The sequence below is a fragment of the Streptomyces sp. NRRL S-340 genome (genome assembly GCF_000720185.1).
GTDB lineage: Bacteria > Actinomycetota > Actinomycetes > Streptomycetales > Streptomycetaceae > Streptomyces.
In genome coordinates, this window is the sequence record NZ_JOIY01000007.1 from 1 (window position 1) to 57,671 (window position 57,671).

At 72.7% G+C, this 57,671-nt stretch carries 44 protein-coding genes and 1 pseudogene (1 of these 45 running past the window's edge); 26 read left to right on the plus strand and 19 right to left on the minus strand.

The window, feature by feature from the left end:
- Nucleotides 1-353: 353 nt before the first annotated feature.
- The 5 genes from IG64_RS06500 to rbsD are packed head-to-tail and all read left to right on the plus strand — an operon-like array spanning nucleotide 354 to nucleotide 6,346.
- A complete protein-coding gene (locus IG64_RS06500; protein ID WP_107474178.1) occupies nucleotides 354-1,469 on the plus strand; it encodes a LacI family DNA-binding transcriptional regulator in 1,116 nt (371 codons plus the stop codon).
- Nucleotides 1,466-2,995 (plus strand): sugar ABC transporter ATP-binding protein, encoded by a 1,530-nt coding sequence (locus IG64_RS06505; protein ID WP_037853018.1) that lies wholly within the window; start codon nucleotides 1,466-1,468, stop codon nucleotides 2,993-2,995. The genes IG64_RS06500 and IG64_RS06505 overlap by 4 nt, the downstream gene beginning before the upstream one ends.
- The gene (locus tag IG64_RS06510; RefSeq protein ID WP_037853021.1) at nucleotides 2,985-4,937 is read left to right on the plus strand and encodes a substrate-binding domain-containing protein; all 1,953 of its coding nucleotides are present in this window, start codon (nucleotides 2,985-2,987) and stop codon (nucleotides 4,935-4,937) included. The genes IG64_RS06505 and IG64_RS06510 overlap by 11 nt, the downstream gene beginning before the upstream one ends.
- A gap of 33 nt (nucleotides 4,938-4,970) precedes the next feature.
- Nucleotides 4,971-5,960, plus strand: a complete 990-nt coding sequence (locus IG64_RS06515) for a ribokinase (RefSeq protein ID WP_051812429.1) — start codon at nucleotides 4,971-4,973, stop codon at nucleotides 5,958-5,960.
- Nucleotides 5,957-6,346 (plus strand): D-ribose pyranase, encoded by a 390-nt coding sequence (gene rbsD / locus IG64_RS06520; RefSeq protein WP_037853024.1) that lies wholly within the window; start codon nucleotides 5,957-5,959, stop codon nucleotides 6,344-6,346. The genes IG64_RS06515 and rbsD overlap by 4 nt, the downstream gene beginning before the upstream one ends.
- A gap of 485 nt (nucleotides 6,347-6,831) precedes the next feature.
- Here rbsD and IG64_RS06525 read toward each other — a convergent pair whose 3' ends face one another.
- From IG64_RS06525 to IG64_RS06535, 3 genes are read right to left on the minus strand one after another with little or no spacing between them, the layout of a single operon-like run.
- Nucleotides 6,832-7,671 (minus strand): sugar phosphate isomerase/epimerase family protein, encoded by an 840-nt coding sequence (locus tag IG64_RS06525; protein WP_037853027.1) that lies wholly within the window; start codon nucleotides 7,669-7,671, stop codon nucleotides 6,832-6,834.
- Nucleotides 7,668-8,819, minus strand: a complete 1,152-nt coding sequence (locus IG64_RS06530) for a dihydrodipicolinate synthase family protein (RefSeq protein WP_037853029.1) — start codon at nucleotides 8,817-8,819, stop codon at nucleotides 7,668-7,670. The genes IG64_RS06525 and IG64_RS06530 overlap by 4 nt, the downstream gene beginning before the upstream one ends.
- Nucleotides 8,816-9,967: a Gfo/Idh/MocA family protein gene (locus IG64_RS06535; protein WP_037853031.1), complete on the minus strand. Its 1,152-nt coding sequence runs from the start codon at nucleotides 9,965-9,967 to the stop codon at nucleotides 8,816-8,818. The genes IG64_RS06530 and IG64_RS06535 overlap by 4 nt, the downstream gene beginning before the upstream one ends.
- A 459-nt stretch (nucleotides 9,968-10,426) precedes the next feature.
- On the opposite strand from IG64_RS06535, the gene IG64_RS06540 reads away from it, so the two are divergent.
- Together IG64_RS06540 and IG64_RS06545 are read left to right on the plus strand one after the other, a co-directional pair.
- On the plus strand, nucleotides 10,427-11,473 hold the full coding sequence (locus IG64_RS06540) for a LacI family DNA-binding transcriptional regulator (protein WP_037853033.1): 1,047 nt from the start codon (nucleotides 10,427-10,429) through the stop codon (nucleotides 11,471-11,473).
- A 205-nt stretch (nucleotides 11,474-11,678) separates the two neighbouring features.
- Nucleotides 11,679-12,275, plus strand: a complete 597-nt coding sequence (locus IG64_RS06545; RefSeq protein WP_037853035.1) for a dihydrofolate reductase family protein — start codon at nucleotides 11,679-11,681, stop codon at nucleotides 12,273-12,275.
- A 174-nt stretch (nucleotides 12,276-12,449) separates the two neighbouring features.
- On the opposite strand, the gene IG64_RS06550 is transcribed toward IG64_RS06545, so the two are convergent.
- Nucleotides 12,450-13,331 carry a LysR family transcriptional regulator gene (locus IG64_RS06550; protein ID WP_037853036.1) on the minus strand — a complete coding sequence of 294 codons (882 nt, stop codon included), beginning with the start codon at nucleotides 13,329-13,331 and terminating at the stop codon, nucleotides 12,450-12,452.
- A 99-nt stretch (nucleotides 13,332-13,430) separates the two neighbouring features.
- Here IG64_RS06550 and IG64_RS06555 point away from each other — a divergent pair.
- A pseudogene (locus IG64_RS06555) lies at nucleotides 13,431-14,173 on the plus strand (SDR family oxidoreductase).
- Between the two features lie 499 nt (nucleotides 14,174-14,672).
- Nucleotides 14,673-15,473, plus strand: coding sequence for a sugar phosphate isomerase/epimerase family protein (locus tag IG64_RS06565; RefSeq protein WP_037853038.1), 801 nt, complete (start codon nucleotides 14,673-14,675; stop codon nucleotides 15,471-15,473).
- Between the two features lie 130 nt (nucleotides 15,474-15,603).
- On the opposite strand, the gene IG64_RS06570 is transcribed toward IG64_RS06565, so the two are convergent.
- Nucleotides 15,604-16,239, minus strand: a complete 636-nt coding sequence (locus IG64_RS06570) for a GNAT family N-acetyltransferase (RefSeq protein ID WP_037853343.1) — start codon at nucleotides 16,237-16,239, stop codon at nucleotides 15,604-15,606.
- Between the two features lie 78 nt (nucleotides 16,240-16,317).
- Nucleotides 16,318-17,268: an EamA family transporter gene (locus IG64_RS06575; protein ID WP_037853039.1), complete on the minus strand. Its 951-nt coding sequence runs from the start codon at nucleotides 17,266-17,268 to the stop codon at nucleotides 16,318-16,320.
- 101 nt (nucleotides 17,269-17,369) lie between these two features.
- Between IG64_RS06575 and IG64_RS06580 the strand changes: the two genes are divergently transcribed.
- Both IG64_RS06580 and IG64_RS06585 read left to right on the plus strand, forming a co-directional pair.
- A complete protein-coding gene (locus tag IG64_RS06580; protein ID WP_037853040.1) occupies nucleotides 17,370-18,296 on the plus strand; it encodes a LysR family transcriptional regulator in 927 nt (308 codons plus the stop codon).
- Nucleotides 18,297-18,945: 649 nt separating this feature from the next.
- Nucleotides 18,946-20,790 carry a glycoside hydrolase family 3 protein gene (locus tag IG64_RS06585; RefSeq protein WP_037853042.1) on the plus strand — a complete coding sequence of 615 codons (1,845 nt, stop codon included), beginning with the start codon at nucleotides 18,946-18,948 and terminating at the stop codon, nucleotides 20,788-20,790.
- A gap of 20 nt (nucleotides 20,791-20,810) precedes the next feature.
- Here IG64_RS06585 and IG64_RS06590 read toward each other — a convergent pair whose 3' ends face one another.
- The 5 genes from IG64_RS06590 to IG64_RS06610 form a co-directional block, all read right to left on the minus strand.
- Nucleotides 20,811-22,241 (minus strand): S28 family serine protease, encoded by a 1,431-nt coding sequence (locus tag IG64_RS06590; RefSeq protein WP_037853044.1) that lies wholly within the window; start codon nucleotides 22,239-22,241, stop codon nucleotides 20,811-20,813.
- A 283-nt stretch (nucleotides 22,242-22,524) separates the two neighbouring features.
- Nucleotides 22,525-22,920 carry a hypothetical protein gene (locus IG64_RS06595; protein WP_037853346.1) on the minus strand — a complete coding sequence of 132 codons (396 nt, stop codon included), beginning with the start codon at nucleotides 22,918-22,920 and terminating at the stop codon, nucleotides 22,525-22,527.
- A gap of 83 nt (nucleotides 22,921-23,003) precedes the next feature.
- A complete protein-coding gene (locus tag IG64_RS06600; protein ID WP_037853046.1) occupies nucleotides 23,004-26,735 on the minus strand; it encodes an ABC transporter ATP-binding protein in 3,732 nt (1,243 codons plus the stop codon).
- 272 nt (nucleotides 26,736-27,007) lie between these two features.
- Nucleotides 27,008-28,045: an esterase-like activity of phytase family protein gene (locus tag IG64_RS06605; protein ID WP_037853348.1), complete on the minus strand. Its 1,038-nt coding sequence runs from the start codon at nucleotides 28,043-28,045 to the stop codon at nucleotides 27,008-27,010.
- Between the two features lie 53 nt (nucleotides 28,046-28,098).
- Nucleotides 28,099-29,025 (minus strand): serine hydrolase, encoded by a 927-nt coding sequence (locus IG64_RS06610; RefSeq protein WP_037853047.1) that lies wholly within the window; start codon nucleotides 29,023-29,025, stop codon nucleotides 28,099-28,101.
- Between the two features lie 122 nt (nucleotides 29,026-29,147).
- Here IG64_RS06610 and IG64_RS06615 point away from each other — a divergent pair, with 122 nt between their 5' ends.
- The 3 genes from IG64_RS06615 (at nucleotide 29,148) to IG64_RS06625 (ending at nucleotide 32,805) form a co-directional block, all read left to right on the plus strand.
- A complete protein-coding gene (locus IG64_RS06615) occupies nucleotides 29,148-29,519 on the plus strand; it encodes a hypothetical protein (RefSeq protein WP_037853049.1) in 372 nt (123 codons plus the stop codon).
- Nucleotides 29,520-29,617: 98 nt separating this feature from the next.
- A complete protein-coding gene (locus tag IG64_RS06620) occupies nucleotides 29,618-30,046 on the plus strand; it encodes a hypothetical protein (protein ID WP_037853052.1) in 429 nt (142 codons plus the stop codon).
- A gap of 14 nt (nucleotides 30,047-30,060) precedes the next feature.
- Nucleotides 30,061-32,805, plus strand: a complete 2,745-nt coding sequence (locus tag IG64_RS06625) for a KGGVGR-motif variant AAA ATPase (protein WP_234438411.1) — start codon at nucleotides 30,061-30,063, stop codon at nucleotides 32,803-32,805.
- 359 nt (nucleotides 32,806-33,164) lie between these two features.
- Here IG64_RS06625 and IG64_RS06630 read toward each other — a convergent pair whose 3' ends face one another.
- From IG64_RS06630 to IG64_RS06640, 3 genes are read right to left on the minus strand one after another with little or no spacing between them, the layout of a single operon-like run.
- Nucleotides 33,165-34,850: a thiamine pyrophosphate-binding protein gene (locus tag IG64_RS06630; RefSeq protein WP_037853055.1), complete on the minus strand. Its 1,686-nt coding sequence runs from the start codon at nucleotides 34,848-34,850 to the stop codon at nucleotides 33,165-33,167.
- Nucleotides 34,851-34,873: 23 nt separating this feature from the next.
- Nucleotides 34,874-35,842, minus strand: coding sequence for an agmatinase (speB, locus tag IG64_RS06635; RefSeq protein WP_037853056.1), 969 nt, complete (start codon nucleotides 35,840-35,842; stop codon nucleotides 34,874-34,876).
- A 56-nt stretch (nucleotides 35,843-35,898) separates the two neighbouring features.
- The gene (locus IG64_RS06640) at nucleotides 35,899-37,371 is read right to left on the minus strand and encodes a sodium:solute symporter (protein WP_037853058.1); all 1,473 of its coding nucleotides are present in this window, start codon (nucleotides 37,369-37,371) and stop codon (nucleotides 35,899-35,901) included.
- Between the two features lie 216 nt (nucleotides 37,372-37,587).
- On the opposite strand from IG64_RS06640, the gene IG64_RS06645 reads away from it, so the two are divergent.
- Nucleotides 37,588-39,156, plus strand: coding sequence for a PucR family transcriptional regulator (locus tag IG64_RS06645; protein ID WP_234438412.1), 1,569 nt, complete (start codon nucleotides 37,588-37,590; stop codon nucleotides 39,154-39,156).
- A gap of 217 nt (nucleotides 39,157-39,373) precedes the next feature.
- Nucleotides 39,374-40,165: a phosphatase gene (locus tag IG64_RS06650; RefSeq protein WP_037853061.1), complete on the plus strand. Its 792-nt coding sequence runs from the start codon at nucleotides 39,374-39,376 to the stop codon at nucleotides 40,163-40,165.
- Nucleotides 40,166-40,190: 25 nt separating this feature from the next.
- Here IG64_RS06650 and IG64_RS06655 read toward each other — a convergent pair whose 3' ends face one another.
- The 4 genes from IG64_RS06655 to IG64_RS06670 form a co-directional block, all read right to left on the minus strand.
- Nucleotides 40,191-41,177: a cation diffusion facilitator family transporter gene (locus IG64_RS06655; RefSeq protein WP_037853062.1), complete on the minus strand. Its 987-nt coding sequence runs from the start codon at nucleotides 41,175-41,177 to the stop codon at nucleotides 40,191-40,193.
- Nucleotides 41,178-41,182: 5 nt separating this feature from the next.
- Nucleotides 41,183-42,064: an acyl-CoA thioesterase gene (locus IG64_RS06660; protein WP_037853064.1), complete on the minus strand. Its 882-nt coding sequence runs from the start codon at nucleotides 42,062-42,064 to the stop codon at nucleotides 41,183-41,185.
- 5 nt (nucleotides 42,065-42,069) lie between these two features.
- Entirely contained in the window at nucleotides 42,070-43,227 is a 1,158-nt protein-coding gene (locus IG64_RS06665; RefSeq protein ID WP_037853353.1) for an acyl-CoA dehydrogenase family protein, read from the minus strand.
- A 410-nt stretch (nucleotides 43,228-43,637) separates the two neighbouring features.
- The gene (locus IG64_RS06670; protein WP_037853065.1) at nucleotides 43,638-44,258 is read right to left on the minus strand and encodes a TetR/AcrR family transcriptional regulator; all 621 of its coding nucleotides are present in this window, start codon (nucleotides 44,256-44,258) and stop codon (nucleotides 43,638-43,640) included.
- Between the two features lie 97 nt (nucleotides 44,259-44,355).
- On the opposite strand from IG64_RS06670, the gene IG64_RS06675 reads away from it, so the two are divergent.
- The 10 genes from IG64_RS06675 (at nucleotide 44,356) to IG64_RS06720 (ending at nucleotide 57,531) form a co-directional block, all read left to right on the plus strand.
- Entirely contained in the window at nucleotides 44,356-45,972 is a 1,617-nt protein-coding gene (locus tag IG64_RS06675) for a carboxyl transferase domain-containing protein (RefSeq protein WP_037853066.1), read from the plus strand.
- A gap of 16 nt (nucleotides 45,973-45,988) precedes the next feature.
- Nucleotides 45,989-47,929 carry an acetyl-CoA carboxylase biotin carboxylase subunit gene (locus tag IG64_RS06680; RefSeq protein WP_037853068.1) on the plus strand — a complete coding sequence of 647 codons (1,941 nt, stop codon included), beginning with the start codon at nucleotides 45,989-45,991 and terminating at the stop codon, nucleotides 47,927-47,929.
- Nucleotides 47,926-48,867, plus strand: a complete 942-nt coding sequence (locus IG64_RS06685) for a hydroxymethylglutaryl-CoA lyase (protein WP_037853069.1) — start codon at nucleotides 47,926-47,928, stop codon at nucleotides 48,865-48,867. Before IG64_RS06680 ends, IG64_RS06685 begins: the two co-directional genes overlap by 4 nt.
- 6 nt (nucleotides 48,868-48,873) lie before the next feature.
- Nucleotides 48,874-50,034 (plus strand): acyl-CoA dehydrogenase family protein, encoded by a 1,161-nt coding sequence (locus IG64_RS06690; RefSeq protein ID WP_037853071.1) that lies wholly within the window; start codon nucleotides 48,874-48,876, stop codon nucleotides 50,032-50,034.
- 338 nt (nucleotides 50,035-50,372) lie between these two features.
- Nucleotides 50,373-51,422 carry an ABC transporter substrate-binding protein gene (locus IG64_RS06695; protein ID WP_037853073.1) on the plus strand — a complete coding sequence of 350 codons (1,050 nt, stop codon included), beginning with the start codon at nucleotides 50,373-50,375 and terminating at the stop codon, nucleotides 51,420-51,422.
- 56 nt (nucleotides 51,423-51,478) lie between these two features.
- On the plus strand, nucleotides 51,479-52,345 hold the full coding sequence (locus tag IG64_RS06700) for a siderophore-interacting protein (protein WP_037853075.1): 867 nt from the start codon (nucleotides 51,479-51,481) through the stop codon (nucleotides 52,343-52,345).
- A gap of 177 nt (nucleotides 52,346-52,522) precedes the next feature.
- Nucleotides 52,523-53,965 (plus strand): pyridoxal phosphate-dependent decarboxylase family protein, encoded by a 1,443-nt coding sequence (locus tag IG64_RS06705; protein ID WP_037853077.1) that lies wholly within the window; start codon nucleotides 52,523-52,525, stop codon nucleotides 53,963-53,965.
- Nucleotides 53,949-55,244, plus strand: coding sequence for a lysine N(6)-hydroxylase/L-ornithine N(5)-oxygenase family protein (locus IG64_RS06710; protein ID WP_051812430.1), 1,296 nt, complete (start codon nucleotides 53,949-53,951; stop codon nucleotides 55,242-55,244). Before IG64_RS06705 ends, IG64_RS06710 begins: the two co-directional genes overlap by 17 nt.
- Nucleotides 55,241-55,765, plus strand: a complete 525-nt coding sequence (locus IG64_RS06715) for a GNAT family N-acetyltransferase (RefSeq protein ID WP_037853079.1) — start codon at nucleotides 55,241-55,243, stop codon at nucleotides 55,763-55,765. Before IG64_RS06710 ends, IG64_RS06715 begins: the two co-directional genes overlap by 4 nt.
- Nucleotides 55,762-57,531, plus strand: coding sequence for an IucA/IucC family protein (locus tag IG64_RS06720; protein ID WP_037853080.1), 1,770 nt, complete (start codon nucleotides 55,762-55,764; stop codon nucleotides 57,529-57,531). The genes IG64_RS06715 and IG64_RS06720 overlap by 4 nt, the downstream gene beginning before the upstream one ends.
- Nucleotides 57,532-57,605: 74 nt before the next feature.
- Here IG64_RS06720 and IG64_RS06725 read toward each other — a convergent pair whose 3' ends face one another.
- Nucleotides 57,606-57,671, minus strand: partial view of a beta-N-acetylhexosaminidase gene (locus tag IG64_RS06725; RefSeq protein ID WP_078883831.1) — the final stretch only. 1,653 nt of this gene lie beyond the right edge of the window; the window shows 66 of its 1,719 coding nt (coding positions 1,654-1,719); its start codon lies off the right edge, out of view; its stop codon occupies nucleotides 57,606-57,608.

Here is a 57,671-nt window from a genome sequence, read left to right on the forward strand (position 1 = left end):
AACGACCCCAGATCATCACTCGACCCACGCGAATCACGCATCAACGTCGACAACGTCTGCGCACCCATGTCGAACTTCACGCCGAACTCGCCTCCCCCATCAGAGGGTTGACCCGAGGCTCAAGGCCGCCAACCCTCAGTGAACGTTTCTGCCCCACTATGTTCACCACCGGCGATCACACTCGCAACCGTCTTGCGTCACAGCACTGACACAGCCGCGTCCCGCGGTTGCCACACCCACAGATCGCGGCGTTCCACACGGTACGTAACGATTCGGTAACACCCTCTTGCCACGCCTCGTGTAATCGATTCCAATCCCTCGTGTAATCGATTCCACGAGGAGGTGGAGCGGCGATGGCGAGCATCAAGGATGTCGCTGCCGGGGCGGGCGTGTCCGTCGCCACGGTCTCGCGCGTCCTGAACGACCATCCGTCGGTCAGCGCCGAGGCACGGGCACGCGTAATGGCCGCCGTCGAGGCGCTGGGCTACCGGCCGAACGCCGTCGCCCGTTCGCTGCGCACGGACCAGACCCGCACCCTGGGTCTCGTCATCAGCGACGTGCTCAACCCGTACTTCACCGAGCTGGCCCGTTCCGTCGAGGAGGAGGCCCGCGCGCTGGGGTACAGCGTGATCATCGGGAACGCCGACGAGCGGCCCGATCTCCAGGACCACCACGTGCGGACCCTGCTGGACCGGCGGATCGACGGCCTGCTCGTCTCCCCCACCGACGGTGGTTCCCCGCTGATGCTGGAGGCCGCGCGCTCGGGGACGCCGATGGTGTTCGTCGACCGGTGGATCAAGGGCGTGGACGTGCCCGTGGTGCGGGCCGACGGGCAGCAGGCGGTGCGGGACCTCGTCGCGCACCTGCACGGGCTCGGGCACCGGCGGCTCGCGATCATCGCGGGTCCCGCGGCCACCACGACCGGCAGTGAGCGGGTGCGGGCCTTCCGGGAGGCGCTGGCCGCCTACGGGCTCGACCTCCCCGAGGCCTACACCGGGCAGGGCGACTTCCAGGCCGAGAGCGGGCGGCGGGTCACCGAGGGGTTCCTCGACCTGCCCGAGCCGCCCGAGGTGGTCTTCGCGGCCGACAACCTGATGGCGCTCGGCGCGCTGGACGCGATCCGGGCGCGCGGGCTGCGGGTGCCGGACGACATCGCGCTGGCGGCGTTCGACGACATCCCGTGGTTCGTGCACACCGATCCACCGATCACCGCCGTCGCCCAGCCCACGGGCGAGCTGGGGCGGGCGGCCGTACGGGCGCTGGTGGACCGTATCGAGGGCCGGGGGCCGGAGTCGGTGACCCTGCCCGCCCGGCTCGTCGTCCGCCGCTCGTGCGGCGAGACCGCCGCCGGGCCGGCTCCCGCGCTCGCCGCCCGGGCCGCCGCCGCAGACGGGGCGGAGACCGTCGCCCCGGCCGCCGGCGCCCCCACCGTCCCCGAGTCCGTCGCAACGAACAGGAGCATGCCGTGAGCGACCCGGAGGAGTTGCTGCGCATCGAGGGCATCCGGAAGACCTTCCCGGGCGTGGTGGCGCTGGACAGCGTCGACTTCGACCTGCGCCGGGGCGAGGTGCACGTGCTGCTCGGTGAGAACGGCGCCGGCAAGAGCACGCTCATCAAGATGCTCTCCGGTGCCTACACCCCCGACGCCGGGCGGATCCTGGCCGGTGGCGAGGAGGTGCGCATCCATGGTGCGCAGGACTCCGAGCGGCTCGGGATCGCCACGATCTACCAGGAGTTCAACCTCGTACCCGATCTGACGGTCGCGGAGAACATCTTCCTCGGCCGTCAGCCGCGCCGCTTCGGGATGATCGACCGGAAGCGGATGGAGGCCGAGGCCGCCGCCCTGCTCGAACGGGTGGGCGTCAGCGTGTCGCCCCGCGCCCGGGTGCGCGAACTGGGCATCGCCCGGCTCCAGATGGTCGAGATCGCCAAGGCGCTGAGCCTGGACGCGCGGGTGCTGATCATGGACGAGCCGACCGCCGTGCTCACCTCCGAGGAGGTCGAGAAGCTGTTCTCGATCGTGCGGGCGCTGCGCGCCGACGGTGTCGGGATCGTGTTCATCACGCACCACCTGGAGGAGATCGCCGCCCTGGGTGACCGGGTCACGGTCATCCGGGACGGGCGCAGCGTGGGCCAGGTGCCCGCCTCGACGCCCGAGGACGAGCTGGTCCGGCTCATGGTGGGGCGCTCCATCGAGCAGCAGTACCCCAGGGAGCGGGCCGAGCGGGGCGAGCCGCTGCTCGCCGTCGAGGGGCTCACCCGGGACGGTGTCTTCCACGACGTCAGCTTCCAGGTGCACGCCGGTGAGGTCGTCGGCATCGCGGGGCTGGTGGGCGCGGGACGTACGGAGGTCGTGCGGGCCGTGTTCGGCGCGGACCCCTACGACCGGGGTGACGTCCGCGTCGCCGGTGCCCGGCTGCGGCGGCACGACGTGAACGCGGCCATGGCCGCCGGGATCGGGCTGGTGCCCGAGGACCGCAAGGGGCAGGGGCTCGTCCTGGACGCCTCGGTGGAGGAGAACCTCGGTCTGGTGACCCTGCGGTCGGCCTCGCGCGGCGGGCTCGTGGACCTCAAGGGGCAGCACCGGCAGGCCGAGCGGATCGCCGGGCAGCTCGGCGTGCGCATGGCCGGTCTCGGCCAGCACGTGCGGACCCTGTCGGGCGGCAACCAGCAGAAGGTCGTCATCGGCAAGTGGCTGCTGGCCGACACCAAGGTCCTCATCCTCGACGAGCCGACCCGGGGCATCGACGTCGGCGCCAAGGTCGAGATCTACCAGCTCATCAACGAACTGACGGCCGCCGGCGCCGCCGTCCTGATGATCTCCAGCGACCTGCCCGAGGTGCTCGGCATGAGCGACCGGGTGCTGGTGATGGCGCAGGGCCGGATCGCCGGGGAACTCCCGGCCGACCAGGCGACCCAGGACGCCGTGATGGCGCTCGCCGTCAGCACTCCTACGAACGGAACGACCGAAGTGGAGGCCCCCCGTGGCCACTGACACGCTCAAGAGCAAGGCGGGCGCGGGTGGCGCCTCCGGCGGCCTGCGCCGCCTGCTGCTCGACAACGGCGCGCTGACCGCGCTGATCGTCCTCGTCATCGCGCTGTCCGCGCTCTCCGGGGACTTCCTGACGACGGACAACCTGCTGAACATCGGTGTCCAGGCGGCGGTGACCGCCATCCTGGCCTTCGGTGTCACCTTCGTCATCGTCGCGGCGGGCATCGACCTGTCGGTCGGTTCGGTGGCGGCGCTGTCGGCGACCGTGCTCGCCTGGAGCGCGACCTCGCACGGGGTGCCGGTGGTACTCGCGGTGGTCCTCGCCGTCGCCACGGGCGTCGCGGCGGGCCTGGTCAACGGTTTCCTGATCTCCTACGGGAAGCTGCCGCCGTTCATCGCGACGCTGGCCATGCTGTCGGTGGGCCGCGGTCTGTCGCTGGTCATCTCGCAGGGCTCCCCGATCGCCCTGCCGGACTCGGTCTCGCACCTGGGTGACACGCTCGGCGGCTGGCTGCCGGTGCCCGTGCTCGTCATGGTCGTCATGGGTCTGATCACGGCGTTCGTGCTGGGACGTACGTACATCGGGCGTTCGATGTACGCGATCGGCGGCAACGAGGAGGCGGCCCGGCTCTCGGGGCTGCGGGTGAAGCGGCAGAAGCTCGCGATCTACGCCCTGTCGGGGCTGTTCGCGGCCGCCGCGGGCATCGTGCTCGCCGCCCGGCTCTCCTCCGCGCAGCCGCAGGCCGCCAACGGTTACGAGCTGGACGCGATCGCGGCGGTCGTCATCGGCGGCGCCTCGCTGGCGGGCGGCACGGGCAAGGCGTCGGGGACGCTGATCGGCGCGCTGATCCTCGCGGTGCTCAGGAACGGCCTCAACCTGCTGTCGGTGTCAGCGTTCTGGCAGCAGGTCGTCATCGGTGTCGTGATCGCGCTGGCGGTGCTGCTCGACACCGTGCGCCGCAAGGCCGGGGCGACCCCGCAGGCCGCGGGCACCGGCAGCGGCGGCGGCAAGGGCAAGCAGGCGGCGACGTACGGGCTGGCAGCGGTGGTGACCGTGGCGCTGGTGGCCGCGACCTCGCTGCTGCACACCGGGTCCGCTTCGACGACCCCGAAGTTGGGTCTGTCGCTGTCCACCCTCAACAACCCGTTCTTCGTGCAGATCAAGTCGGGCGCGCAGGCCGAGGCGAAGAAGCTGGGCCTGGACCTGACCGTCACCGACGCGCAGAACGACGCCTCGCAGCAGGCCAACCAGCTCCAGAACTTCACCAGTTCGAGCCTGGGCGCGATCATCGTCAACCCGGTGGACTCCGACGCGGCCAGCAACTCCGTGAAGGCCGCCGGCAAGGCGGACATCCCGGTCATCGCCGTGGACCGCGGCGTCAACAACGCGAAGACGGCCGCGCTGGTCGCCTCCGACAACGTCGCGGGCGGCGAACTGGCCGCCAAGACCATCGCCGGGAAGCTGGGCGGTCACGGGAAGATCGTGATCCTCCAGGGGCAGGCGGGCACCTCCGCCGCCCGTGAGCGCGCCGCCGGTTTCGCCCAGGGCCTCAAGGCCTACCCGGGCATCCAGGTGCTCGCCCAGCAGCCCGCCGACTTCGACCGCACCAAGGGCCTCGACGTGATGTCGAACCTGCTCCAGGCCCACCCCGACGTGCAGGGCGTGATCGCCGCCAACGACGAGATGGCGCTCGGCGCGGTCAAGGCGCTCGGCTCCAAGGCCGGCAAGTCCGTGCAGGTCGTCGGCTTCGACGGCACCCCGGACGGTCTGACCGCCGTCAAGAACGGCACGCTGTACGCCTCGGTCGCGCAGCAGCCGAGCCAGCTCGGCCGGATCGCCGTGGACAACGCGCTCAAGGCGGTCCAGGGCAAGAAGGTCGCGCCGACGGTGAAGGTGCCGGTCAAGGTGGTAACGAAGGAGAACGTGGCCGGGTTCAGCGGCTGACCGGCGACCCGTTCCCGTAAGGAGACACTGCGCATGTACGACTACGACCTGCTGGTCGTGGGGTCGGCCAACGCCGACCTGGTGATCGGCGTCGAGCGCCGGCCCGCGGCCGGGGAGACGGTCCTCGGCTCCGACCTGGCCGTCCACTCCGGTGGCAAGGGCGCCAACCAGGCGGTCGCCGCGGCCCGGCTCGGGGCCCGCACGGCCCTGCTGGCCCGGGTCGGTGACGACGCGCACGGGCGGCTGCTGCTGGACGCGCAGCGGGCGGCCGGGGTCGACCCGGCGGGCGTGCTGGTCGGCGGCGCGCCGACCGGGGTCGCGCTGATCACGGTGGACCCGTCGGGGGACAACTCGATCGTGGTCTCGCCGGGTGCCAACGGCCGGCTGACCCCCGGGGACGTCCGTGCCGCGGCGGCTCTCGTCGGGTCCGCGCGGGTGGTGTCCGCGCAGTTGGAGGTCCCGCTGGAGACGGTCGTGGAGACGGTGCGGCACCTGGCCGCGGGGAGCCGGTTCGTGCTCAACCCGTCGCCGCCGCGCCCGCTGCCGTCCCAGCTCCTGGAGGCCTGCGACCCGCTGATCGTCAACGAGCACGAGGCGAAGGTCATCCTGGGCGGGGCGGACGCCGGCACCGACCCGGAGGACTGGGCGCGGGCGCTGCTCGCGCGGGGCCCGCGCTCGGTGGTCGTCACCCTGGGCGGCGAGGGCGCGCTGGTGGCGTCCGCCGAGGGGGTGGCCCGGGTGCCGTCCGTGAAGGTGGACGCCGTGGACACCACGGGCGCGGGCGACGCGTTCACCGCGGCGCTGGCCTGGCGGCTCGGCGCGGGCGCGTCCCTAAAGGACGCGGCGGCGTACGCGGCCCGGGTGGGCGCGGCGGCCGTGACGAAGCGGGGTGCGCAGGAGTCGTACCCGACGGCGGCGGAGGTCGACGCCCTGTCCTGTGCGGCCCCGGAGGGCGGCCCCGGGGCCCCCGGCCGGGACGGAGAAGGCACGTCCGGGGACCCGGCGCGAGGCGGGTCACGGTGAAGAAGGCGGGCATCCTCAACCGGCAGCTGTCCGGTGCCCTGGCGGAGTTGGGGCACACCGACGAGGTGCTGGTGTGCGACGCGGGCATGCCGATACCGGCCGGCCCGCGCGTGGTCGACCTGGCGTTCCGCGCCGGGGTGCCGTCCTTCGCCGAGGTGCTGGACGGGCTGCTGGCGGAGCTGGTGGTGGAGGGCGCGACGGCGGCGGCCGAGGTGCGCGGGGCCAATCCGGCGGCTGCCGCGCTGCTGGACGGCCGCTTCCCCGGGCTCGTCCTGGTCCCGCACGAGCGGCTCAAGGAGCTGTCGGCGGGTGCGCGTCTGGTCGTACGGACCGGGGAGGCGCGGCCGTACGCCAACGTGCTGCTGCGCTGCGGGGTGTTCTTCTAGGAGACCGCCCGGCCGGCCGCCCTGCCGCCCGGCTGCCCGGCTGCCCGGCCGGAACACGGGACCGGGTCCGGTCCGGGATCGTCCGGTCCGGAACCGGACGGCTTTCGCGCCCGGGGGCGGTTTCGGTCCGGGACGGCTTTCGCCCTGGGGACGGCTTCGGTCCCGGACGGCTTACGCCCCGGGGACAGCCTCGGTCCCGGACGGCTTACGCCCCGGGGACAGCCTCGGTCCGGGATCGTCCGGCCGGGCCCGGACAGCTTCGAGGGGGCCCGGTCGTCGACCCGGCCCCCTCGGCTCTTCCCCTCCTGCGCCGGAACCCGTGGCTCCCCCCGAGCCTCCCCGGGTCGCCCCGGGCCCCCACCGGGGGTTCCGACGACAGATACGACATGCCGCGCGCGGGAAGGGTTGCACTGCGCGGCGATATTCTTCGCGGTGTTTTCCGGCGGGCGGGAACGCCCACGACACCGACGGCCCCCGCCCGGCGGTCAGCGCACGACGTGTTCCACGAACCGCGCCGCCGTCTCCTCCAGCACCTCCCGGCCGTCGCGCGCCCACAGACCGTCGTTGAACAGTTCGACCTCGATGAGGCCGGTGTAGCCGGCGGCCTCCACGTACGCCTTCCACTCGCGCATGTCGATGGCGCCGTCGCCGATCTGGCCGCGGCCGTTGAGGACGCCCGCCGGCAGCGGGGTGGTCCAGTCGGCGAGCTGGAAGGTGTGGATGCGGCCGGACGCGCCCGCCCGGGCGATCTCGGCGGGCGCCCGGTCGTCCCACCAGATGTGGTACGTGTCCACGGCCACGCCGACCTGGTCGGCGGGGAAGCGTTCGGCCAGGTCCAGGGCCTGCGTGAGGGTGGAGACCACGCAGCGGTCGGCGGCGAACATGGGGTGCAGCGGCTCGATGGCCAGGCGTACGCCGCGTTCGGCCGCGTAGGGGCCGAGGACGGCGAGGGCGTCGGCGACGCGTTCGCGGGCGCCGTGCAGGTCCTTGTCCCCGGCGGGGAGGCCGCCGGAGACGAGGACCAGGGTGTCCGTGCCGAGCGCGGCGGCCTCGTCGACGGCCGCGTGGTTGTCGCCCAGCGCCTCCGCGCGTTCGACGGGGTCGGCCGCGGTGAGGAAGCCGCCCCGGCACAGGGTGGTGACGGTCAGGCCCGCGTCCCGGACGAGCCTGGCGGCGGCCTCCGGCCCGTAGGCCCGTACCGGTTCGCGCCACAGGCCGATGCCGCCGACGCCCAGTTCCGCGCAGGCGTCGACGAGTTCGGGCAGGGGCAGCTGCTTGACGGTCATCTGGTTGACGGAGAAGCGGCTCAGATCGTCGTGGGTCATCGGTCCACCCCGTGGAGGAGGAGCAGGCCGCGCATCCGTTCCTCGGCGAGCTGGGGGTCCGGGAACAGGCCCAGGCCGTCGGCGAGTTCGTAGGCGCGGGCCAGGTGCGGCAGGGAACGGGCCGACTGCAGGCCGCCGACCATCGTGAAGTGCGACTGGTGCCCGGCCAGCCAGGCGAGCAGGACGACACCCGTCTTGTAGAAGCGGGTGGGGGCCTGGAAGAGGTGGCGGGAGAGGGCGACGGTGGGGTCGAGGAGGGCGCGGAAGCCGGCCGTGTCGCCGGTGTCCAGGACGCGTACCGCCTCGGCGGCCAGCGGGCCCAGTGGGTCGAAGATGCCGAGCAGGGCGTGGCTGAATCCCTGGTCGTCGCCCGCGATCAGCTCCGGGTAGTGGAAGTCGTCGCCGGTGTAGCAGCGCACGCCCCGGGGCAGGCGGCGGCGCAGGTCGATCTCGCGCTGGGCGTCCAGCAGGGAGATCTTCACCCCGTCGACCTTGTCGGGGTGGGCGGCGATGACGTCCAGGAAGGTGCCGGTGGCCGCGTCGAGGTCCGCGGAGCCCCAGTAACCCTCCAGCGCCGGGTCGAACATCGGGCCGAGCCAGTGCAGGACGACCGGTTCGGCGGCCTGCCGCAGCAGGTGGCCGTAGACCTCCAGGTAGTCCTCCGGGCCCCGGGCGGTGGCGGCGAGGGCGCGAGAGGCCATGAGGACGGCCTGGGCACCGGACTCCTCGACGACGGCGAGCTGTTCCTCGTAGGCGGCGCGGATGCCGGCGAGCGTGCCGCCGGTGATCTGGTCGGTGCCCACGCCGCAGGCGATCTTGCCGCCCGCCGACTTCGCCTCCGCCGCCGAGCGGCGGATCAGCTCGGCCGCGCCCGCCCAGTCCAGGCCCATGCCGCGCTGGGCGGTGTCCATGGCCTCGGCGACGCCCAGCCCGTGGGACCACAGGTGGCGGCGGAAGGCGAGGGTGGCGTCCCAGTCGACGGCGGCGGGCGAGTCGGGTGAGACGTCCGCGAACGGGTCGGCGACGACGTGGGCGGCGGAGAAGACCGTGCGGGAGGTGAAGGGGGTGCCCGGGGTGGCGGCGAAGGGCTCGGTGCGCGGCTCGTAGGCCCGCAGCGTGCCGTCGGCGTCCGGCAGGTGGAGGGTCACAGCGCGATCTCCGGGACGTCGATGCGGCGGCCCTCGGCGGAGGACTTCAGGCCCAGTTCGGCGAGCTGGACGCCGCGGGCACCGGCGAGCAGGTCCCAGTGGTAGGGGGCGTCGGCGTAGACGTGGCGCAGGAACAGCTCCCACTGGGCCTTGAAGCCGTTGTCGAAGCCGGTGTTGTCGGGCACTTCCTGCCACTGGTCGCGGAAGACCTCGGTGGCCGGGATGTCGGGGTTCCAGACCGGCTTGGGCGTGGCGGAGCGGTGCTGGACGCGGCAGCGGCGCAGGCCCGCCACGGCGGAGCCCTCCGTGCCGTCGACCTGGAACTCCACGAGTTCGTCGCGGTTGACGCGCACCGCCCAGGAGGAGTTGATCTGGGCGACCGCGCCGCCCTCCAGTTCGAAGATGCCGTAGGCGGCGTCGTCGGCGGTGGCGTCGTACGGCTTGCCGTTCTCGTCCCAGCGCTGGGGGATGTGGGTGGCGGTGAGGGCCTGGACGGAGGTGACGCGGCCGAACAGCTCGTGCAGCACGTACTCCCAGTGCGGGAACATGTCGACGACGATGCCGCCGCCGTCCTCGGCCCGGTAGTTCCACGACGGGCGCTGGGCCTCCTGCCAGTCGCCCTCGAAGACCCAGTAGCCGAACTCGCCGCGCACGGACAGGACGCGGCCGAAGAAGCCGCCGTCGATCAGCCGCTTCAGCTTCAGCAGGCCCGGCAGGAAGATCTTGTCCTGGACGACGCCGTGCCTGATGCCGGCCGCGTGGGCGAGGCGGGCCAGTTCCAGGGCGCCGTCGAGGCCGGTGGCGGTGGGCTTCTCGGTGTAGACGTGCTTGCCCGCGGCGATCGCCTTCTTGATCGCCTCCTCGCGGGCGGAGGTGACCTGGGCGTCGAAGTAGATGTCCACGGCCGGGTCGGCGAGGACCGCGTCCAGGTCGGTGGAGACGTGCTCCAGGCCGTGCCGGCAGGCAAGCGCCTTCAGCGCGTGCTCGCGCCGGCCGACCAGGACGGGTTCCGGCCACAGCACGGTGCCGTCGCCGAGGTCGAGTCCGCCCTGCTCGCGCAGGGCGAGGATCGAGCGGACCAGGTGCTGGCGGTAGCCCATGCGTCCGGTCACGCCGTTCATGGCGATCCGCACCGTCTTGCGTGTCACGTCGGTCCCAGTCCTTTCGTACGGCCGCTCGCGCCCGCTCTCCCGCGGCCGCTCGTCGCGGTCCTCTGTCCTCGCCGCTCGTCGCTCGTCGCGGTCATGTGTCCGCGCCGCTCGTCACCGCCGCGCGTTCGGTCACGCGTCCCCGCCGCGCGTCGCGGCGCTCGTGCGGCCGCGGGTGCGGCGAACGAGGACAGCAAGCGCTTTCTACGTCAGGAGAAGCTAGCCTCTGGACAGCGGTCCGGACAAGAGCGGGCGCGGATCGTGTTGTCCGGGCGGACGGACACCGCGGTGTCCCGGCGGACGGACACCGTGTTGTCCGTGCGGACGGGCACCGTGGCGTCCGAGCAGGCGAACAAGAGGGCGAATGGCCGTAAGGTCTGCACGACACCACGGCCCGCGGCAGCCGCCCGGACGGTGCCTGCTCACCTACGACGACACGCGCGACCGGAGGACGACGAGATGACGGTGACCCTGGCGGACGTGGCGGCCCGCGCCCAGGTCTCGCCCGCGACGGTGTCGCGCGTGCTGAACGGGAACTACCCGGTGGCCGCCTCCACCCGGGAGCGGGTCCTGAAGGCCGTCGACGAGCTGGACTACGTGCTCAACGGGCCCGCCAGCGCGCTCGCCGCCGCTACCTCCGACCTGGTCGGCATCCTCGTGAACGACATCGCCGACCCGTTCTTCGGGATCATGGCGAGCGCGATCCAGTCGGAGATCGGCGGCCCGGGAGGGCGGGCCGGCGGCGAACGGCTGGCGGTGGTCTGCAACACCGGCGGCTCGCCCGAACGGGAACTGACCTACCTGACGCTGCTCCAGCGGCAGCGGGCCGCCGCGGTCGTGCTCACCGGCGGTGCGGTGGAGAGCGCGCCGCACGCGGCGGCGGTCGCGGCGAAACTGCGCCGGCTGGCGGAGGCCGGGACCCGGGTGGTGCTGTGCGGACGGCCGCCGGTGCCGGACACCGAGGCGGTCGCGCTGGCCTTCGACAACCGCGGGGGCGCGCGGCAGCTGACCGAGCACCTGACGGGCCTGGGACACCGGCGGCTCGGCTACATCGCGGGCCCGCGGGAACGCACCACCACCCGGCACCGCCTCGAAGGGCACCGCGAGGCCCTGGCGGCGGCGGGCATCGAGGACGACCCGGACCGGACCGTGCACGGGCGGTTCGACCGCCGGTCCGGTTACGAGGCCACGCTGGAGCTGCTGCGCCGCGACCCCGCGCTCACGGCGGTCGTCGCCGCCAACGACTCCGTGGCGCTGGGCGCCTGCGCGGCGCTGCGCGAGTCCGGGCTGCGCATCCCGGGGGACGTCTCGGTGGCGGGCTTCGACGACCTGCCCTTCAGTGTCGACGCGGTGCCCTCCCTCACGACGGTCCGCCTGCCCCTCGCGGAGGCCGGCGCACGGGCCGGCCGCGTCGCCATGGGCCGCGAGGAGCCCCCGCCCGGGGGCATCGCCACGGTCCGCGGAGAGCTGATGGTGCGCGGGTCCACGGGAGTGCCGCGCGGGTGAGACCGGGGCCGGGCGGCGCACCGGAGGGTCGGCCGTGCCGTGCGGGACGGTCGGTTGTGCGGCGTCCGGCGGCGGGGTCCGGGGTGCTGCCGTACGGTTCGGGTGCGGACACGGGCCCCTGGGCCGGTGCGGGCGCCGATGAGTTCCGGCGCCGCTCGCGGTCTCCTCTCCCGTACCGATCGGCCAGGAAACGGAAGGCATTCCCATGCGTGTCGTCGTCACCGAGTTCATCAGCCTCGACGGAGTCGTGCAGGCGCCCGGCGGTCCCGAGGAGGACACCGACGGCGGCTTCGCGCACGGCGGCTGGTCGCACCCCTTCTTCGACCCCGAGGTGCTCGGCGGAGCGTTCGCCGCCGGCCTGGAGCAGGCCGAGGCGCTGCTCTACGGCCGCCGCACCTACCTGACGATGGCCGCGGCCTGGCCCGAGCGGGCCGGTGACCCCTTCGCCGACCGGATCAACTCCCTGCGCAAGTACGTCGTCTCGGACACCCTCGACGACTCCGCTCCGGCCTGGGAGAACACCGTGCGCGTGCCCGGCGCCGAGGCGCTCGCGAAGGTACGCGAACTGCGGGCGGCCGGCGGCGGCGACCTCGCGATGATGGGCAGCCCCACGCTGGTGCGGGCGCTGCTGGCCGCGGACCTGGTGGACGAACTGCGGCTCGCCGTCATGCCGGTGCTCCTGGGCGGCGGCAAGTCGGTCTTCCCGGCGGACGGGGTGAAGCGGACCTGGCGGCTGGTGTCGTCGCAGACCGCGAAGACCGGGGCGCAGCTCAACGTGTTCCGGCCCGCGGAGCAGCGCTAGAACCTGTCGTCACCTTCCCGTCGTCCGCCCGCAGGGCGGGCCCCACGGCGTCGGGTGCGTGCTCTCGGCGTGCCGGGCCCTGACCCTCGTACCGGACGTACCCGGGCCCGGGCCCGGTGCGGCGAGATTGCGTGCGTGGCGTCGCGGGGCGGACGGCAGGCGACGACAGGACACCTAGCGCGTGGTCCGGGTGCCGCCGAGGACGGTGCGTGCCACTCCTTCCAGTGATCCGAGCAGCGGGTTGGGGTCGTCGGCGCGGGTGGCGAGCACGACCTCGCAGGGGTCCATGCCGACGACGGGCACCAGGGCGATGTCCTCGCGCGCAACGGCGCGCCGGTCTCCGGCGGGGAAGATCGCGACACAGTGGCCGGTGGCGATGAGTTCCAGCTTGTCCTCGTAGCTGTCGTCGCTCGCGGGCGGGGGCGGTGCCGGACGGCCGCCGGCCGGCCTGGGCGTGCTCCAGACGACCGGAGTGCTGACGCAGGCCACCAGATCCTCGTCCGACAGAGCCCGCGGGCTGACGGCTTCCTCGTTCGCCAGACGATGTCGCGCCGACGTGACGAGTACCCGCGCTTCCTCGTGGAGCGTGGTCACCCGGAGGCCGTCCGCGGGGAAGGGCAGGGGCCGGTACGCGACGAGGGCGTCGACCCGCCCCTCGGCGAGGGCGCGCGTGTCCCGCCAGTCGACGTGCCGGGTGCGGACCTGGCTGTCGGGGTGCCGGCGGCGCAGTTCCTGCACGCAGGCGGTGATGACCAGTCCTTCGGCGTAGCCGACGGTGACGGCACGGGGGCGGGCGGCGGCTCTGGCCGTGCGAGCGGCTTGCTCGGCCTCGTGGAGCAGTGTCCGGGCCCGGGGAAGGAACGCCTGGCCGGCGTCGGTGAGACTGCTGCCCTGCGGCGAGCGGTCGAACAGCCGGACACCGAGCTGAGCCTCCAGCCGCTGGATCTGGCGGCTCAGGGACGGCTGCGCCAGGTGCAGCCGCGTGGCGGCCCGGCCGAAGTTGCCGTACTCCGCCACGACCGTGAAGTAGCGCACGAGCCGCAGGTCGACGTCCATCGGCTCAGCGTACGTCGCGCGTCGTCATACGCCTGGAGCATGGCGGCATACGGAACAGGTCTTGGACAGGGGGTGCGCCCGGACATTTGGCTTGCGGGCATGACCACTTACGACGGCAAGAAGATCGTGATCACCGGCGGAAGCAGCGGTATCGGCCTGGCCGCGGCCCGGTTGTTCGCGGAGGTGGGGCGCACGTGCTGATCACCGGCCGCACCCGGCCCGCCCTGGACGCGGCGCTGGGGCGGTTGGGGGACAAGGCGGTCGCCGTCCGCAGCGACGCCGCGTCCCTGGAGGACATCGGAGCGCTGGCCGGCACGGTCCAGGAGCAGTTCGGCGCGGTGGACGCGCTGTTCGTCAACGCCGGGGCCACCGCCTCCGCACCGTTCGACTCGACGACGGAGGAGATGTACGACGCGCTGTTCGCCACCAACACCAAGGGCGCCTACTTCACGGTGCAGGCGCTGGCGCCCCTGTTGCGCGAGGGGAGCGGCGTGGTCCTCACCACGTCGGTGGTGAACGTCCTGGGCATCGACGCACTCAGCGTCTATTCGGCGAGCAAGGCGGCCCTGCGGTCGATGACGCGCACCCTGGCCCGCGAGCTGCTGCCGCGCAAGGTGCGGGTGAATGCCGTGAGCCCCGGCCCGATCGACACGGGCATCCTGGACCGCACCTTGCCCGCCGATGTCGTCGGGACGATGAAGGACACCTACCGGAGCACCAACCCGATGCAGCGGCTGGGGAGGTCCGAGGAGGTGGCCGCCGCTGTGGCGTACTTGGCGTTCGGTGCCACCTTCTCGACGGGAACCGAGTTCCCTGTCGACGGAGGGGCTTCACAGCTCTAGTGCCGTGGCCGGGAAGGCCTGCCGGGAAGCTCGCGGCGTCCGGTGCGGTGGACCGCAGAGCGGAGCACGACCCGCGTACCGGAAAGTATCCGGGTGACGCGGCGAGGTGCCGTGCCGGGCGTCGCGAGCCGGTGAACCTTCCCCCTCACAGCACTACTGGGCGCCCTGACCGCACGGGGCCGCCGGGCCGGCCGGGCCGCGGTGGCGCGGGGACGTCCGCGGCAGCGGGACGATCTCCTCGCCGCCGACGCGGCTGCGGGTGGTTCCCTGCGTTCGGCGGCGCGGGCCGCCCGGGGGGCGGGTGTCGGCGAAGGTGACCCCGCGGCGGGCGGGCAGGCGCCGTACCGCCCCGCGGCCGGTCCGGACGACCCGGCCGCCCCCCCTTGCGCGGACGGGCGCCCGCACCGGTGCTGTTCCGGCACACGGACCGCCGCGGCTCCCGCCTTCCCGGTCACCGGTTCCGCGTGGACGGTGCGGGTGGCGGGTAGGGTCCCTGCCCATGAAACTCGCGTTCTCCACTCTCGGTGTCCCCGGCCTGCCGATCCCGGAGGTCCTGGCGCTCGCGACCGAGCACGGCTACCACGGCGTCGAACTGCGCGCGCACCCCGAGGAACCGGTGCACCCCGGCCTCTCCCCCGCCGAACGCGGGGAGACCGCCGCCCTGTTCGAGGCGGCGGGGGTCGAGGTGCTGGGCGTGGCCGGGTACGCGCGCGTCGCCGCGCCGGGCGACGACGGTCCCGTCCTGGACGAGATCCGCGGGCTGCTGCGACTGGCGCACGACCTGGGCGCCCCGTTCGTCCGGGTCTTCCCCGGCGCCGACGCCGGCCGCCCCCGCGAGGAGTCCGACGCCACCGCCGCCCGGCGGCTGGGCGTGGCCGCCGAGGACGCCGCCGCGCTCGGGGTCCGTGTCCTGCTGGAGACCCACGACTCGCACCGCACCGGCGCCGACGCCATCCGCGTCCTCGGGCCGGTCGGGCACGGGCAGGTGGGCGCGCTGTGGGACGTGATGCACACCTGGCTGGGCGGTGAGCAGCCGTCGCAGACGTACGCGGCGCTCGCCCCGCACCTCGGGTACGTGCAGGTCAAGGACATCGCCTCGGCCGAGGACACCGTCCCCCTCGCGCTGGGCGCAGGTGTCCTGCCGCTCACCGAGTGCGTCGACGTCCTCGCCCGCGCGGGCTGGGACGGCTGGCTGTGCTGGGAGTACGAGAAGCGGTGGTACGAGGCGGCACAGCCGCTGCCGCGGCTCCTGGGCCCGGGACGGGAGTACCTGACGCGGCTGCTCAACGAGTCGGCGTAGTCCGCGTCTTCCGCCGCCCGGTCCTCCCGCCGGCCCTCCCGGTCCTCCCGCCGGTCCTCCCGGCCGACCGGGCCATCCGGCCCGTCTGGCCGGTCCAGCCGGTCCGGTCCCTCCGCCCCGGTTCCCGCCCCTACCGGTCTCCCCGCCCGGCCGCCCTGCGCACCCGTGCCTCCAGCGCCGGGCGGCGCCCGGGCCACTCCTCGGCCGTGATCGAGTAGATCGCGGAGTCCCGCAGCAGGCCGTCCTCACCCGGCGCCCAGGAGCGGGACCAGTTGCGCAGGACGCCCTCGAAACGGGCGCCGACGCTCTCGATCGCGGCGCGTGAGCGGCTGTTGCGGGCGTCGGTCTTCAGGTCGACGCGGGAGACCCGCCACACCTCGAAGGCGTGCCGGAAGAGCAGGTACTTGGCCTCGGCGTTGATGCCGGTGCCCTGGGCGGAGCGGGCGAGCCAGGTGAAGCCCACCTCGACGGCGTCCAGCCGGTCCTCCGCGCGCCAGGAGCGGGGCTCCCAGTACGAGGTGGCGCCGACCGCCCGTCCGGTGGCGAGGGAGATCTGGGCGTAGGGGGCGAGGCGGCCGGTTGCCGCGCGGGCGAGCTGGGCGTCGACGTAGGCTTCGGTCTCGCCGGCCCGGGGCACCCACGTGTAGGCGTACGAGTCCCGGTCCTCCTCCGCCGCCACCGCGAGGTCGGCGGCGTGCCGGTGTGCCAGCGGTTCCAGACGTACGAGGCCGCCCTCCAGGACGGGCCCCTCCATGGTGATCGTCACGCGGGGAGTCTGACGCACGGCCCCGGCCGCGTCGACCCCGTTCCGGCCGGGCCGCCGCCGGGGACCGCGCGGCCGGATTCAGTCCGGCCGCCGGGTGGGGACGGCGACCCGGTCGCGTACCGGGGTGTGGGCCGGACTCGCCGCCGGGGCCCCGGCGCGGGCCTTCGCCCCGGTCCTGGCCGGGGCCAGTGACGTCAGCGCCACCCCGCCCACCAGCAGCGCCCCCGCGCACCAGCGCAGTCCGGTCACCGACTCGTGCAGGAAGAGCGCCGCCGCCGACATGCCGAAGACCGGGACCAGCAGGGAGAAGGGCGCCACGGTGGAGGCGGGGTGGCGGCGCAGCAGCCAGCCCCAGGCGCCGAAGCCGAAGACCGTGGTGACCCAGGCGACGTAGAGGACCGTGCCCGCGCCCTGCCAGTCGAGGCCGCGCAGCGCGGCCAGGTCCCGGGAGGGGCCTTCGGTCAGCAGGGAGAGGGCGAGGAGCGGCAGGACCGGGACGGTGCTGACCCAGACCATGAAGTTCAGGGCGTCCGGCGGGGCCGCCTTGCGGGTCAGGACGTTGGACACGCCCCAGCAGGCCGCCGCGGCGACGACCAGCGCGAAGGCGCCGAGCGGGCCCGTGGTGCCCTCGTCCGCGGCGGCGACGGCGATCCCGGCGAGCGCCACGCCCATGCCCGCCAGCCGCAGCCGGGTGAGGCGTTCACCGAGGGCCGCGAAGGCGAACAGGGCCGTGAACACCGCCTGGATCTGGAGCACCAGGGAGGACAGCCCGGCCGGCATCCCGTGGTCCATGCCCACGAACAGCAGACCGAACTTGGCGACCCCGAGGACCAGTCCCACCGCCACGATCCACTTCCAGGCCACCTTGGGCCGGCCCACGAGGAGGACGGCGGGCAGCGCGGCGGCCAGGAAGCGCAGGGCGGAGAAGAGCAGCGGCGGGAAGTGACCGAGGCCGACCTCGATGACGGTGAAGTTGACGCCCCAGACAGCGGCGACGAGGACGGCGATCAGGACATGGGTGGGTCGCATGCGTCGAGGATCACTCGCCCGAACCGTGTAGCACCAGCGATGATTGCTGCACTGTTGGATGCAGCAACGCTAACCGTTCCAGTCCGGCCCCTGGAGGAACCGTGCTCGATCTGCAGCGACTGCGCGCCCTGCACGCCGTCTCCGTGCACGGCACCGTCGGCGCGGCGGCCACCGCGCTCGGCTACACCTCGTCGGCGGTGTCCCAGCAGATCGCCAAGCTGGAACGGGAGACCAGGACCGTCCTCCTGGAGCGCGCGGGGCGCGGGGTGCGGCTCACCGACGAGGCGCACCAACTCGTGGCTACGGCACAGGAGTTGCTGGCGATCGTCGAGCGGGCGGAGACCGAGCTGGAGGAGCGGCGCGGGGTGCCCGCCGGGCGGCTGGCCGTCGCCGCGTTCGCCTCGGCGGCGCGCGGGCTGCTGCCGGGCGTGCTGGCCGACCTGGCCCGGCGTCACCCCGCGCTGGACGCCCGGCTCAGCGAGGTCGACCCGCACCTGTCGGTGGACCTGGTCGCCAAGGGGGCCGTCGACCTCGCGGTCGCGCACGACTGGGACATCGCGCCGCTGCCCGCGCCGGCCGGGGTGGAGCAGGCGGCCATCGGGGACGACCTGTGCGACCTGCTGGTGCCGGCCGGGCATCCGTTCGCGGGGCGGGCCGCGGTGCGGCGCTCCGAGCTGGGCGGCGAGCGGTGGATCTGCCAGCCGCCGGGGCGGGTCTGCCACGACTGGCTGCTGCGCACCCTGCGCGCCGCCGGCCATGAGCCGGACGTGGTCCACCAGGCCGACGAGAACCCGACGCTGGTCGCGCTGGTCGCCGCCGGTCTCGGCGTGGCGCTGATCCCGCGCCTGGGCCGCGGGCCGCTGCCCGAGGGGGTGGTCGAGGTCCCGCTGGATCCGGTGCCCGTACGGCACCTGTACGCGCTGTGGCGGACGGGGGCGGCCCGCCGGCCGGCCATCGCCGAGACGGTGCGCACGCTGCGCGCACACTGGCCGGCCGCATCGGCGCACACGCCGCGGACGGCCGGCTGAGACGTACGCGGCGCGCCGTCGAGGAGGGCCGTCCGCGCGGGCCGTCACGGGCTCCGCTGCCGGGGGCGGGCCGGTGAGGCGGACGGGATCCGCCGCGCACGGGCCGCTGAGGGGTACGGGATCCGCCGGGGCTCGGGCCGGTCAGACGTACGGGATGCGTAGTCGCGCGCGGCCGGACGAGGGCACGCGGTGCGCTGTCGAGGCCGGTCGCCCGCGGCCTGGGGTGGGGAGAGCACGCGGCGTGCTGCCGAGAGTCGCGCGCCCCGTACGGAATCCGCCGCGCGCACGGACCGAGCGAGTCGTACGGAATCCGCCGCCACACACACGCCGGGCGGGCCGTACGCGGTCCGCCGCGCGCAGGAACCGAGCGAGACATACGGAATCCGCCGCGCACACGGACCGAGCAAGACGCACGGAATCCGCCGCCACACACACGCCGGGCGGGCCGAACGCGGTCCGCCCCCGCGCACGGCCGGGTGGCGCCCTACGCAGTCCGCCGCCGGGCACGACGGCCCCGGTCGGCGGGGCCGTGGGGTGGCCGCCGCGTCCGCGGTCCGGTGCGTGCGTTCCCTTGACTGGCAGAAACTTCCCGGATATTGGTGACTCCTCGGAAGTTTCCTTCAGCGGAACCCCTCCGGAAGGAGCGCACGTGCACGACACCACACGCCCCTCCACCCCCTCCTCCCCCCGCCCCTCCAGACGCGGCGTCCTCGCCGCCACCGCCACCCTCACGGCCGCCCTCGCCGTCGGCACCGGCGCCGGCACCGCCGAGGCCGCCGCCCGCCCCGACGAGCGGCGGCTGCGCGCGCTTCTCTCGCGGATGACGCTCGAGGAGAAGGTCGGGCAGCTGTTCGTGATGCGGGTCTACGGCCACTCGGCCACCGACCCCGACCAGGCCGACATCGACGCCAACCTCACGGAGATCGGCGTCCGCACCGCCGCCGAGCTGGTCGCGAAGTACCGCGTCGGCGGCATCATCTACTTCACCTGGGCCCACAACACCCGCGACCCGCAGCAGATCGCCGCCCTGTCCAACGGCATCCAGCGGGCCTCGCTCCAGCAGCCGCGCGGCCTGCCCGTGCTGATCGCCACCGACCAGGAGCACGGCATCGTCTGCCGGGTCGGCAAGCCCGCCACGCTCTTCCCGGGCGCGATGGCCGTCGGTGCCTCAGGTTCCGTCCCCGACGCCCGCGCCCTCGGCCGGATCTCGGGCACCGAGCTGCGCGCGATGGGCATCAACCAGGACTACTCCCCCGACGCCGACGTGAACGTCAACCCGGCCAACCCGGTCATCGGCGTCCGCTCCTTCGGCGCCGACCCCGACGCGGTGGCCCGGCTGGTGGCGGCCGAGGTGAAGGGTTATCAAGGGGCCCGGGTCGCGGCGACGGCCAAGCACTTCCCCGGGCACGGCGACACCGCGGTGGACAGCCACTACGGCTTCCCGGTCATCACGCACAGCCGGGAGGTGTGGGAGGAGCTGGACGCCGTGCCGTTCCGGGCGGCGATCAGGGCCGGGATCGACTCGGTCATGACGGCGCACATCCAGTTCCCGGCGCTCGACGACTCCGGCGACCCGGCCACGCTGTCCCACCCGATCCTCACCGGCATCCTGCGCGGCGAGCTGGGCTACGACGGGGTGGTGATCACCGACTCGCTCGGCATGCAGGGGGTGCGCACCAAGTACGGCGACGACCGGGTGCCGGTGCTCGCGCTGAAGGCGGGCGTGGACCAGCTGCTCAACCCGCCCGACCTGGACGTCGCCTGGCACGCGGTCCTGGACGCCGTGCGCGGCGGCGAGCTGACCGAGGCCCGGCTCGATGAATCGATCCTGCGCATTCTGCGGATGAAGGCCCGCCGGGGCCTCTTCGAGGACCCGTACGTCTCCGAGCGCCAGGTGGCGCACCGGGTCGGCACCCCCGAGCACCTGGCGGAGGCCGACCGCATCGCCGAGCGGACGACGACCCTGCTGGTCAACGAGGGCCGGCTGCTGCCGCTGTCGCGCCGCAGCCACCGCACCCTCCTCGTGGTGGGCGCCGACCCGGCCTCGCCGTCGGGGACCACGGGACCGCCCACCGGGGTGCTCGCCGCCGCCCTCACCGAACTGGGCTTCACGGCCACCGCCCTGTCCACCGGCACCGCCCCCTCGGCGGCCGTCATCGACCGGGCGGTCGCGGCGGCGCGCGACGCGGACGCGGTGGTCGTCGCGACGTACAACGTCACGGCGGGCAGCGCGCAGCGCACGCTGGTGGAGCGGCTGACGGCGACCGGGCGCCCGGTGGTGGCCCTCGCCGTCCGCAACCCCTACGACGTCGCCCAGCTCCCGTCCGTACCGGCGTACCTGGCGTCGTACTCCTGGACCGACGTGGAACTGCGCGCCGCCGCCCGCGTCATCGCCGGCCGGGTGCGGCCGCGCGGGAAGCTGCCGGTGCCGGTGCAGCGGGCGGACGACCCCTCGCGGGTGCTGTACCCCATCGGGTACGGCCTGTCGTACTGACCGGTCGGCGGGTGTGGCTCCTACGGCCTGAGCGCGGGCTCGCGTTCCACGTCCCGCACGTCCAGCTTCGCGTCGGGGCGGGCCAGCGGCCGGGCCGCCGACGGGTTCTCCCGCACCCCGGCGGGGGCGACGCCGGCCCAGTCGAGGATCCGGGCGGTGGCGAGCGCCTTCTGCGCGGGCACGAGACCCGCGACGTTCGCGCCGTGGTTCATGCCCGGTGCCGTGAAGACGTACGAGTCCCGGGCGCCGTGGCCGAGGCGGAACCGCTCCGAGCCCCAGGGGTCGTTCTGTCCGTAGACGAACATCATCCGGTCCGCGTGGTGGCGCACCCAGGTGTCGACGTCGCGCATGGCCCACGGTTCGAAGCGCATCGGGATGGAGCGGGGCACGAAGTTGCGCGGCGGCTGGTAGCCGTAGCGGATCAGCTGCTTCTCGATGTGCGGGAAGCTGATCGTGGGCGCGCCCAGCTGCGTGCCCGCCTGGTAGTAGTACGGCGTGTAGGTCTCCAGGCCCTGGTCGGTGTAGGCGGAGAAGCCGGAGATGGTGTCGACCGAGTCCCAGATCTGCTGGTCGGTGGCGGTGCGGGCGTCGGCGGGGATCGTGTCGCAGTCCTTCAGCAGGCTGTACTGCCAAAAGCCCCACACGTAGTCGAGGACGACCGCCTCGTAGGCCCGGTCCAGGCTGCCGATGGTGGTGAAGCTGTAGTGGTTGTCCGCGGCGTACCGGGCGTACTTCTCCTCCAGCGGCTCACGGCGCACCAGTGCCTCGCGCTGTACGGCGCCGAGCCGGTCGCGGCACTCCTTGGTGCCGACGGTCTCGAAGAAGCGGTCGTAGGCGGAGTCCTCGTCGTTGACCACGTCGTTGGGGGCGACGTAGGCGACGACGCCGTCCATGTCGCGCGGGTAGAACCGCTCGTAGTAGGTGGCCGTCATGCCGCCCTTGGAGCCGCCGGTGGCGATCCAGCGGTGCGAGTAGACCTGCTTGAGGGCGGTGAACAGGCGGTGCTGGTCGCTGGCCGCCTGCCAGATGTCGAGCTTGGACCAGTCGGCCGGGGCGGGCCGGGACGGGGTGAAGAAGCGGTACTCCAGGGAGACCTGGTTGCCGTCCACGATCTGGGTCGGCTCGCGGCGGCTCGGGGTGGTGGAGACGTTGTAGCCGCCGGTGTAGAACACCGTGGGGCGGTCGACTCCCTTGTGCAGCACGGTGATCCGCTGCTGGAAGGTGCCCTTGGACGGGTGCCGGTGGTCGACCGGCTGGGTGTAGTTCAGGACGAAGAAGCGGTAGCCGGTGTAGGGCTTCTCCTCGATCAGGCTCATGCCCGGTATGGACAGCAGCCGGTCCTTGATGTCGGTGCCGGTGGCCCGGGTCTGGGCGGCGGTGGCCGCCCCGGCCGTGCTGACGGTGCCGACGAGCACCACCAGCGCCAGCAGCCATCTGAGCGCCTTGCGCATGCACACTCCCCTGTGAGACAGATGTGCGCCGGAAGCTATCGGAGCAACTCGGGTGCGCACCAGGGGAGTCGGCGAATCGGCCCTGCCGGGGCCGCCGCCGGGGCACTCGCCGGCTCGGCGCGGCGGGGATCGGCGGGGCGGCCCGTCGGGCGTCAGCCCGGCCGTGGCCTGTCACCCGTCACCCGTCGCCCGTCAGGCGTCAGGCGTCAGGCGTCAGGCGTCAGGCGTCAGGCGTCAGGCGTCAGGCGTCAGGCGTCAGGCGTCAGGCGTCAGGCGTCAGGCGTCAGCACAGGATCCAGCCGCTGCCGGCCGACCGGGAGCCGACCGAGCCGCCGACGCGCACGCAGCGGTGTCCGGCGTGCACGGTGACCGGGCCGGCCCGGTAGGAGTAGCGGCCCTTGTCGGTGACCGGGCGGTTGCCGCGGGCCTGCACCGTCACCGACATCGTCTGCGCGCGGCCGGGGCGGTCGGCGACCGTGACCGCGCAGACGTAGCCGTCGCGCTTGTAGACGTGCACGGAGCCGGTGGCGAACGACAGCGTCCGCACCTCGCGGCCCCGGCACGAGGACGGGGCCGAGGCCGCCTGGGCGGCCCCGGGCACCGCCAGCGACAGCAGTCCGGATCCGGTCAGCACGGCCAGGCCGAGGGCCAGCCGGCGGCGCAGCGCAGCGCGGTCCACGGTCACCCCTCCCCTTGCGGCAGGCACATCGACGTACACGCGTACGGACGCCGTACGTACCCCGGATGGTTGCCTCCGCCGCCTCACCGGGACGCGCTGACGGGCTGCTCGGGCTCGCCCGCACCGATGAAGGTGCGCCACAGGCCCGCGTACCGGCCGTCGAGGGCCAGGAGTTCGTCGTGCGTGCCGTCCTCGACGACGCGGCCGTGGTCCATGACGACCACGCGGTCCGCGCGGGCGGCCGTGGTCAGCCGGTGGGCGACCATGAGCGTGGTGCGCCGGCCCGCCAGCCGGTCGGTGGCCTGGTTCACCTGGGCCTCGGTGGCCAGGTCCAGGGCGGCGGTGGCCTCGTCGAGCAGCAGGACGTCCGGGTCGACGAGTTCGGCGCGGGCCAGCGCGATGAGCTGGCGCTGTCCGGCCGACAGGTTGCGGCCGCGCTCGGCGACCTCGTGCAGGTAGCCGCCCTCCAGGGTGGCGATCATCTCGTGCGCGCCGACCGCGCGGGCCGCGGCCTCCACCTCGGCGTCGGTCGCCTCCGGGCGGCCGTAGGCGATGGCGTCGCGGACGGTGCCCGGGAAGAGGTACGCCTCCTGCGGGACGACGCCGAGCCGGTGGCGGTACGCCGTGATGTCCAGCTCGCGCAGGTCGGTGCCGTCGACGGTGACCCGGCCGCCGGTCGGGTCGTAGAACCGGGCGACCAGCTTGACCAGGGTCGACTTGCCCGCGCCGGTCTCGCCGACGAACGCGACGGTCTGTCCGGCGGGGATGCGCAGGTCGATCCCGGTCAGGGCCTCCTCCTCGTCGCCGTAGGCGAAGCTGACGTCCTCGAAGGCGATCTCACCGCGCAGCGCGGGCACCTCGCGGGGCTCGGCGGCGGGCTCGGTGGACGCCGGCTCCTGGAGCAGTTCCTGGATCCGGCCGAGGGAGACGGTGGCCTGCTGGTAGCCGTCGAAGACCTGGGAGAGCTGCTGGACGGGCGCGAAGAACAGGTCGATGTAGAGCAGGTACGCCACCAGGGCGCCCGTGGTCAGCGTCGCCGCCTCCACCCGGCCCGCGCCCGCGATCAGCACGGAGGCCGCCGCGACCGAGGACAGGAGCTGGACGAAGGGGAAGTAGACGGAGATCAGCCACTGGCCGCGTATGCGGGCCCGGCGGTAGCTGTCGCTGCGCTCGGTGAACCGCCGTCCGCCGTCCTCCTCGCGGCGGAACGCCTGCACGATGCGCAGCCCGGCCACCGACTCCTGGAGGTCGGCGTTGACCACCGAGACCCGCTCGCGGGCGAGCTGGTAGGCCTTGACGCTGGCCCGGCGGAAGAAGAACGTGGCGACGATCAGCGGGGGCAGGGTCGCGAAGACGACCAGCGCCAGTTCGACGTCGATCACCAGCAGGGCGACCATGATCCCGAAGAAGGTGACCACGGAGACGAAGGCCGTGACCAGGCCGGTCTGCAGGAACGTCGACAGGGCGTCGACGTCCGTCGTCATCCGCGTCATGATCCGGCCGGTCAGCTCGCGCTCGTAGTAGTCGAGGCCGAGCCGCTGGAGCTGGGCGAAGATCTTCAGGCGCAGCGTGTACAGGACGCGCTCGCCGGTGCGGCCGGTCATCCGGGTCTCGCCGGTCTGCGCCGCCCACTGCACGAGCACGGCGAGCAGGCCGAGCAGGGAGGCGGTCCAGACGGCGCCGAGCGCCATCCGGGTGACGCCCTGGTCGATGCCGTGCCGGATCAGGACGGGCAGCAGCAGGCCCATCCCGGCGTCCACGGCGACGAGGCCGAGGCTGGCCAGCAGGGGCAGCCCGAAGCCGTGCAGCAGGCGGCGCAGGCCGTAGGAGGCCTCGGGGCGCACGGCGCGGGCCTCGTCGACGTCCGGGGTGTCGGTGGCCGGCGGCAGGGCCTCCACCTGGGCGAGCAGCTCCGGGGTGGCGGGCATGCCGGCCGTCGCCGCGTCGCGCGGCTCGCGCTCGCCCGCCCACAGGGCCGGGGTGATGCCCCGCTCGGCGTCGAACTCGGCGTCCAGTTCCTCGCGGACCGAGGTGTCCTCCACGGGCGCGGCGGGCAGGGCGCGGCCCGGGGAGACGCCGCCGAGTTCGTCGGGGTCGGTGAGCAGGCGCCGGTAGAGCGCGCAGCGTTCCTGGAGTTCGTCGTGGGTGCCGATGTCGGCGAGCCGGCCGCCGTCGAGGACGGCGATGCGGTCGGCGAGGCCGAGGGTGGAGCGGCGGTGCGCGATGAGCAGGGTGGTGCGGCCCCGCATGACCTGGCCGAGCGCCTCGTGGATCTCGTGCTCGACGCGGGCGTCGACGGCGGAGGTGGCGTCGTCCAGGACGAGCAGGCGCGGGTCGGTGAGGATGGCGCGGGCCAGGGCGACGCGCTGGCGCTGGCCGCCGGAGAGGGTCAGGCCCTGCTCGCCGACCTTGGTGTCGTAGCCGTCGGGCAGCTCGGCGATGAAACGGTCCGCCTGGGCCGCGCGCGCGGCGGCGGTGATCTCCTCGTCGGTGGCGTCGGGGCGGCCGTAGGCGATGTTGGCGCGGACGGTGTCGGAGAAGAGGAAGGAGTCCTCGGGGACCAGGCCGATCGCGGCCCTGAGCGAGTCGAGCGTCAGCTCGCGCACGTCGTGGCCGCCGATCAGGACGGCGCCGTGCGTGACGTCGTAGAAGCGCGGCAGGAGCAGGGAGACGGTGGACTTGCCGGAGCCGGAGGAGCCGACGACGGCCAGGGTCTCGCCGGGGCGGATCTCGAAGGACAGGCCCTTGAGGACGGGCCGGCCGTCGGTGTAGCCGAAGGACACGTCGTCGAACTCGACGGTGGCGGGGGCGTCGGCCGGCAGTTCCCTGGTGCCCTCGGTGAGCGTGGGCTCGGTGTCGATCAGCTCCAGTACGCGTTCGGTGCCGGCGCGGGCCTGCTGGCCGACCGTGAGGACCACCGCGAGCATGCGGACGGGGCCGACGAGCTGGGCGAGGTAGGTGGAGAAGGCGACGAACGTGCCGAGGGTGATGTGCCCCTTCACGGCCAGCCAGCCGCCGAGCGCCAGCATGGCGACCTGGCCGAGCGCGGGGACCGACTGGAGGGCCGGGGTGAACTTCGCGTTCAGCCGGATCGTGCGCAGCCGCCCCGCGAACAGCCGGCGGCCGACCGCGCGCAGCTTGGCGGTCTCCTGCTCCTCCTGCCCGAAGCCCTTCACCACGCGCACGCCGCTGACCGCGCCGTCCACCACACCGGCGACGGCCGCCGCCTGGGCCTGCGCGTACCAGGTGGCGGGGTGCAGTCTGCTGCGGCTGCGCCTGGCGATCCAGCCGAGGGCGGGGGCGACGGCCAGGGCGACCAGGGTCAGCGGCAGCGACAGCCAGGCCATGATCACCAGGGAGATCACGAAGAGCAGGATGTTGCCGATGGTCATCGGCAGCATGAAGAGCAGGCCCTGGATGAGCTGGAGGTCGCTGGTGGCGCGGCCGATGACCTGCCCGGTGGACAGGTCGTCCTGGCGGCGGCCGTCCAGCTTCGTGATCGACCCGTACATCTCGGTGCGCAGGTCGTGCTGGACGTCGAGCGCGAGCCGGCCGCCGTAGTAGCGGCGGACGTAGGTGGCGGCGTACACGAGGAGCGCGGCGCCGATCAGGGCGCCCGCCCAGGGGGCCATGGCGCGGCTGTGGTCACCGATGACGTCGTCGATGATGACCTTGGTGACCAGCGGGACGACGGCCATGACCGCCATCCCGGCGAGGGAGGAGCCGAGTGCGAGGACGACGTCCCTGGGATGGCGCCACGCGTACGAGGCGAGCCTGCGCACCCACCCTCGTGTCTCCCCCGGTTGCGCTGCCACGTCGGTGCCTCCCTGACGGCCTGATCTTCCGGAAGGCACCAACAAGGGCGGCGGCGGATTTCATCCCTCCGCAACATTCGCCGGGCGCGGCGGGGATGCCCGGGAAGGGGACGGAGGGGTCGGGAGGCAGCCGAGGAGGACCCGGAGGGTCTGGAAAGGTCCCGGAAGGGGCTGGAAGGGGCCGGAAGGGGCCTGAAGGGGCCGGAAGGGGCCTGAAGGGGCCGGAAGGGGCCTGAAGGGCGGAAAAGGGGCGTAAGGCGGTCAGGAGGCGGTCAGACCCGGACCCGCAGGGAGTAGAAGCGGGTCGTCTGCGCCGGGTTCGCGTTGTCGTCGCTGACCAGGAGGACGCGCAGGCGGCCCCGGGTGTCGCGGCCGGTGACCGTCATGCCCTCGATGTTGTCCAGGAGCGGGTTGGGCTGCGGCTGCCTGGCGGTGGCGCCGAGCGTGGGGCAGGCGGCGATGTCCGTCAGGAGGGTCTTCCTGATCAGGCGGACGCCGGGCTGCCCGGTCAGCTTCTCGGTGCCGCCGGTGTCCGTGGCGCCGCGCGGATCGGCGAGGTAGAGGCGGACGGTGTTGCCCGCGCCGGCGGTGAAGCCGCGCTCCAGGACGAGCAGCCGGCCGTCGGGGACGGCCTGGACCTCCGGGACGCCGAGGCTCGCGTCGTCGGTGCGGTAGGCGTACTGCGCGGCGAGCCGGAAGGGTCCGTCGCCGGTGCGGCGCCAGGTCTGGAAGCGGACGGTGCGGGCGTCGTCGCCGCTGAGCGCGTACTCCATGGAGGCGAGCAGGGTGCGGCCGCCGGGCAGCAGGGTCAGGCCCTCGAAGGTCTGGTTGGCGGTGGCCCGGCCGGCGGGGGCCACGCGCAGCGCGGCGGGCACCGGCAGCCGGTCCAGGACGCGGCCGTCGCGGGAGTAACGGCGTACGGACGGCTCGGTCTCCGAGGTGACCAGGCGGGTGCCGTCCCGGTCGACGACCAGGCCCTCGGAGTCGAGCGGCGCGCCGCTCTCGTCGGCGAGCCGGACCACACTCGTCGGCTTCAGCGTGCGCCGGTCCAGGGTGAACAGCTCGGAGCGGTCGGAGAGCGCCGCCAGGTCGCCGTGCCGGTCGCGCGCGAGCGCGGAGAAGTTGCCGGCGTAGGAGCCCTGGTACGTCGTCTTGTCGAGCGCGTCGGTGAAACGGTCCAGGGAGACGGACGGGGAGCAGGCGTGGTCCCGGGCGGCGGGGGCGGTCGTGGCGGCGGCCGGACCGGCGGTCAGGCAGGTGGCCGCCGCCAGTGAGGCGGTGGCGGTCGCGAGTACGGTTCTCAGACGCATGACCGTCACCGTAGGTCTCCCGGGTGACCGGCGGGAGACCGCGCCGTGAAGCGTCAGCCGGTCGGCGGCAGCGGGACGGTCGCCTCCGCGGGCCGGGGCGCGGGCTCCACGCGCTTGACCCACCGCGCGGTGGGGGCGAGGTCCTTGTGGACGGCCCGGGCGATGTTCTGGATGGTGGTGACGCCGTAGTCCATGGTGCTGTTGTCCTGGGTCAGCACCGTGATGGTGTAGTCGTGGCCGCCGCCGTTGAAGGTGCCGACGCTGTGCACCCGCCAGCCGTGGGTGGCGCGCTGCAGCCAGCCGTTCTTGACGTGCCAGGCGACGTTGGAGGGCGCGCCGGCGGGGGTGCCCCAGCGCTGGGAGGACACGACCTGGCCCATCAGCTTGAGGATGTAGGCGCGGGAGTTGTCGCTCAGGACGGAGTTCTTCCCCGTGACGAGGGCGAGCAGCTTCTGCTCGTCGCGCACGGTGATCTGGGTCAGGCCCCAGTAGCCGTCGGCGCCCGGCTTGGTCTGGGTCATGCCGGCGGCGCTCAGGAAGCCCTTGACCTTGCTCACGCCGAGCTGCTTCCACAGGGCGGACGTCGAGTCGTTGTCCGACTGGGTGATCATCGCCTTGGCGAGGGAGGCCTCGCGGTCGGTGAGCTTGCGGTTCGTCTTCTTGGCGTCCCACAGCAGGGTGGCGAGGACGGTCACCTTGACCACGCTCGCGGAGTCGTAGGCGCTCGACTCCCGGAAGGTGCAGGTGGTGTCGGTGCCGCGGTCGCGCACGCCGACGGCGATGGAGCCCTTGCGGCCGGCCATGGCGGCGGTGATGTCCTTCTGCAGCTTGGCGGCCAGGCCCGCCCTGCCGGAGGTGCAGCTGACCTTCGGTGCGGCGGCCGCCGCGGGCGTGGCGGCGGCCACGCAGGGAACGAGCATCCCGGCGCCCGCGCCGATCGCCGCGAGCACCCTGACGCGTCGTGATATCCAGTGAGTCATACCCAGTGGACGCGCGGATTCACGGGAATGGTTGTACGAACGCGGCAACTTCCGCACGGGTGACCGGATCACGCCCCTCACCGGCGCCGGGTGAGCGTCACCGCGATGGGTAGGAAGAGCGCGTGGCAGAACAGAAGCCGAACGAGCACCACTTGTCCGGACGCCTGCTCGCGGCGCTGTGGACGATACGCCTGCTGGCCGGCAAGGCGGGGCCGGCCCCGCGGCGGGAGGACCTCGTGGTGAAGCAGAGGCCGCTGCACTTCCTGGACAAGGAGCTGGCCTCGCTGTCGGTTCACGTCCTGGCGGCCAAGTGCCGCGGGGGCGGCCACTGGGACGCGGCCGCGGAGGTCTTCCGGGAGGTACCGGACCTCCTGCCGCCCCAGCGTGTCCTGGCCGACAACATGAGCCCCGCCGAACAGCGCGCCTTCGCGGCCGGCTACGCCGAACAGCGCGCCGCGTACGCGGAGAAGTACGGGCGGCTCGTGGAGGGGTGAGGGGGCACACCGCCGACGCGTCGCCGACTCAGCGCGGCTCAGCAATTGTTGGTGGCATCCCGATGGATCGCCCCGGCAAGTCCTGCGAAGATATTCCCATGGTGCTTCAGGTGGGGGCCAAGGCGCTCAAGAGGAGACGAGACGAACTCAAGGTCTCGGCTGAGTCGGTGGAAGCGCATGGCAAGGGCGAGGACGCGGCCACCGTGGGTCTCCTACTGTTCTACGCCGCCGAGTGCGGCCTGAAGGAGCGACTCCTGATCCGCAGAGGACTTCGGGACACATCGGCGCTGGAGCCCACTCACGACCTCCGCAAGCTCGCCAAGGAACTAAGGCTCCCCCGCGCTCTGGACGACGTCCTCAGCATGCTTCGGAGCTGTCGACTGCACGCGCCTGCGGGCGCGTCCGTCGCCTTGGCGGAGCTGCACCAGGCATGGCGTTATGGTGCAAAGCTTGACGGAACAGATGAAATAGCAGCGAAGGAAGCCCTCCGGGCTTTGATCAAGTGGTGCGAGCGGGACCGAGGCTAGGAGACGACGAGGCCGTGGCCGGATTGACGGATCTGGAAGGGCTGACGCCCCCGGAGCACCTGTTCACCTGGGTGGACGTAGACGATCACCTTGCGTCTCTCGCCGCTGCCGGCTGCTGGCCAGACTGGCTCCGTGCAGCGGACGGCTGGTGGGACGGCCTGGAACTGGTGGTCTCCGGTGGTACGGAAGCCGAGGCGGCGAAACACTGGTTGGACGAGGTTTTCGGAACAGGGTCGACGGAATGGCGTGACGGCGTCCTCATGCTCCGACTCGACGACCCGCGGAGGCCCGACTTCACCGGTATCCCCGTCGTTCTCAGTTCGGAACCGGACCACGCGGACCAGCCGCGCCGTCTGCCTCTGCTCCGTGAGAAGCACATCACGCCGCAGTTGGCGCACGCGCTGGAGCGACCCGCGACAGAGCGTTTCCCCGGTGACGTGCAGATCCTGGCTTTCCACTCATTCAAAGGCGGAGTGGGGCGGACGGTGCATGCGGTCGCCATGGCCGACACGATCGCCCGCAGAGGTGGCAGTGTCCTCTTGGTCGACTCGGACTTGGAGGCACCCGGAATCACCTGGATGCACAGGGCCCAAGGGGGCCAGCTTGACTTCTCGTACGAGGACCTACTTGCCCTCTTGCAAGGGTCCGAGGACGGTGGCTGGTCCCCGGCCGTCGACATCGCGGCCGCCTACCTGCCTAATCAGCAGGTAGGACGGTTCGTGAGCGGGGGGCGGGTGACCGTGGTACCCACCAGCAGAAGGCAGCAGCTTGGACCGCCACGCATCGAGCCGGCGGATCTGCTGACGCCCGGGCGCTCTCCGTACTTCCTGACCGAGGCCCTGGCCGCGCTCGCCGTCCGAACCGGTGCGGACACCGTCGTCGTGGATCTGCGTGCCGGGGCCTCCGAGCTGTCAGCTCCCGTTCTGCTCGACCCACGGGTGCAGCGAGTCTTCGTCACCACGCTCAGCCACCAGTCCCTCGAAGGAACCAAGACTCTGCTGAAGCAACTGGGCCGCCGCGCACCGGCCCTCCGGGGCACGGACCCCGCCAGTTCCGTAATCATCACGCAATACCGGCAGGACGTGCACGAGGCGCAGGCGGAACAGGCACGAGCAGAGTTGAGCAGTGCATTGCTTTCATCCTTGAGGCCCCCGAATGACACCGCAGAGACCGATCCCGACGACACAGGTGAAGTGGATGCCGATGTCCTCTCCCAGCCTCTGCTGAGCCCGTTCCGAGAGGAATTGTTGGCGCTCCCCTCCTCCTGGGACGCGGTGTTGCGAGTACTGGAAAGCTGCAAAGTATCCGAGGTCCTGGACTCGATCGTACCCGCCCCGGCCTCTCCCTCTTTGCCGAATCCGGAGCAGAAGGAACAACACGTCGACTACTCGACGCTTCGCAAGCGCCTCATGGACACCGCACAACCGCTCATTTACGCCGAGCTGAAAGGCATGTCGTCAGCCAGCGGATTCCTCGCTACAGATCCCCTGCGCAGGCTGCTGGGTGACCACCGCACCGAACCGCCGCTGGCTCTTGTGGTCGGCGCCAAAGGTGCAGGCAAGACGTTCATGTACGCGAAAGCTTGTGCTGCGAGAACCTGGAATGTGTTCGCCGAGCAGTCCGGCGTCAAAGACGTACGACTGGCTCTGCCCGTGGTCCCAGTCCTGGAGTCGGACAACCTCGAGAACGAAGACCTGACGACACAGGACCTCAGAGACGCGTTCGCCGCTGCACACAGCGAGGCAGCAGGAGAGGCCGGAACTTCCCAGGCCATCAAGGACCGGCTGAGGAGAGGTCTGTCCGAACTCGACGCGGGAGACGAGATCGGATGGCGGCACCTGTGGCTGGAATGCCTGGCGGTCGCTGCTGGGGCGCCGCTGACGGAGGGCCGTGACGCGGAAACCGCCCTCACGGAACTCAGCAAGCGAACACGAGCGGTGTTCGTCATGGATGGACTCGAAGACTTGCTGCAGTCTCTGGACAATGAGTCCAAGCGCACTGCGCTGCGTGTGCTTCTCATCGACGTCCTCGCCTGGTTGCGCTCCCTGCGAGGACGTCCTCTCGGTCTCGTCGTCTTCGTACGCCGAGACCTTGTGAAGCGAGCGGTTCGGCAGAACAGCGAGCAACTACTTGCACGCTACGAGCCTTACGCACTGCGCTGGAACAAGGAAGAGGCTCTGCGGTTGGCTCTGTGGGTCACCGCACACGCCGATGCATTGCCGACGGCGATGGCCGAGTCCGAGATCGCCGAGCTTTCCTACGACGCGCTGGTCGATGCCCTCATTCCTGTCTGGGGCTGGAAGATGGGTACAGAAAGGTCTAAAGAAGCGCGCTCACACCTCTGGGTGCCAGCAGCCCTCGGGGACTTCAAGGATCAGGTGCAAGCCCGGGATGTCGTGGTCTTCCTTGCTGAGGCAGCACGCCAGTCGATTCCTCAGACGTCCTGGGAGGACCGTGTGCTGGTACCAGGTGCCATGCGGAAGGCTCTACTTGAGTGCAGCATGATCAAAATCAGTGCCATCCAGGACGAAAGCCAGGAGATCGGTGATTTGCTCAGCCGCCTTCAGCAGGTACGAGAACCCGTGACCGTACCCTTTTCACTGGCTGAGGTGGGGCTGGATGTGACCGAGGCCGACTTTCTTGTCGAGTCGGGTGTTTTTGCACGGGGCAACGATGGCCGGTACTGGGTAGCAGAGATCTACCGCCACGGTCTGGGTTTCGGCAGCGAACGGCGGGCGAAGGTACTCTGGCGCAGGTGAGGTGGGCGCGAAGCCGGACCAGCGCGCTGGGGCCTCGGATCCGCGCGGTGCAGTAACCACATCGGCCAGTGCCTCACTCATCCAGGTGAATATGGAGTGAAGCTGCTCGGACGTCATCCGCTGCTCAATGGGAAGACCGGCCGCGTGCACGACGAAACCCTCGGCTCGCTCCACGTACCCGGCCTCGACCGTGGCGGCGATCCTGGAGACGGAACCGGTACCGGCGACGAACAGGCAGCGAGGCCGCCCTCGGGCGGCGTGCGGGACAGTCCACGTCATCGAGCCACCTTCACACCATGGGTCGCACTGAGCCTGCCCCGGCACGGAAGCCAAAGGGTAGGCCCACTCCTGCCTCGCCCTCATCCCAGGTGCGTCGGCGCGAACATGCGCAGCACCGCGGGCAGGACCACCACCGACGGACCGGGCGCCGCCAGCGCGCGTGCCAGGTCGGCCTCCAGCGTGTCAGGCGACGTGCGCACGCCCGGTACGCCGAAGGACTCCGCCAGGGCCACGTAGTCGGGGCGGGTGAGTTCCGTGGCCGTGGCCCGGCCGAAGGCGTCGGTCATGTACTCGCGCAGGATGCCGTAGCCGCCGTCGTCGACGATGAGCCAGGTGACGTCCAGGCCGTACTGGCGGGCCGTGGCCAGTTCGGCGATCGAGTACAGGGCGCCGCCGTCGCCGGACACGGCGAGCACCGGGCGGGTCGGGTCGGCCACCGCCGCGCCGAGTGCCGCCGGGAAGCCGTAGCCGAGGCCGCCGGCGCCCTGGGCGGAGTGCATGGTGTTGGGTGCCTGGGCGTCGAAGGCCGACCAGGCCCAGTACGCCAGGATCGTCATGTCCCAGAAGGACGGCGATCCGGCGGGCAGGGCGCGGCGCACCGACGCCAGGACGTCCTGCTCCAGGGTGAGGTCCTGGGCGGCGATGCGGTCGCGGACCCTGGCCAGCAGGTCCCGTACGCGGCCGGCCGCGGTGTCGTCCGTCCGCTCCTCCACCGTCTCCAGGAGGGCCTGGAGGGCGAGCCGGGCGTCGGCGTGGATGCCGAGGGCGGGGTGGTTGGCCTCCAGCTTGCCGGCGTCGGCCTCGATCTGGATCACCTGGCCGCGCGGGGCGAACGTGTGGTAGTTCGAGGAGAGTTCACCGAGGCCGGAGCCGACGACGAGCAGGACGTCGGCGTCCTCCAGGAAGCCGGTGGTGTGCCGGTCCTCCAGCCAGGACTGGAGGGAGAGCGGGTGGTTCCAGGGGAAGGCGCCCTTGCCGCCGAAGGTGGTGACGACGGGGGCGTCCAGCCTCTCCGCCAGCGCCCGCAGCTTCCCGGAGGCGTCCGCCCGGACCACGCCTCCGCCCGCGATGATCGCCGGGCGGGCCGCCGTGGACAGCAAGTGGGCGGCCACGGCGGTGAGTTCGGGGCGCGGCACCAGGTCCTGCGGGGTCGCGTCCATCGCGGTCACCACCGGCAGGGCGGTCTTCGCGAGCAGGACGTCCTGCGGGATCTCCACCCAGACCGGGCCGTGCGGGGCGGTGAGCGCCGACTGCCAGGCCGCGGCGATCGCGGACGGGATCTGGGAGGGGGTGCGGACCGTGTGGACGGACTTCACCACGCCCCGGAACGAGGCCGCCTGGTCGGGCAGTTCGTGCAGGTAGCCGTGGCGGCCGCCGCCGAGCCCGGCGGTGGGGACCTGACTGCTGATCGCGAGGACGGGCGCGGAGGCCGCAGCCGCCTCCTGGAGGGCGGCCAGGGAGGTGAGGGCTCCCGGGCCGGTCGACAGGAGCAGCGGGGCGGCCTCGCCGGTGACACGGCCGTAGGCGTCGGCGGCGAAGCCCGCGTTGTTCTCCACCCGCAGGCCGACGTAGCGCAGGGCGGAGCGGCGCAGCGCGTCGAACACGCCGAGGGCGTGCTGGCCGGGCAGGCCGAAGACGGTGGTCGCGCCGAGCCCGGCCAGGGTCTCCACGACCAGGTCTCCGCCGGTGCGGCCGGGGGGAGGGTTCAGGGCGGCCTCCGTCTGGGCGGCCGTCGGGCGGAGTACCAGGTCGTGGTCGTGCGTCACTTGGGCTCGGTCTCCTCAGCGCGTCATGCGGTGCGGGCCGCCGCGATCTGGCGGCTCATGATGGTGGTCAGTTCGTACGCCGTGTGGGAGGCGGCGACCGAGGTGATCTCGGCGTGGTCGTAGGCCGGGGCGACCTCGACGACGTCGGCGGAGACCAGGTTGCAGGAGGCCAGGCCGCGCAGGATCTCCAGGAGTTCGCGGGAGGTCATGCCGCCCGCCTCGGGGGTGCCGGTGCCGGGCGCGTGGGCCGGGTCGAGGCAGTCGATGTCGATGGAGATGTACAGCGGGCGGTCGCCGATGCGCCGGCGCAGCTGGTCGGCGACCTCGTCGGCGCCGCGGCGGTAGACGTCCGCGGAGGTGACGATGCCGAAGCCCATCTTCTCGTCGTCGGTGAGGTCCTGCTTGCCGTACAGCGGGCCGCGGGTGCCGACGTGGGAGAGGGCGGAGGTGTCGAGGATGCCCTCCTCGACGGCGCGCCGGAAGGGGGTGCCGTGGGTGTACTCGGCGCCGAAGTAGGTGTCCCAGGTGTCGAGGTGGGCGTCGAAGTGGAGCAGGGCGACCGGGCCGTGCTTCTTGGCGACGGACCTGAGCAGCGGCAGGGCGATGGTGTGGTCGCCGCCGAGGGTCATCAGGCGGGCGCCGGTGGCGAGGAGGTCGTCGGCGGCGGCCTCGATCGTGTCGACGGCCTCGTTGATGTTGAAGGGGTTCACCGCGATGTCGCCGCCGTCGGCGACCTGGGCGAGGGCGAACGGGGAGGCGTCCTGCGCGGGGTTGTAGGGGCGCAGCAGCCGGGACGCCTCGCGGATGGCGTTGCCGCCGAAGCGGGCGCCCGGCCGGTAGGAGACGCCGGAGTCGAACGGCACGCCCACGACGGCGACGTCGGCGCGGCCGACCTCGTCGAGGCGGGGCAGCCGGGCGAAGGTGGCGGGGCCGGCGTAGCGCGGGACGCGGGAGGAGTCGACGGGGCCGCGGGGCGTCTCGGTGCTGCTCATGATGAAATGCCTTCTTTCCTGCGCTTCGTCGCGCATGTACTGCTTCCCTGGCGACTCTACGGGTGCGCCGGGACCGGTTCGGACGCGGGTTCGGGGGTGCGGCCGGCGAGGCGTTCGCGCCAGACGGCGAGGACGGACTCGTCGGTGGGCCGGGTGGCCAGGGACACGGCGACGTAGGCGACCAGGGAGGACAGCAGGCCGTAGTAGACGGGCTCGTTGGCGAGGATGCCGAAGCCCGCCATCAGGCCGATGACCGCGAGGCCGCCGACGATCACGGAGGCGAGGGCGCCGGGCGCGGTGCCGCGCTTCCACAGCAGCCCGCCGAGGATCGGCACGAGCAGTCCGCCGACGAGCAGGTTGTAGGCCACGGTCAGCGCCTCGACGACGTTGTTCAGGGCGATGGCGGTGCCGATGACGCCGACGCCCATGATCAGGATGAAGGCCCGGTTGCCCTTGACCTCGTCGTGCGGCTCCGCGTGCTCGTCCCCGCCGCGGCGCACCGCGCCCCTCAGCCGGGACCAGATGTCGTTGTTGGCGACGGTGGCGCAGGCGATCAGCGCACCGGAGGAGGTCGACATCACGGCGGCCAGTGCGGCGGCCAGGACCAGGCCGCGCACGCCGACGGGCAGTTCGTCCTTGACGATGGTGGCGAACGCGTCGTCGGCGCTGCCCAGGTGCGGGTAGAGGACCTTGGCGGCGGTGCCGATGACGGCGCCGGCCAGGGCGTAGACCAGGCAGTAGGTGCCGGCGACGGTGCCGCCGAGGCGGGCGACCCTGTCGCTGCGGGCGGTGAACACGCGCTGCCAGATGTCCTGCCCGATGAGCATGCCGAAGGTGTAGATCAGCACGTAGGTGAAGATCGTCTCGCCGCCGATGCCCAGCGGGTCGAAGTACGAGGTCGGCAGCTCGGCCCGCATCGCGCCGAAGCCGCCCGCCTTGACCACGGCGATGGGCAGCAGCAGGAGCAGCACGCCGATCGTCTTGACGACGAACTGCACCATGTCGGTGAGCGTGATGGACCACATGCCGCCGAGGGTGGAGTACGCGACGACGATCGCGCCGCCGATGACGATCGCGACCGTGCGGTTCAGGTCGAACAGCACGTCGAAGATCGTGGCGTAGGCGATGGTCGAGGTCACGGCGAGCATGAGGGTGTACGCCCACATGACCACGCCGGAGATGATGCCCGCCTTGCCGCCGTAGCGCAGGTCCAGCATCTCGGAGACGGTGTAGACCTTCAGCCGGGCGATGCGGGCGGAGAAGAAGACGGAGAGGGCGAGGATGCCGAGGCCGATGGTGAAGACCATCCACGCGCCGGACAGGCCGTACTTGTAGCCGAGGCCCACACCGCCGATGGTGGACGCGCCGCCGAGGACGATCGCCGCCATGGTGCCGGAGTACATCGCGGGCCCCAGGCGGCGGCCCGCCACCAGGAACTCGCTCTTGGACTTGGCGCGGCGCATGCCCCACCAGCCCATGGCCAGCATGCCGGCCAGATAGAGAACGATCACCGTGTAGTCGACGGCCATGTGGGGCCCTCCTTCGCGCACTGTCCGGTGGCGGGTCGTGCAGAGACGTGTGGATTTCCTGGGGTCCCCCGGGGAGGGGGCGCCGGCAGTGGCACGCGGGGACATCCGCCCGTACCCGCGGCCGCCGGGTCTGGAACGACATTAGGTGGCCGGAAAGCGACTGCGAAGTGTACTTTTCATCCATTCGAGGGGGCGGGGATGGAGGAAGCGCACACCATGCCGGACACGCCTGCCCCACCTGGCCCGCTGACCCAGGTGGCCCCGCCGACCCCACCGGTCCCGCTGGCCGCGCTCATGGCCCGCGACGACCTCGCCCTGCGCCAGCTCGCCGGGCCCGCCGGGCCGGACGTCGTCATCCAGTGGGCGCACGCCTCGGAGATGGCCGACCCCTACCCGTACCTGCTGGGCGGCGAGCTGCTGCTGACGGCGGGCGTGCACATCCCGCGGGACGCGCCGGCCGGGTACTTCGACGACTACGTCGCGCGGATCGTCGCGGCGGGCGGCGCGGCCCTCGGGTTCGGTGTGGCGCCCCTGCACGACACGGTCCCGCCCGCGCTGACCGCCGCCTGCGACGCCCGGGGGCTGCCGCTGCTGGAGGTGCCGCCCCGGACGACGTTCGCCAAGGTCGCCCGGGCCGTGTGGCAACTGGTCGCCCAGTCCCGGACGGCCGAGCTGCGCCGGGTCACCGAGGCGCAGCAGAGCCTGGCCGCCGCCGCGTCCCGCCCCGACCCCGTCCCCTCGGTGCTGCGCCAGCTCGCCCAGCGGCTGACCGGCCTGGCCGTCCTCTACGGCCCCGACGGCACCCGCATCGCCGCCGCGGGCCGGGAGCCCGCCCAGGAGGTGGGAACGGCCCTGGCCGGCCTGGCGGCGGTGGTGAGGCCGGGGCCGGGGGGACGGACGGGGCCCGGGGGACGGACGGGGGCGGGGGCAGCGCCGGGACCCGGGGCGGGGGCCGGCGGGCCGTACGCGCCCAGTTCGGCCGCCGACACCGTCGCCGGCAGCCACCTCGCCGCCTACGCCCTCGGCGCGGGCCAGGGCTTCGTCCTCGGGGTGGCCTCCCCGCGGCGCGAGCCGGGGGACCACACCATCGCCTCCGTGGCCGCCGTGCTGCTGTCCCTGCTGACCGGCGAGCACCAGAGCGGCACCTCGGCGGCCCGCTCCGCCGCGCTCGTCCGGATGCTGCTGGGGGCGTCCGCCGAGGACGTGGCAGCGCTGCTCGGGCAGGGGCCGTGGACCGTCGTGCACGCGCGCCCCGAGCACCGTCCGGCGGACGCCGTCGCCGCCTCCGCGCTGGGCGCCGCCCTGGGCTCGGCGCTGGTCGACCTGACCGAAGGTTCCGGGACCGTACGGGTGCTGCTGCCGGCCGAGCGGGAAGCGGTACGGCAGCCGGGCTGGACCCTCGGGGTCAGCGCGGCCGTCCAGCCCCGGGAGTGGCCGGCCGCCGACACGCAGGCGGCGCGCGCCCTGGCCCGCGCCCGCGCCACCCGGGCCCCGCTGGTCCGCCACGGCGACCGGCCCGGCCTCGGCGACCTGGTCCCGGCGAAGGAGGCCGCCGCCCACGCCCGCGCCGTCCTCGCCCCCCTCGCCGCGCACCCCGCGCTCACCGAGACCCTGCGCGCCTGGCTCTCCCTGCACGGCAGCTGGGACCGGACCGCGGTGGCGCTGGCCGTGCACCGCAACACCGTGCGGCAGCGCATCGCCCGCTGCGCCGCCCTGCTGGCGGCCGACCTCGACGACCCGGACGTCCGCATGGAGCTGTGGTTCGCGCTGAGACACGGTGGGTGACCCGCGTCCCGTCCCGTGGCCGGTGCCGCGGCCGGAAGGTCCGCCGGGAAGCTCGCGGCGTCCGGTGCGGTGGACCGCAAGGCCAAGCACGACCCGCGTACCGGATGTACCCGGGTGACGCGGCGAGGCGCCGTGCCGGGCGTCGCGAGCCGGCGGACCCTCCCGTCCGCGGCACCAGCGGCGGATTCGCGCGGCGCTCTGCCCCACAATGGGAGCCATGCCGATACCCGGGACACCCAGCCGCGCCGAACTCGTCGACCACCTCGTGAGGACCCGTATCGCGGGGGACGTCGCCACGCCCCGCGAGAACAACCTCTCGCACTACCGCAAGCTGGCCAACGGCGACCGCAACTTCTGGCTCGGTCTGGAACTCGGCGACCGCTGGAGCGACGAGCAGGACGTGCTCGCGGTGATGGCCGAACGGGTCGGCGTCAACGACGACCCCGAGTACCGGCAGGGCCAGGACACCATCGACCCGGAACTGACCGTCGACGGCCTGGAGCGGCTGGCCGGCCGGCTGCGCAAGGCGGCCGCGGGCAGGCAGCGGGTGCTGTTCGCCACCGGCCACCCCGGCGGCCTGCTGGACGTGCACCGCGCGACGGCCGCCGCGCTGCGCGCCGCCGGCTGCGAGATCGTCGTCGTCCCGGAGGGACTGGGGACGGACGAGGGCTACGTCGTGCAGTTCGCGGACGTGGCGGTCCTCGAACACGGCGCCACGCTGTGGCACACCCACTCCGGCGAGCCGATGCGCGCCATCCTCACCGGCCTCGAGCGCGCGGGCCGTCCGCTGCCCGACCTGGTCGTCGCCGACCACGGCTGGGCGGGGTGCGCCGGACAGCTCGGCGTGGACTCCGTGGGCTACGCCGACTGCAACGACCCGGCCCTCTTCCTCGCCGAGGCCGAGGGCACCCTCCAGGTGGCGGTCCCCCTGGACGACCACGTCGTCAGCCCCCGCTTCTACGACCCGATGACCGCGTACCTGCTCGACCGGGCGGGTCTGTCCTCCTGACCGCGCCGGAGCCCACGGCACCCCGTCACGGCCACGGGTTGAGCCCCTCCGAGCGGCGCTGCGCGAATCCCGGCGTCGGGTCCAGGTAGACCCGGCTGACGACGGGGAGCGCCTCGCGCAGCCGCTGCTCGGCCTGCTCGCAGGCCCACTCGATCTGGGCCGCGCTCGACACGTCCCGGAAGTCGACCTTCGCGGCCACCAGGGCCTCCCTGGGCCCCTGCACGAGCGTCGTCAGCTCCAGTACGGCCTCGATGTGCTCCACCGCCAGCAGTTCCGCCCGGATCCGCTCCCGGGTGGCGCGGGGCAGCGGGCGGCCGATGAGCAGTTCCACGTTCGAGCGGCCCAGCACCCAGGCCACGTACAGGAGCAGCGCGCCGATGCACAGCGAGGCGACGCCGTCCCAGACGCCGGACCCGGTGAGCTGCCCGCCGAGCAGGCCGCCGGCGGCGAGCAGCAGACCGGCCAGGGCGGCGGAGTCCTCCATGACCACGGCCTTGACGGCGGTGTCGGCGGTCCGCCGGAAGTAGCGGCGGAAGGGCACCCTCAGGCGGGCGGCCTCACCGCGGGCCTGGCGCAGCCCCGTGCGCAGCGAGAAGCCCTCCAGCAGGAAGGCCACGGCGAGCACGACGTACGACGCCAGCGGGTCGCCGAGTTCCTCCCCCGACAGGAGGGTGTGGACGCCGTCGTAGAGGGAGAAGACCGCGCCGCCCACGAACGTGGCGACGGCGGCGAGCAGCGCCCAGATGTAGCGCTCGGGGCCGTAGCCGAGCGGGTGGTCCTCGTCGGCGGGGCGCTCGCTGCGTTTGAGCGCGGTGAGCAGCAGGACCTCGGTGACCGTGTCGGCCACCGAGTGCGCGGCCTCCGAGAGCATCGCGCTGGATCCGCTGATCACCCCGGCCACCGCCTTGGCCAGCGCGATGCCGAGGTTGGCCAGGGCGGCGACGATCACCGTGAAGGTGCTCTCGCCGCCGCCTGACCGCTGTGCTGCCGTCTCTCCTGCCGTGTCCGCCATGCCCCTCAGTGTTCCCGGGGAACGCGGACCACGCCTTCCTGGATCACCGTGACGGCCAGCCGGCCGTCCCGCGTGTGGATGCGGGCCTGCCCGAGACCGCGCCCGCCGGACGCCGAGGGCGACTCCTGGTCGTACAGCAGCCACTCGTCGGCGCGGAAGGGCCGGTGGAACCACATGGCGTGGTCCAGGGAGGCGCCGACGACGTCCCCGACCGCCCAGCCGCCGCGCCCGTGGGCGAGCAGCACCGAGTCGAGCAGGGTCATGTCGGAGACGTAGGTGGCGAGGACGACGTGCAGGAGGGGCTCGTCGACGGCGCCGTCGAGCTTGCCGTTGGTGCGGAACCAGACCTGGGAGTGCGGCTCGCGGGGCGCGCCGAACTCACCGTACGGGGGCTCGCCGACGTAGCGCAGGTCGACGGCCTCGCGGGTCTCCAGGAACCGCTCGACCACCTCGGGCGCCAGGTGGCCGTAGCCGCGCAGCCGTTCGGCGGAGGTGGGCAGGGTCTCCGGGTCCGGCGCGGGCGGCATGGGCACCTGGTGGTCCAGGCCCTCCTCGTACGTCTGGAAGGACGCCGAGAGGTGGAAGACCGGCTGCCCGTGCTGGACGGCGACGACCCGGCGGGTGGTGAAGGAGCGGCCGTCGCGGATGCGGTCCACCGTGTAGACGATGGGCGCGCCGGGATCGCCGGGGCGCAGGAAGTAGGCGTGCAGCGAGTGCGCGTGCCGGTCGGCGGGGACCGTGCGCCCGGCGGCGACCATCGCCTGCGCGGCGACCTGCCCGCCGAAGACGCGCGGGACGACGGCGGAGCGGGACCGGCCGCGGAAGATGTCCCGCTCGATCCGCTCCAGGTCGAGCAGATCGAGCAGGGACTCCAGTGCCGTGCTCACGGGTCCTACAGGCCCATGTTCTTGGCGATGATCGTCTTCATGATCTCGCTGGTGCCGCCGTAGATGCGGTTCACGCGGTTGTCGGCGTACAGACGGGCGATCGGGTACTCGTTCATGTAGCCGTAGCCGCCGTGCAGCTGGAGGCAGCGGTCGATGACGCGGTGCGCGACCTCGGTGCAGAACAGCTTGGCGGAGGCGGCCTCGGCGGGGGTCAGCTCGCCGGCGTCCAGGGCCTCGGTGGCGCGGTCGGCGACGGCTTCGGCGGCGTCGACCTCGGCCTGGCAGGCGGCCAGCTCGAACTTGGTGTTCTGGAAGTGGGCGACCGGCTTGCCGAAGACGGTGCGCTCCTGCACGTACTGCTTGGCGAACCGGACGGCGGCCTTGGCCTGCGCGTAGGCGCCGAAGGCGATGCCCCAGCGCTCGGAGGCGAGGTTGTGGCCGAGGTAGGAGAAGCCCTTGTTCTCCTCGCCGAGCAGGTCCTCGACCGGGACCTTGACGTCGACGAAGGCCAGCTCGGCGGTGTCGGAGGTGCGCAGGCCCAGCTTGTCGAGCTTGCGGCCGATGGAGTAGCCCTCGGACTTGGTGTCCACGGCGAACAGGGAGATGCCGTGGCGGCGGTCCTCGGCGGTCGGCGCGGCGGTGCGGGCGCAGACGATGACGCGGTCGGCGTGGACGCCGCCGGTGATGAAGGTCTTGGCGCCGTTGAGGACGTAGTGCGTGCCGTCCTCGGAGAGCTTGGCGGTGGACTTCATGCCCGCGAGGTCGGAGCCGGTGCCCGGCTCCGTCATCGCGATGGCCCACATCTCCTCGCCGGTGACGAACTTCGGCAGGTAGCGCTTCTTCTGCTCGTCGGTGGCCAGCATCTTGATGTACGGCAGGGCGAGCAGCACGTGCACGCCGGAGCCGCCGAAGCTGACGCCCGCGCGGGCGGTCTCCTCGTACAGGACGGCCTCGAACTTGTGGCTGTCCAGGCCGGCGCCGCCGAACTCCTCGGGCACGTTGATGCCGAAGATGCCCAGCTCACCGAGCTTGTAGTAGAAGTCACGCGGGGCCTGGCCGGCCGCGAACCACTCGTCGTACACGGGTACGACCTCGGCCTCGATGAAGGCGCGAAGGGTCTCCCGGAACGCCTCGTGATCCTCGTTGAACACCGTACGGCGCACGCCGCCCACCTCCGCGACCTCGACTGTCTAAGCGCTTGCTCATACAAACGTACCGGCGAGTACGGGGCCAGTAAAGAGCGGAACCGGTAACGCTCGTCACGTGAAGGAGGAGGGCAGGGCGAAGCCCGCCCCCCAGGGGCACGGGGAACCGCGCGACGAGCCACCACGCACCCGCACCCACCCGCCGCAGGGGGCAGGGCGAAGCCCACCTCCCAGGGGCACGGGGAACTGCGCGACGAGCCACCACACACCCGCACCCACCCGCCGCAGGGGGCAGGGCGAAGCCCGCCCCCCAGGGGCGCAGGGAACTGCGCGACGAGCCACCACACACCCGCGCCCGCCCGCGGAGTCAGCCCCACCCGCCCGGTGGGCGACCGGGGCGCGGGGCGCAGCCCCCAGCCCCTCCCCGCTCAGCCCGCCGCAGGCGACCCCGCAGGCGCCCCCGCCGAGGCGAACGCCCCCCGGGCCATCCGGTGCAGCAGCTCCGCCGTGGCCCCCCGCCCCGGCAGGACCCCGCGGCGCCCCAGGTGGGGCGTCGAGTTCAGCAGCCCGAACACCGAGTGCACCGCCGACCGCGCGGCCGGCTCGGCCAGCTCCGGGTGGACCCGGCGGACCACGTCCACCCACAGTTCGACGTACTGCCGCTGGAGCTGCCGCACGAGCTTGCGGTCGCTGTCCCGCAGGCGGTCCAGCTCGCGGTCGTGCAAGGTGATGAGGGACCGGTCGTCGAGCGCGAAGTCGATGTGCCCCTCGATGAGCGAGTCGAGGACCGCGTCCGGACCCGCCGCCCCGTCCGCCTCCGCCAGGCGCCGCTTCGCCCCGGTCAGCAGCCGGCCGCTGATGCCGACCAGCAGCTCCGCGAGCATGGCGTCCTTGCCGGGGAAGTGCCGGTACAGGCCCGGTCCGCTGATGCCCACGGCGGCGCCTATCTCGTCGACGCCGACGCCGTGGAAGCCGCGTTCGGCGAAGAGCCGCGCGGCTTCCTTGAGGATCTGCTCGCGGCGGGTGGGGGCGTCGGTTCGCGTGGCCATGAGAACAATTCTAGACAGCGGCGTTAGCGCTCGTTAACCTGGAGGAAATGGGTTAACGCTCATTAACAGTGGACCACTGGGTGAGGGGACCGCGAGGATGCAGGAGGCACCGGAGCTGACGAGCGCGGCCGACCCCGCGTCGGAGGCCTGGAGGGCCAACGAACAGGCGCACCGGGCGCTCGTCGAGGAACTGCGCGGCAAGCTGGCCGCCGCCCGGCTCGGCGGCGGCGAGCGGGCTCGGGCCCGCCACACCGCGCGCGGGAAGCTGCTGCCGCGCGAGCGCGTGGACGCCCTTCTCGACGCGGGCTCGCCGTTCCTGGAGCTGGCCCCGCTGGCCGCCGAGGGGATGTACGACGGGCAGGCCCCGGCCGCCGGGGTGATCGCGGGGATCGGGCGGGTGAGCGGGCGCGAGTGCGTGATCGTCGCCAACGACGCCACCGTCAAGGGCGGCACGTACTACCCGATGACGGTGAAGAAGCACCTGAGAGCCCAGGAGGTGGCCCTGGAGAACCGGCTGCCGTGCCTGTACCTGGTCGACTCGGGCGGCGCGTTCCTGCCGATGCAGGACGAGGTGTTCCCCGACCGCGAGCACTTCGGCCGGATCTTCTACAACCAGGCGCGCATGTCCGGCGCCGGGATCCCGCAGATCGCGGCGGTGCTCGGCTCGTGCACGGCGGGCGGGGCGTACGTCCCCGCGATGAGCGACGAGGCGGTGATCGTCCGGGGCCAGGGCACCATCTTCCTGGGCGGTCCGCCGCTGGTGAAGGCGGCCACCGGGGAGGTCGTGACCGCCGAGGAGCTGGGCGGCGGCGAGGTGCACTCCCGCACCTCCGGCGTCACCGACCACCTCGCCGAGGACGACGCGCACGCGCTGCGGATCGTGCGCACCATCGTCTCCACCCTCCCCGCGCGCGGGGCCCTGCCCTGGGACGTCACCGCGGCCGTGGAACCGAAGGTCGACCCCTACGGGCTGTACGGCGCGGTGCCGGTGGACTCCCGCACCCCCTACGACGTGCGGGAGATCATCGCGCGCGTGGTGGACGGCTCCCGCTTCGCCGAGTTCAAGGCGGAGTTCGGGCAGACCCTGGTCACCGGCTTCGCCCGGATCCACGGCCACCCGGTGGGGATCGTCGGCAACAACGGCATCCTGTTCTCCGAGTCCGCCCAGAAGGGCGCCCACTTCATCGAACTGTGCGACCAGCGCGGCATCCCGCTGCTGTTCCTGCAGAACATCTCCGGCTTCATGGTGGGCCGGGACTACGAGGCGGGCGGCATCGCCAAGCACGGCGCGAAGATGGTCACGGCCGTCGCCTGCACGCGCGTGCCCAAGCTGACGGTCGTCGTCGGCGGCTCCTACGGCGCGGGCAACTACTCGATGTGCGGCCGGGCCTACTCCCCCCGCTTCCTGTGGATGTGGCCCAACGCCAAGATCTCCGTCATGGGCGGCGAACAGGCCGCCTCCGTGCTCGCCACGGTCAAGCGCGACCAGCTCGAGGCGCGCGGCGAGGAGTGGTCCGTGGAGGACGAGGAGTCCTTCAAGGCCCCGGTCCGCGCGCAGTACGAGCGTCAGGGCAGCGCCTACTACGCCACCGCGCGGCTGTGGGACGACGGGGTGATCGATCCGCTGGAGACCCGGCAGGTGCTGGGCCTGGCCCTGACCGCCTGCGCCAACGCTCCGCTGGGCGACCCCCAGTTCGGCGTTTTCCGGATGTGAGGGGGACTTCGTAAACATGTTCGACACAGTTCTGGTGGCCAATCGCGGCGAGATCGCCGTCCGGGTCATCCGCACGCTGCGCGCGCTGGGCGTGCGCTCGGTGGCGGTCTTCTCCGACGCCGACGCGGACGCCCGCCACGTCCGGGAGGCCGACGCGGCGGTACGGATCGGCCCGGCGCCCGCGGCCGAGAGCTACCTGTCCATCGACCGGCTGCTGGAGGCCGCCGCCCGCACCGGCGCGCAGGCCGTCCACCCCGGCTACGGCTTCCTCGCGGAGAACGCCGACTTCGCGCGCGCCTGCGAGGCGGCCGGCCTGGTCTTCGTCGGCCCCCCGGCCGACGCGATCGCCCTCATGGGCGACAAGATCCGCGCGAAGGAGACGGTCGCGGCGGCCGGGGTGCCGGTCGTCCCCGGCTCCAGCGGCTCCGGCCTGAGCGACGGGCAGCTCGCCGAGGCCGCCCGCGCCATCGGCATGCCGGTGCTGCTCAAGCCGTCGGCGGGCGGCGGCGGCAAGGGCATGCGGCTGGTGCGCGCGCAGGAGGCGCTCGCGGACGAGATCGCCGCCGCCCGCCGCGAGGCCCGCGCCTCCTTCGGCGACGACACCCTGCTGGTCGAGCGCTGGGTGGACACCCCCCGGCACATCGAGATCCAGGTCCTGGCCGACGGCCACGGCCACGTGATCCACCTCGGCGAGCGCGAGTGCTCCCTGCAGCGCCGCCACCAGAAGATCATCGAGGAGGCGCCCAGCGTGCTCCTCGACGAGGAGATCCGGGCCGCGATGGGCGAGGCCGCGGTGCAGGCGGCCCGCTCCTGCGGCTACCGGGGCGCGGGCACGGTGGAGTTCATCGTCCCCGGCGGCGACCCGTCGTCGTACTACTTCATGGAGATGAACACCCGCCTCCAGGTGGAGCACCCGGTCACCGAACTGGTCACCGGAGTGGACCTGGTGGAGTGGCAGCTGCGGGTCGCGGCGGGCGAGCACCTGCCCTACGCGCAGGAGGACGTCACCCTCACCGGTCACGCCGTGGAGGCCCGGCTGTGCGCCGAGGACCCCGCGCGCGGGTTCCTGCCCTCCGGCGGCACCGTGCTCAGGCTGCGCGAACCGCAGGGCGAGGGGGTGCGCACCGACTCCGGGCTCAGCGAGGGCACCGAGGTCGGCAGCCTCTACGACCCCATGCTGTCCAAGGTCATCGCCTACGGCCCCGACCGCGCGAGCGCGCTGCGCAAGCTGCGCGCGGCCCTGGCCGGGACGGTCACGCTGGGCGTGCAGACCAACGCCGGGTTCCTGCGCCGGCTGCTGGCCCACCCGGCCGTCGTGGCCGGTGACCTGGACACCGGTCTGGTGGAGCGGGTGGTGGACGAGCTGGTCCCCGCCGACGTGCCGGAGGAGGTCTACGAGGCCGCGGCGGCGGTCCGCCTGGACGCGCTGCGCCCGAAGGCGGAGGGCTGGACCGACCCGTTCTCCGTGCCGAGCGGCTGGCGGCTGGGCGGCGAGCCGAGGCCGGTGGCCTTCCCGCTGCGGGTGACCGACCCCGTGGAGTACACCCCGCGCGGCACGCACACCGTCACCGAGGACACGGTCGCCGTCACCCTCGACGGCGTCCGCCACACCTTCCACCGCGCCGCCGACTGGCTGGGCCGCGACGGCGACGCCTGGCACGTGCGCGACCACGACCCGGTGGCCGCCTCCCTCACCCGGTCGGCCCACTCCGGCGCCGACTCGCTCACCGCCCCCATGCCCGGCACGGTCACGGTGGTGAAGGTCGCCGTCGGCGACGAGGTGAGCGCGGGCGAGAGCCTGCTGGTGGTCGAGGCGATGAAGATGGAACACGTCATCTCCGCCCCGCACGCCGGCACGGTCACCGAGCTGGACGTCACCCCCGGCACGACGGTCGCCATGGACCAGGTTCTCGCGGTCGTCGCACCGCACGACGAGGAAGGGACGGCGCGGCCATGACCCCCGAAGCCCTGCCCATGACCGTCCCGGCCCCCGACCTGCCCGCCCGGGTCCGGATCCACGAGGTCGGTCCGCGCGACGGCCTGCAGAACGAGAAGGCGACGGTTCCCACCGAGGTCAAGGCGGAGTTCATCCGCCGCCTGGCCGGCGCCGGCCTGACCACGATCGAGGCCACCAGCTTCGTCCACCCCAAGTGGGTGCCGCAGCTCGCCGACGCCGAAACCCTCTTCCCGCTCCTCGGCGACCTCCCGGTGGCCCTCCCGGTCCTCGTGCCGAACGAGCGCGGCCTGGACCGCGCCCTGGCCCTGCACGCCGACCGCGTCGCCGTCTTCGCCAGCGCCACCGAGTCCTTCGCCAAGGCCAACCTCAACCGGACGGTCGACGAGGCACTGGCCATGTTCGAGCCCGTGGTGCGGCGCGCGAAGGACGCGGGCGCGCACGTGCGCGGCTACCTGTCGATGTGCTTCGGCGACCCGTGGGAGGGCGCGGTCCCCGTCCACCGGGTGGTCCGGGTCTGCCGCGCCCTGCTGGACATGGGCTGCGACGAGCTGAGCCTCGGCGACACGATCGGCGTCGCCACCCCCGGGCACGTCCTGGAGCTGCTGTCCGCGCTCAGCGAGCAGCGGGTGCCGGTCTCGGCGCTCGGCGTGCACTTCCACGACACCTACGGCCAGGCACTCGCCAACACCCTGGCCGCCCTCCAGCACGGCGTCACCACCGTCGACGCCTCCGCGGGCGGCCTGGGCGGCTGCCCCTACGCCAGGTCCGCCACCGGCAACCTCGCCACCGAGGACCTGGTGTGGATGCTGCGGGGCCTCGGCATCGACACCGGAGTGGACCTCGGCCGCCTCGTCGCCACGAGCGAGTGGATGGCCGCGCACCTGGGCCGCCCTAGCCCCTCCCGAACCCTCCGCGCCCTCTCCCACAAGGAGCAGTGATCGACGATGAACCACCACCTCACCCCCGAGCTGGAGGAACTGCGCCGCACCGTGGAGCAGTTCGCGCACGACGTCGTCGCGCCGAAGATCGGCGACTTCTACGAGCGGCACGAGTTCCCGTACGAGATCGTGCGCGAGATGGGCCGCATGGGGCTGTTCGGGCTGCCGTTCCCGGAGGAGTACGGCGGCATGGGCGGCGACTACCTGGCGCTCGGCATCGCCCTGGAGGAGCTGGCCCGGGTGGACTCCTCGGTCGCCATCACCCTGGAGGCCGGGGTCTCCCTGGGTGCCATGCCGCTGCACCTGTTCGGCACCGAGGAGCAGAAGCGCGAGTGGCTGCCCCGCCTGTGCGCGGGCGAGATCCTGGGCGCCTTCGGCCTGACGGAGCCGGACGGCGGCTCGGACGCGGGCGCGACCCGGACGACGGCCCGCCTGGACGCGGCCACCGGCGAGTGGGTGATCAACGGCAGCAAGTGCTTCATCACCAACTCGGGCACGGACATCACCGGCCTGGTGACGGTCACGGCGGTGACCGGCCACAAGCCCGACGGCAAGCCGCTCATCTCCGCGATCATCGTCCCGTCCGGCACGCCCGGCTTCACCGTCGCCCCCGCCTACTCCAAGGTCGGCTGGAACGCCTCGGACACCCGCGAGCTGTCCTTCCAGGACGTCCGGGTCCCGGCCGCCAACCTGCTCGGCCAGGAGGGCCGCGGCTACGCGCAGTTCCTCCGGATCCTCGACGAGGGCCGCATCGCCATCGCGGCGCTGGCGACCGGCCTGGCCCAGGGCTGCGTGGACGAGTCGGTGAAGTACGCCAAGGAACGCCATTCCTTCGGCCGCCCGATCGGCGCCAACCAGGCGATCCAGTTCAAGATCGCCGACATGGAGATGAAGGCCCACACCTCGCGCCTGGCGTGGCGGGACGCGGCCTACCGCCTGGTCGCGGGCGAGCCCTTCAAGAAGGAGGCGGCCCTCGCCAAGCTGTACTCCTCCACGATCGCCGTCGACAACGCCCGCGACGCCACGCAGATCCACGGCGGCTACGGCTTCATGAACGAGTACCCGGTCGCCCGCATGTGGCGCGACTCCAAGATCCTGGAGATCGGCGAGGGCACGAGCGAGGTCCAGCGCATGCTGATCGCCCGGGAACTGGGGCTGACGAGCTGAGGCGGCGTCGCTCCCGAGAGGCCGCGGGTGTGCCGGGGCGCCGGTCCGCCATCGCTCCGGCACACTCCTCCCCCGGAGTCGACGGGCCGTGACGGCGACGAGCCTGCTGCCACCGGTCCACCACGCGCGCCCGCGGCCTTCGGCACCGCGCTGCGGCGGTGGAGCCACAGCGACGGCACCGAGGACGCCGCGCGCCTGCTCGACAGGGTGTTCGCCGTGGTCGCTCCCGCGCTGAACGCCGGGACGCGCCCCGCCCCCTGGACAGAGAGTGAGGTTAGGCTAACCTACCTTCGAACCTGTCCGGCGGTGCTCCGCCCCGTTCGAAAGCAGCCATACCCATGTCCAACGCCCGTGCCACCACCCTCTCCCGCCGCGGCCTCCTGGCCGCGGGCGGCGCCCTCGGTCTCGGGGCCGCGCTCACGGCCTGCGGCACCGACGACGGGAAATCCGGGGGGCCGGGCAGCGGCGCGGCGGGGGCCAAGTCCGGCCCGTGGACCTTCGAGGACGACCGCGGGCAGAGGGCCAAGGCCGGCAAGACCCCCTCGGCGATCGTCGCGTTCGTCGGCGTGGCCGCCGCCCTCCACGACTACGGCGTCCCGGTCAAGGGCGTCTTCGGCCCGACGACCACCAAGGACGGCAAGCCCGACGTGCAGGCCGGCGACCTGGACGTCACCGAGGTGACGATCCTCGGCAACGAGTGGGGCCAGTTCAACATCGAGAAGTACGCGGCCCTCGCGCCCGACCTCCTCGTCTCCACGATGTTCGACGCCGCCGGCACCCTCTGGTACGTCCCGGAGGAGCAGAAGAAGAAGATCCTCGGCGTGGGCGCCCCGACCGTCGGCATCTCCGTCTACGACCGGCAGCTGACCCGGCCGCTGGAGCGCATGCTCGCGCTCGCCAGGTCGCTCGGCGGCGACGTGACCGGCGACAAGGTCACGCAGGCCAAGAAGCGCTTCGCGGACGCCGCCGCCCGCCTGCGCGCCGCCGCCAAGGCCAAGCCCGGCATCAAGGTGCTGGTCGGCTCCGCCAGCCAGGACCTGTTCTACGTCTCCGGCACCAACCTCTCCGTCGACCTGGAGTACTTCAAGGCCCTCGGCGTGAACTTCGTCGAGCCCCCGGAGAGCGCCAAGAAGCAGGGCGGCGGCTGGTACGAGTCGCTGAGCTGGGAGAACATCGACAAGTACCCGGCCGACATCATCATGATGGACAACCGCACCTCAGCCATCCAGCCCGCCGCGATCACCCAGGCGACCTGGAAGAAACTGCCCGCCGTCAAGGCCGGCCAGGTCATCGCGCGCAACCCCGAGCCGATCCTGTCCTACGACAAGTGCGTGCCGCTCCTCGACGACCTGGCGAAGGCCATCGAGACGGCGAAGAAGGTCTCCTGACCACCCAGCCCCTCTCCGCCCCCTGACGACGAACTGACGACGACTCAGGAGCACTCATGACGACGGCCGTGGCCGCCCCGTTCCGGTTCTTCTCCCTCCAGGTCACCGGGACGAGGCGGCTCGGCCCGTCGCTCGTCCGGATCGGCTTCGCCGGCCCCGGCCTGCACGCCTTCGCCTCCCACGGGCGCGACCAGTCCCTCTCCCTGTTCCTGCCGCACCCCGGCCAGGACGAGCCCGCCGTGCCGCTGGAACTGGGCGACGGCTGGTGGCAGGGCTGGCGCGAACTGCCCGACGACGTACGGGCGGTGATGCGCTCGTACACCCTGCGCGCGCGGCACCGGGACGCCGCCGGCCGCACCACCGGCATCGACATCGACTTCGCCCTGCACGGCACGGAGCCCGGCACGGCCGCCCCCGCCGGACCCGCCTCGCGCTGGGCCGCCCGCGCCCGGCCCGGCGACCGTGTCCTGCTGCTCGGCCCGGCCGTCGCGGACAACCGGGCGATCCGCTTCCGCCCGCCCGAGGACACCGACCTCGTGGTGATGTGGGGCGACGAGACGGCCGTACCGGCCGCGACCGCGATCCTGGAGTCCCTGCCGGCCGGCACCCGGGTACGCGCCTGGCTGGAAGTGCGGCACGCCGGGGACGTCCAGGACGTGGCGTGCCGCGCCGACGCCGAGATCACCTGGCTGGTGAACGACGGCAGCGGCGCCGAGGGCTCCCCCATGGCCCTCGGCGCACTGCGCGCCGGGGGCCTCCCGGCGGCCGAACGCCCGTACGTCTGGCTCGCCGGCGAGTCCGGCTGCGTGCGGGCGCTGCGCCGGCACTGCGTCGGCGAGCGCGGGATCGACAAACGGCGCGTCACCTTCGTCGGCTACTGGCGGCGCGGCCTGACGGAGGAGCAGTTGCGCGCCCAGGAGTGAGACCGGCCGCCGCGCGCGGCACACCGGCTCACGGTGACACGGCACAGCAGTGACGCCGGTCACGCGGGGGCGGAGTGTGAGCGATACAAAGTTAGGTTAGGCTTACCTAAGTTGATCGTGAGGCTCCGCCCTTCGTCACGTCCTGCCCCGGACCGTCCCCACCCCCGGAGGACCCCCATGCGCTCGCACCTGCTCAATGACCTCACCGCGGAGCACTACCGCCGCTCCGTGACCGAAGGAGTCGAGCGGGTGGCCGCCCGGATCGCCGCCACCGACCGTCCGTTCACCGGTGTCACCCCCGGCGCCCTGGCCCCCCGCGTCGACGGGATCGACCTCGACCGGCCGCTGGGCGACACCGCCGCCGTCCTCGACGAACTCGACGAGGTCTACCTGCGGGACGCGGTCTACTTCCACCACCCCCGCTACGTCGCCCACCTCAACTGCCCGGTCGTCATCCCGGCGGTGCTCGGCGAGGCGGTCCTGTCCGCCGTCAACTCCTCCCTGGACACCTGGGACCAGTCGGCCGGTGCCACCCTCATCGAGCGCAAGCTCGTCGGCTGGACCGCCGCCCGGATCGGCCTGGGCCCCGCCGCCGACGGCGTGTTCACCTCCGGCGGCTCCCAGTCCAACCTCCAGGCGCTGCTGCTGGCCCGCGAGGAGGCCAAGACCGACGACCCGGCCCGGCTGCGCGTCCTCGCCTCCGAGGCAGGCCACTTCAGCGTCCAGAAATCGGCGAAACTGCTCGGCCTCGGCCCCGACGCGGTGATCCCCGTCCCCGCCGACCGCGACAAGCGGATGCGGACGGTCGCGCTCGCCCGTGAACTGGAGCGCTGCCGCGCGGAGGGCCTGGTGCCCATGGCCGTGGTCGCCACCGCCGGCACCACCGACTACGGCTCCATCGACCCGCTGCCCGAGATCGCCGAGCTGTGCGCGCGCTTCGGCACCTGGCTGCACGTGGACGCCGCCTACGGCTGCGGCCTGCTGGTCTCCCCCACCCGGCGCCACCTGCTCGCCGGCATCGAACGCGCCGACTCGGTCACCGTCGACTTCCACAAGTCCTTCTTCCAGCCGGTGAGTTCGTCGGCCCTGCTGGTCCGCGACGCGGCGACCCTGCGGCACGCCACCTTCCACGCCGAGTACCTCAACCCCCGCCGTGCTCTCGCCGAACGCATTCCCAACCAGGTCGACAAGTCCCTGCAGACCACCCGCCGCTTCGACGCGCTCAAGCTGTGGACGACGCTGCGCGTGATGGGCGCCGACGGCGTCGGCCGGCTCTTCGACGAGGTCTGCGACCTGGCCGCCGAGGGCTGGCGGATGCTCACCGCCGACCCCCGCTACGAGGTCGTCGTCGAACCGGCACTGTCCACCCTGGTCTTCCGCTACGTCCCCGCCGCCGTCACCGACCCGGCCGCCGTCGACCGCGCCAACCTGCACGCCCGCAAGGCGCTGTTCGCCTCCGGCGAGGCCGTGGTCGCGGGCACCAAGGCGGGCGGCCGCCACTACCTGAAGTTCACCCTGCTCAACCCGGAGACGACGAGGGACGACCTCGCCGCCGTCCTCGACCTGATCGCCGGCCACGCCGAGCAGTACCTGGGAGAGTCCCTTGACCGCGCGTCCTGAAGCCGCACCCGCCGCCACGACCCACGACTTCGTGGGGATCGGGCTCGGCCCCTTCAACCTCGGCCTCGCCTGCCTCACCGAGCCGATCGACGGGCTCGACGGGGTCTTCCTGGAGTCCAAGCCCGACTTCACCTGGCACCCGGGCATGTTCCTCGACGGCGCCCACCTGCAGACCCCGTTCATGTCGGACCTGGTCACCCTGGCCGACCCCACGTCCCCGTACTCCTTCCTCAACTACCTGAAGGAGAAGGGACGGCTGTACTCCTTCTACATCCGGGAGAACTTCTACCCGCTGCGCGTCGAGTACGAGGACTACTGCCGCTGGGCGGCGAACCGGCTGAGCAGCGTCCGCTTCGGCACGACGGTCACCGAGGTGACGTACGACGAGGACGACGGGCTGTACACGGTCGGGACGGACACCGGGACCGCGTACCGGGCGCCCCGGCTGGTCCTCGGCACCGGCACCCCGCCGCACCTGCCCGACGCCTGCCAGGGCCTCGGCGGCGACTTCCTGCACAACTCCCGCTACCTGGAGCACAGGGCGGACCTCCAGCGCAAGAAGTCGATCACGCTGGTCGGCAGCGGCCAGTCCGCCGCCGAGATCTACCTCGACCTGCTCGGCGAGATCGACGTCCACGGCTACCGGCTGAACTGGGTGACCCGCTCCCCGCGCTTCTTCCCCCTCGAATACACCAAGCTCACCCTGGAGATGACCTCGCCGGAGTACGTCGACTACTACCACGCGCTGCCCGAGGCCACCCGCTATCGCCTCGCCGAGCAGCACAAGGGCCTGTTCAAGGGCATCGACGGCGACCTGATCGACGAGATCTTCGACCTGCTCTACCGGAAGAGCCTCAGCGGCCCCGTCCCCACCCGCCTGCTGACCAACTCCGCCCTGCACAGCGCCTCCTACGACCCCGGCAGCGGCTCCTACACCCTCGGCTTCCGCCAGGAGGAGCAGGGCAAGGACTTCGAGCTGCGCAGCGAGGGCCTGGTCCTGGCCACCGGCTACCGCTACACCGAACCGGAGTTCCTCGCGCCCGTCCGCCACCGGCTGCGCCACGACACGCGCGGCAACCACGCCATCGGCCGCAACTACGCCATCGACGTGACCGGCCGGGGCGTCTTCCTCCAGAACGCGGGCGTGCACGCCCACAGCATCACCAGCCCCGACCTGGGCATGGGTGCCTACCGCAACAGCTGCATCATCCGCGAGCTGCTCGGCACCGAGTACTACCCCGTCGAGAAGTCGATCGCATTCCAGGAGTTCGCCGTATGACCTTCACGATCCGCCCGCTCGACCCGCTGAAGGACGCCGAGCTGCTGCACGGCTGGGTCACCCACCCCAAGGCGGTGTTCTGGATGATGCAGGACGCGAGGCTCCAGGACGTGGAACGCGCCTACCTGGAGATCGCGGCCGACGAGCACCACGACGCCTTCCTCGGCCTCCACGACGGCGAACCCGTCTTCCTGATGGAGCGGTACGACCCCGCCCGCCGCGAGCTGGCCGGGCTGTACGAGGCCGAGCCGGGCGACGTCGGCATGCACTTCCTGGTCGCCCCCACCGACACGCCCGTGCACGGCTTCACCCGGGCCGTGATCACCGCCGTGCTGCGGTACCTGTTCGAGGACCCGGCCGTCCGGCGGATCGTGGTGGAGCCGGACGTGCGCAACACCGCCGTGCACGCCCTGAACGAGGCCGTCGGGTTCGTGGCGGAACGGGAGATCGACAAGCCGGAGAAGAAGGCGCTGCTGAGCTTCTGCACCCGCGAGCGGTTCGAGAAGGCGGTGGCCGCGTGAGCCTCGCCGACGCCGTCTCCCACCTCTCCCCCGCGAACTGGGAACGGGCCAACCGCCTGCTGATCCGCAAGGCGCTCGCCGAGTTCGCCCACGAGCGGCTGATCACGCCCGAGCCGGACGGCGACGGCTACGCGGTGCGCAGCGACGACGGGCTGACCCGCTACCGCTTCACCGCCACCCGCCGCGCGCTGGACCACTGGCAGGTCGACCCGGACTCGCTCACCCGCCACCGCGACGGCACCGAGGTTCCGCTCGCGGCGCTCGACTTCTTCGTCGAGCTGAGGGAGACCCTCGGCCTGGGCGAGGACATCCTGCCGGTCTACCTGGAGGAGATCTCCTCCACCCTCTCCAGCACCTGCTACAAGCTCACCAAGCCCCAGGTCACCTCCGCCGAACTGGCGAAGGGCTCCTTCCAGGACATCGAGACCGGCATGACCGAGGGCCACCCGTGCTTCGTCGCCAACAACGGACGGCTCGGCTTCGGAGTGCACGAGTACCTGTCGTACGCACCCGAGACCGCGAGCCCGCTGCGGCTGGTGTGGCTGGCCGCGCACCGCTCACGGGCGGCGTTCACCGCCGGCACCGGCATCGAGTACGAGACGTTCCTGCGCGCGGAACTGGGCGAGGAAACGATCCGCCGCTTCCACGGCGTGCTCACCTCCCAGGGCCTGGACCCCGCCGACTACCTCTTCCTCCCCGTCCACCCCTGGCAGTGGTGGAACAAGCTCTCCGTCACCTTCGCCGCCGAGATCGCCCGCCGCCACCTGGTGTGCCTGGGCGAGGGCGACGACGAGTACCTGGCCCAGCAGTCCGTGCGCACCTTCTTCAACGCCTCCCACCCCGAGAAGCACTATGTGAAGACGGCCCTGTCCGTCCTCAACATGGGCTTCATGCGCGGCCTGTCCGCCGACTACATGGAGGCCACCCCGGCCATCAACGACTGGCTGGCCCGGCTGATCGCGGGCGATCCGGTCCTGAAGGACACCGGGCTCAGCATCATCCGGGAGCGGGCGGCGGCCGGCTACCGGCACCTGGAGTACGAGGCCGCCACGGACCGCCACTCGCCGTACCGCAAGATGCTGGCCGCGCTGTGGCGGGAGAGCCCGGTGCCCTCGCTGCGCGGCGGGGAGTCCCTGGCGACGATGGCCTCGCTGCTGCACGTCGACCACGAGGGCGCCTCCTTCGCGGGCGCGCTGATCGCCCGCTCCGGGCTGCCGCCCCGGCAGTGGCTGCGCGACTACCTGCGCGCCTACCTGGTGCCGCTGCTGCACAGCTTCTACGCCTACGACCTGGTGTTCATGCCGCACGGCGAGAACGTGATCCTGGTCCTGGAGGACGGTGCGGTGCGCCGGGCGGTGTTCAAGGACATCGCCGAGGAGATCGCGGTGATGGACCCGGACGCGGTGCTGCCGCCCCAGGTGCGCCGGATCCGGGTGGAGGTCCCGGAGGACCACAAGCTGCTGTCCGTCTTCACCGACGTCTTCGACTGCTTCTTCCGCTTCCTGGCGGCGATCCTGGCCGAGGAGGGCGTGCTGGAGGAGGACGGTTTCTGGGCGACGGTCGCCGAGGTCGTCCGCGCCTACCAGGAGTCGGTGCCCTCCCTCGCCGACCGCTTCCGCCGGTACGACCTGTTCGCACCCGAGTTCGCGCTGTCCTGCCTCAACCGGCTCCAGTTGCGCAACAACCGGCAGATGGTGGACCTGGCCGACCCGTCGGGCGCGCTGCAACTTGCGGGCACCCTGCGCAACCCCCTGGCCGGGCTGTAGGCCGCGGCTCCCGAAGACGTGCGGGCGCCCCGGAGTACGGTCCTCCGGGGCGCCCGCCGGCACGTCCGTGCCGGTCAGCCGTTCGTCCAGGGCACCTGCGGCGAGCGGTAGTAGCCGATGCCCAGGGCGTCCCAGCGCGG

What these genes read in the sequence shown, in the direction of transcription:
- IG64_RS06500 (WP_107474178.1), top strand. Translation starts at nt 354, where the DNA reads ATGGCGAGCATCAAGGATGTCGCTGCCGGGGCGGGCGTGTCCGTCGCC.
- IG64_RS06515 (WP_051812429.1), top strand. Translation starts at nt 4,971, where the DNA reads ATGTACGACTACGACCTGCTGGTCGTGGGGTCGGCCAACGCCGACCTG.
- IG64_RS06525 (WP_037853027.1), bottom strand. Translation starts at nt 7,671, where the DNA reads ATGACCCACGACGATCTGAGCCGCTTCTCCGTCAACCAGATGACCGTC.
- IG64_RS06540 (WP_037853033.1), top strand. Translation starts at nt 10,427, where the DNA reads ATGACGGTGACCCTGGCGGACGTGGCGGCCCGCGCCCAGGTCTCGCCC.
- IG64_RS06545 (WP_037853035.1), top strand. Translation starts at nt 11,679, where the DNA reads ATGCGTGTCGTCGTCACCGAGTTCATCAGCCTCGACGGAGTCGTGCAG.
- IG64_RS06550 (WP_037853036.1), bottom strand. Translation starts at nt 13,331, where the DNA reads ATGGACGTCGACCTGCGGCTCGTGCGCTACTTCACGGTCGTGGCGGAG.
- IG64_RS06565 (WP_037853038.1), top strand. Translation starts at nt 14,673, where the DNA reads ATGAAACTCGCGTTCTCCACTCTCGGTGTCCCCGGCCTGCCGATCCCG.
- IG64_RS06575 (WP_037853039.1), bottom strand. Translation starts at nt 17,268, where the DNA reads ATGCGACCCACCCATGTCCTGATCGCCGTCCTCGTCGCCGCTGTCTGG.
- IG64_RS06590 (WP_037853044.1), bottom strand. Translation starts at nt 22,241, where the DNA reads ATGCGCAAGGCGCTCAGATGGCTGCTGGCGCTGGTGGTGCTCGTCGGC.
- IG64_RS06605 (WP_037853348.1), bottom strand. Translation starts at nt 28,045, where the DNA reads ATGCGTCTGAGAACCGTACTCGCGACCGCCACCGCCTCACTGGCGGCG.
- IG64_RS06610 (WP_037853047.1), bottom strand. Translation starts at nt 29,025, where the DNA reads ATGACTCACTGGATATCACGACGCGTCAGGGTGCTCGCGGCGATCGGC.
- IG64_RS06620 (WP_037853052.1), top strand. Translation starts at nt 29,618, where the DNA reads ATGGTGCTTCAGGTGGGGGCCAAGGCGCTCAAGAGGAGACGAGACGAA.
- speB (WP_037853056.1), bottom strand. Translation starts at nt 35,842, where the DNA reads ATGAGCAGCACCGAGACGCCCCGCGGCCCCGTCGACTCCTCCCGCGTC.
- IG64_RS06640 (WP_037853058.1), bottom strand. Translation starts at nt 37,371, where the DNA reads ATGGCCGTCGACTACACGGTGATCGTTCTCTATCTGGCCGGCATGCTG.
- IG64_RS06645 (WP_234438412.1), top strand. Translation starts at nt 37,588, where the DNA reads ATGCCGGACACGCCTGCCCCACCTGGCCCGCTGACCCAGGTGGCCCCG.
- IG64_RS06650 (WP_037853061.1), top strand. Translation starts at nt 39,374, where the DNA reads ATGCCGATACCCGGGACACCCAGCCGCGCCGAACTCGTCGACCACCTC.
- IG64_RS06655 (WP_037853062.1), bottom strand. Translation starts at nt 41,177, where the DNA reads ATGGCGGACACGGCAGGAGAGACGGCAGCACAGCGGTCAGGCGGCGGC.
- IG64_RS06670 (WP_037853065.1), bottom strand. Translation starts at nt 44,258, where the DNA reads ATGGCCACGCGAACCGACGCCCCCACCCGCCGCGAGCAGATCCTCAAG.
- IG64_RS06675 (WP_037853066.1), top strand. Translation starts at nt 44,356, where the DNA reads ATGCAGGAGGCACCGGAGCTGACGAGCGCGGCCGACCCCGCGTCGGAG.
- IG64_RS06680 (WP_037853068.1), top strand. Translation starts at nt 45,989, where the DNA reads ATGTTCGACACAGTTCTGGTGGCCAATCGCGGCGAGATCGCCGTCCGG.
- IG64_RS06685 (WP_037853069.1), top strand. Translation starts at nt 47,926, where the DNA reads ATGACCCCCGAAGCCCTGCCCATGACCGTCCCGGCCCCCGACCTGCCC.
- IG64_RS06690 (WP_037853071.1), top strand. Translation starts at nt 48,874, where the DNA reads ATGAACCACCACCTCACCCCCGAGCTGGAGGAACTGCGCCGCACCGTG.
- IG64_RS06695 (WP_037853073.1), top strand. Translation starts at nt 50,373, where the DNA reads ATGTCCAACGCCCGTGCCACCACCCTCTCCCGCCGCGGCCTCCTGGCC.
- IG64_RS06700 (WP_037853075.1), top strand. Translation starts at nt 51,479, where the DNA reads ATGACGACGGCCGTGGCCGCCCCGTTCCGGTTCTTCTCCCTCCAGGTC.
- IG64_RS06705 (WP_037853077.1), top strand. Translation starts at nt 52,523, where the DNA reads ATGCGCTCGCACCTGCTCAATGACCTCACCGCGGAGCACTACCGCCGC.
- IG64_RS06715 (WP_037853079.1), top strand. Translation starts at nt 55,241, where the DNA reads ATGACCTTCACGATCCGCCCGCTCGACCCGCTGAAGGACGCCGAGCTG.